Raw genomic sequence first — 57,671 nt, 5'->3', positions numbered from 1 at the left:
GGCACCGCGCTGCGCGAACGAGTCCTGGAACCGCTGGGCCTGCACAGCACTTGGCTGTTCGGCCCGCGGACGCTCGACCGCTACGACGAGGTCGCCACGCTCCGGGCGGGCCACACCCCGCTGCGCATTCCGCAGGCGATCGCCTCGTTCCCGCCCGACGGCGCGGTCGTCTCCACGGTCACCGACCAGATACGTTTCCTGCGCGGCTTCCTCGCGGGCGAACTCTTTCCCGCCCCGTATCTCGATGAGATGACCGCGCAATGGAATTCGGTGTTCTCGCCGCTGATCCCCATCCACTACGGCATCGGGATCATGCGCTACCGGCAGCCGCGCTGGCAGACCCCCTTCCTCTCCCCACCGACCATGATCGGCCACTCCGGCGCCTTCGGCACCGTTCTCTACTACGTCCCGGACCGCGATCTCTTCCTCGCCGCCTCGGTCAACCAGATGCGCGCGGTGAGCCTGCCGCACATCCTCCTACTGCGGCTCGCGGCTCGCTTCGCCTGACTCGAACGCGGTCAGGGCGGGCTGCCGACGCTGCCGTTCTTCTCGAGATCGTCGAGCAGGGAAGGGGTTTCGGCCGCGGCGCGGGGGCGCCGGGCCGGGGTGTGACGATCTGCCGGTCTGACTACGGTCAGCTCGGTGGGGGAGAACGCGAGGGTGTCGTTCGATCCGGTGGGCCGCACGTGCAGGAAGTCGGGTTCGGTGCGGGCCGCGACCGCGACCACCATGCCCGACCGGCCCTCTTCCATGCCGACCGCGTCGGCGGTGAAGTACACGCGGGGCCGTCGCCCTGCTTCGACTGCGCTGGCGATGCGCTGGATCTGATTGTCGGACAACGAGGTCGGCATAGTGGCTCCGGGCGGGGTGAAGCGGTTTTCTCTTCTGAGAATGCCCGAGGGTACCGACACCATGCATCTCGAGTCGCATTGGAGTCCGTCGCGCGGCCGTGAAGTGCCCCGGTAATAGACTTGCGCCATGGCACACGACTCCGACCGGTCGTTCGATATCAAGCCCCGCTCCCGCGACGTCACCGACGGACTCGAGAAGACGGCCGCACGCGGCATGCTTCGCGCCGTCGGCATGGGCGACGAGGACTGGGCCAAACCACAGATCGGCGTGGCATCCAGCTGGAACGAGATCACCCCCTGCAATCTCTCGCTCGATCGCCTGGCCAAGGCGGTCAAGCGCGGCGTGCACGCCGGGGGTGGCTACCCGCTCGAGTTCGGCACCATCTCGGTCTCGGACGGCATCTCGATGGGCCACGAGGGGATGCACTTCTCGCTGGTCAGCCGCGAGATCATCGCCGACTCCGTCGAGACCGTGATGATGGCCGAGCGCCTCGACGGCTCGGTCCTGCTGGCCGGCTGCGACAAGAGCCTGCCGGGCATGCTGATGGCCGCGGCCCGGCTGGACCTGTCCAGCGTCTTCCTCTACGCGGGTTCGACGCTGCCGGGCAATGTCGACGGCAAGGACGTCACGATCATCGACGCCTTCGAGGCCGTCGGCGCCTGCATCAAGGGCCTGATCACCCGGGAGGAGGTCGACCGCATCGAGCGGGCGATCTGCCCGGGCGAAGGCGCGTGCGGCGGCATGTACACCGCCAACACCATGGCCTCGGCGGCCGAGGCGCTCGGCATGAGCCTGCCCGGCTCCGCCGCCCCGCCCGCCCCCGACCGCCGCCGCGACGAGTACGCCGAGAAGTCCGGCGAGGCCGTCGTCGAGTTGCTGCGCAAGGGCATCACCGCCCGCGACATCATGACGCTGGAGGCGTTCGAGAACGCGATCACGGTGGTCATGGCCCTGGGCGGGTCCACCAACGCGGTCCTGCACCTGCTGGCCATCGCCCGCGAGGCCGGCGTCAGCCTCACCCTGGCCGACTTCAACCGCGTCGGCGACAAGGTGCCGCACCTGGGTGACCTCAAGCCGTTCGGCCGCTACGTCATGAACGACGTCGACAAGGTCGGCGGCATCCCCGTGGTGATGAAGGCGCTGCTCGACGCGGGCCTCATGCACGGCGACGTCATGACCGTCACCGGAAAGACCATGGCCGAGAACCTGGCCGGGATCGAACTCGGACTCGACGGTGATGTCATCCGGCCGATCGAGCGGCCGATCCACAAGACCGGCGGGCTGACCATCCTGCACGGCTCCCTCGCGCCCGAGGGTGCCGTGGTGAAGAGCGCCGGCTTCGACTCCGACGTCTTCCGGGGGACGGCGCGGGTGTTCGACGGGGAGCGCGCCGCGATGAACGCGCTCGAGGACGGCACGATCGCGGCCGGCGACGTGGTCGTCATCCGCAACGAGGGCCCCAAGGGCGGCCCGGGGATGCGCGAGATGCTCGCCATCACCGGCGCGATCAAGGGCGCCGGCCTGGGCAAGGACGTCCTGCTGCTCACCGACGGCCGATTCTCCGGCGGCACCACCGGTTTGTGCGTCGGCCACGTCGCCCCCGAAGCCGTCGACGGCGGCCCGATCGCGTTCGTCCGCGACGGTGACCCGATCGTCCTCGACGTCGCCAACCGCCGGCTCGACGTCGAGATCGAGGAAAGCGAACTCGCCGCCCGCAAGGTCGGCTGGGAACCGCTGCCGCCCAAGTACACCTCCGGTGTGCTCGCGAAATACCGCAAGCTCGTCAGCTCGGCCGCGCACGGCGCCGTCACCGGCTGATCCGAGGCACCGAGTGCAACTCGGCAGCGTCTGCCTCTAAGGATTGAGGAGTTTGTATATCCGGCGGAAGACGTCGATCTGGGCCGGGTTGTAGAGGTCTTTGAGCGCCTTGACCATCGTGATGTCCGCGGCGCGGGCGCCGCCCGGTGCGTCGGCGGTCACGTTCTTCAATCCGGGGCGGGCCGCGAACAGCTCGCGGATCTCGGGGGCCAGCCGTTCGGCGATCGCCTGGCGGGTCCGGGCGTCGGCGTCGGCGGGCAGCGTGTCGAATTCGGGATCGGTGGGTTCGGCCGGGGCGTCGCGCAGCATGTCCGCGTAGGTCTCGAGCCCGCCGGGGCCGAGCACCCGGGTCAGCACGACGACGAACGAGCGGTCGGCGTCGGTGAGATAGGTTTCGGCGGTCGCCTCGCTGAACTGCGGCGGCAGGTCGGTCGCGGCGGACTGCCGCAGGATCAGCCCGATCTCGACCCGGGCCCGCTGCAGCCCCTCGATGGTCGCGGCCAGTTCCGCGTCGAGGGTCCGCAGCGCCTGCTGGGGGTGCTCGTCGGCATCGCCCATCTCGGCGATCTGGGTGAGTGAGAAGCCCAGGTCGGTCAGGCGTTTGATGCGCAGCAGGCGAACGAGATGCGCGACGCCGTACTGCTTGTAGCCGTTGGCGCGCCGCTCGGGCTCGGGCAGCAGGCCGACCTCGTGGTAGTGCCGCACCGCGCGCAAGCTCGTGCCGGCCAGCTTCGCGATCTCCCGGGTACTCCATGCCACGACGGTCACCTTATTCCGATTGCGTCCACCGGCCCGGAGGGACCGGCACCTGCCATTCGAAACCGTGCCGTCGCGGCATGGTCAAGGGTGGCCGTCGTCACCGGCCGGGCGCCAAGTGCTCGCTGGAGCGGCGGAAAGCCCAGACCACGACCACCAGGGCGAGCGCGAGCAGCGGTGTGCCCATGGCGATCTTGGCGAAGGCCAGCCACCCGGTGGCCTCGTTGTCGTAGAGCCACCGCTGTACGACGAACCGGGCGGCGAACAGCAGCGTCAGCGTGAGCGTGGCGATATCGTGCCCGATCAGGGCCGGGCGATTGCGCCGCCAGGCGTGCCGCCCGCCGTGCAGCAGATTCCAGAGCACGCCGGTGAGCGGCCGCCGGATGACGAGCGAGAACAGCAGTGCGAGCGCGCCGGCCAGGCTGGCCCAGATGCCGATCAGGAAGAACCCGCCCGCCGATCCGGTCCAGGCCGCGACGCCGGCGGCGACCGCGACACCGGTGAGCCCGCCAATCGCGGCCGTGAAGGGCTCGCCGCGCAGCAGCCGCCATCCGGTGAGCGCGACCGCGACGGCCAGTGCGATCGCGATTGCGATCGGCAGCGCGACGAGCGCGTTGGCCACCACGAAGCCCACGATCGGGATGGCGGTGTAGACCATGCCCTTCGGGCCGCCGAGCTGGTCCAGTAGGCGCTGTTGCGCCGAGACCGCTGCGGGCTCTTCGGCGCGGGGCTGCGGATCAGGCGTGGTCATGGCGTCCTCCCAGGTGTCGGGCGAAGAAACGTTCGGCGGCGCCGAACATGGTGATCAGGTTCTCGGGGTTCACGAACAGATGGCCTTCGTCGGGGAAGACCAGGTAGTCGACCTCGACGCCGCGGGCGCGCAGCGAGTCGACGATGTTGTCGGACTCGGCCTGCACGACCCGAATGTCGTTGGCGCCCTGCACGACCATCAGCGGCGTGCGGATCCGGTCGACCCGGCTGATCGGTGAGCGCGCGAGCAGTTCGGCTTCCTGCGCGGGGTCCGCGGGATCGCCCGCGTAGCGGTACCAGTTGTTGACCAGGCTCGGTTTGGCCGACTCCGGCACGGTCCGCATGAACGACGCCAGGTTCGAGATGCCGACGTATTCGAAGGCCGCCGCGAACCGGTCCGGGGTGAAGGTGACGCCGACCAGAGTGGCGTAGCCGCCGTAGGACCCGCCGAAGAGCGCGACCCGCTCCGGATCGGCGTAGCCCTGGGCGACGGCCCAGTCCACGGCGTCGATCAGGTCGTTGTGCATCGCACCCGCGAGTTCGCCGATCCCGGCCTGCATGTGGGCTTTGCCGAACCCGGACGAGCCCCGGAAGTTGACCTGTAGCACCGCGTATCCGCGATTGGCGAACAGCTGCGCGCTCTTGTCGAACCCCCAGCCGTCCCGGGTCCACGGCCCGCCGTGCACGATCAGTACCAGGGGCAGCCCGGTGGGCTCGACGCCTACCGGCAGTGTCAAGTACGACGGCAGTGCCAGACCGTCGCGGGCGGTGATCGTGACCGGCCGCATCGGGGCCATCCGCGCGGGATCCAGGTGCGGGTTGGGCCGGAACAGCAGCCGGCGTTCGCCGGTAGCGTGGTCGTAGCACCAGGTGACGCCGGAGTCGCGGTCGTGGGTGAAGGACACCACCCAGCGCCGGCCTTCCTCGTCGGAGGAGATCGCGGCCAGGTCACCGTCGGACAGGGTTTCCAGTTCGGCGAGTACCTCGGCGAAGTGCGGATCCAGCGCGTGGATCACCTGCCGCGCACCGAGATAGCGCACGCCGAGCAGCTCGCCGGTCCGGCGGTGCCGGATCAGCGGGGCGGGCAGAGTCGGGAACACCTGGGCGCGGATGTCGAGGTCGAACTCGGGGTGGCTGTCGACCTCGGTCTGCACGCCGGTGTCGAGGTCGAGCCGGGCCAGCCGGGTGCGGTCGGTGCCGCGGTTCGCGCCGATCCAGGCGCCGCTCCCGTCGGGGGTGAGCTCGAACGGGAAGACGTCCAGGACATAGTCGGCGCCGTCGAACTTCGCGATCGGGTCCAGCCCGGCGGTCTCGGCGTCGTAGCGGCACAATTCGATATCGCCGTCGGCGGTCACCGTACGGGCGAACAGGCGGCCGTCTCCGGCGTACAGCCAGGCGCTGACCCCGCCGGGGTTCTGGACCAGCATCGTCAATTCGCCGGTGGCGATGTCGAGTTCGTGCAAGTCGAGTTCGGCCGCGTCGCGGGCGTTGAGCTGCAGGGTCACCTTGCCGGGCCGGGCCGCGGACTGCTCGACCCCGACGGCCATCGTGCCGGGAAACGGTGTCAGGTCGACGGCCGGCGCCGCCGGATCGTCCAGGTCGACCCGGTGCACGTGCCAGTTCTCGTCGCCGCCGTCGTCCTGGAGGTAGAGCAGCCAGCGCGGGTCGTCGGTCCACAGGTAGCGCAGGACGGTGCGGGTCTCGTCGGCGGTGACGCAGCGCGGCGGCGCGCCGGAATCGAGGTCCTCGATCCACACGTTGAGCCGATTCCGCCAGGGCGCCAGGAAGGCGATCCGGGTGCCGTCCGGTGAGATCGACGCGCCCGACCGGATCGGTGATCGGAAGAAGTCTTCGACCGAAATCAGTTCGGGTAAGGCCATTTCGGGTTCTCCTCGTTGGGTTCGGTGCCGCGGTGGCGGCGCCGCAACCCAGGTAAAGCCGTGCCGCAGCGGCATACTCAACCCCTGTGTGACCGGTGCCACTCGATTCCCGGGACTCGGCATTTGACTGTGCCGTGGCGGCACGGTGTTACCTCGAAGGAGTCCGAATATCCTGTGCGCATACGTGATCGGAGTACCGCATGACCGAAAAGCCGAAGTTGATCGACGTCGAGGAGTTCTTCGCGAATCCGAAGTTCTCCGGGGCATCGATCTCGCCGGACGGCACCCGGATCGCCTACCTGGCACCGCAGTACGGCCGGACCAACGTCTGGGTCCGCGGGATCGACGAGGAGCACGCGGACGCCGTGTGCGTCACCCACGACGCCCGGCGCGGCATCAAGACCTACCACTGGGCCGACGACCCGCGCTGGCTGCTCTACCTCCAGGACACCGACGGCAACGAGGACTTCCACCTCTACCGGGTGGACCTCGACGCGCCGGGCGAACCGGCCGTCGACCTGACGCCGATGCCGGCCGGATCGCGGGTGTTCGGCCTGCAGCCGGTCAAGTCGGTGCCCGGCAGTGTGTTCGTCTGGATGAACCGCAGGCCGACCTTCGTCGACCTGTTCCGGATCGAGGTGGCCACCGGCGCGACGACCCCGCACCTGGAGCGGACCGAACCGCTGGACACCTTCCTGGTCGACAGTGCCGGGGCGGCAGCCTTTTACACCTCGCAGACCGCGGACGGCACGCACGAGTTCTACGCGGTCGACCCGGACACGGGCGACCGGCGCCTGCTGCAACGCCTCGGCGGCCCGGAGCATCCGCTCGGCGTGGTCCCGACGCTGGTGACTCCCGACGGCAAGGGTCTGCTGGTCGGCGCCTATCAGGACTCCGACGACCTGCGCCTGGTCCGCATCGACCGGGCGACCGGTGAGCAGACCGTCGTCGCCGCGGTGCCCGGGCACAGCCTGTGCACCATGAGCCAGCTGTCGGCGAGCCTGCCGCCCACCCTGTTCACCAGCGAGCGCACCGGGGAGGTCATCGCGGCCCGGTTCGTCGGGGATCGCCCGCGGATCGAGGTGCTCGATCCGCACTTCGCCGAGGTGTATGCCGCGCTGTCGAAACTGTCGGACGGCGTCCTGGACAGCGTCTCCTCCGACGCGACCGAGCAGCGCTGGATCGCGAGCTTCATCCATGACCGGGAGCCGGGCCTGACCTGGTTCTACGACCACGGCACCGGCGAGAGCAAACTGCTGTTCCGCCCGCGCCCGGAGCTGGACCCCGCGGACCTGGCTCCGGTGACGGCCGTGCACTTCCCGGCCCGTGACGGCTTGCCGCTGCACGGATTTCTCACCTTGCCGGTCGGCGTCGAGCCCGCGGGGTTGCCGCTGGTGCTGCTCGTGCACGGCGGCCCGTGGGCGCACGATTCCTGGACCCACAATCCGACGGCGCAGTTCCTGGCGAATCGCGGCTATGCCGTGCTTCAGGTGAATTTCCGCGGGTCCTCGGGCTACGGCAAGCGGCACATCACCGCGGCGGTCGGCGAGTTCGCCGGGAAGATGCACGACGACCTGATCGACGCCGCCGACTGGGCGGTGCGGCAGGGCTACGCCGATCCGGCCCGGATCGGGATCTCGGGCGGCTCCTACGGCGGCTACGCCGCGCTCGTCGGCGTCACCGTCACCCCGGACTATTTCGCCGCCGCGGTCGACTACGTCGGCATCTCGAACCTGGCGAACTTCATGCGCACGCTGCCGCCGTTCACCCGGCCCGCCCTGTTCAACAGCTGGTACCGCTACGTCGGCGATCCCGAGGATCCCGCGCAGGAGGCCGACATGCTGGCCCGCTCGCCGTTGACCATGGCCGACCGGATCCGCACTCCGCTGCTGGTTGCCCAGGGCGCCAACGACGTCCGGGTGGTGCAGGCCGAATCCGACAACCTCGTCGAATCCCTGCGGGCCCGCGGTGTCGCGGTCGAGTACCTGGTTGCCGAGGACGAGGGCCACGGCTTCGAGAATCCGGAGAACCAGATCCGGCTGCATCGAGCGATCGAGCGGCACTTCGCCCAGCACCTGGGCGGGCGCGCGGTCGGCGCCTAAATTGCAGTTTATGAAAAATTGCAGTTTCTGCTAAATTGTCCGGCATGGGTGCGGCGAAGGGCGTGGAGCCGGAGGTCGGGCTGCGTGAGCGCAAGAAGCGGCAAACGCGGCTCGACCTGTGCACGGCGGCGCGCCGGCTGGTGATCGAGCGCGGCTTGGACGCCTCGACCACCGACGACATCGCGCAGGCCGTCGGGGTGTCGCCACGGACGTTCTTCAACTACTACGACACCAAGCTGGACGCGGTGGTCGGGCCGGTGGGCGAGATCGGAACTCCGCGGGCCCGCGCGGCTTTCGTCGCCGGCGGCCCGAGCGGCACGCTGTTCGACGACGTGGTCTGGCTCTATGCCTCGGGCTACGAGTCGGAGGACGAGGTGCGCGAGAGTATCGCGCTGATCACCGAGATCATCCAGACCGAGCCGCGGGTGCTCGCGGGCTTCATGGCCGCGGGCGCGCGGCACGAGGCGGCCGTGGCCGACCTGCTGGCCGCGCGCGGCGAGCGGGTCTCGGCCGAATTCGCGGGGCTGCTGGCGAGTCTCATGTCCACCCTGACCACTCGGGCCGCGATGTCGTTGGCCGGCACGCCCGAGCGGTCCCTGGCCGAGGCGCTGCGCGCGCAGTGCGACCTCGTCGCCGAGCTGTTCCGACCGGCCGCACACTAAGTCAAGGAGCTACCGATGACCACGACGGCTGACGCGCCGCCACCCCCGATCGTGCTGACCCAGAAGCGGATCTGGCTGATCTTCTCCGCGCTGATCGCCGGCATGTTCCTGGCCAGCCTCGATCAGACCATCGTCGGCACCGCCATGCCGACCATCGTCGGCGAGCTCGGCGGGGTCTCCGAGATGGCCTGGACGGCCACCTCGTATCTGCTGGCCACCACGATCGTGATGCCGATCTACGGCAAGTTCGGCGACATGTTCGGCCGGCGCTGGCTGTTCCTGTTCGCCATCGGCGTCTTCACCCTGGCCTCGGTGGGCGCGGCGCTGTCGACCGGGTTCTGGGAGTTCATCGCCTTCCGTGGCCTGCAAGGCGTCGGCGGCGGTGGTCTGATGATCTTGGCGCAGGCCATCATCGCCGATGTGGTGCCCGCGAAGGATCGCGGCAAGTACATGGCCCCGATGGGTGCGATCTTCGGTATCACCTCGGTGGCCGGGCCGTTGCTGGGCGGCTTCTTCGCCGATCACGTCGGCTGGCGCTGGTGCTTCTGGATCAACGTGCCGATCGGCCTGGCGGCCATGGTGATCGCGTTCCGCTACCTGAGCATCCCGAGTCATCGTCCCAAGACCCGGCCGGACTATCTCGGCGTCGTGCTGATGTCGTCGGCGACGACGCTGCTCATCCTGCTGACCGACTGGGGCGGCAAGCGGCACGCCTGGGATTCCCCGCTCATCCTGTCGATGATCGCGGCGCTGGTGCTCGTGGTGGCCGCGTTCGTGTTCGTGGAATCGCGGGCCGCGGAGCCGATGCTGCCGCTGTGGTTGTTCCGCAACCGCACGTTCGTGCTGACCTCGGCCATCGGCCTGGTGGTCGGCCTGGTGATGTTCGCGGCGCTGGCCTTCATCCCGACCTACCTGCAAATGGCCACCGGCGCTTCGGCTTCGGTGTCGGGGCTGCTGCTGATCCCGATGATGGTCGGCATGATGGCGACGCTGATCAGTTCCATGGCGGCGATCACCAAAACCGGTAACTACCGGGCCTATCCGCCGATCGGCGCGCTGATCATGGGCGCGGGCATGCTGTGGCTGACCCAGTTGAACGCCGGCACCTCGATGTGGGTGGTCGGCGGGATGCTGTTCGTGATGGGTGCGGGCCTGGGCCTGATCATGCAGATCATCGTGCTGGTCGTGCAGAACGCGGTGGCGCCGGATCAGATCGGCACCGCGACCAGTGCCAACAACTATTTCCGCGAGATGGGCGGCGCGATCGGTGTGGCCGTCTTCGGGTCGATCTTCACCAACCGGCTCACCGAGGGCCTGACCGAGGCGTTCCGCGACAACTACCAGCAGGCCGGCGGAGTCGACCCGGGTGCCCTGGTGCCCTCGGTGGTCAAGCATCTGCCCGAGCAGTTGCACGACGCGATCGTCGGCGCCTACGTCGATGCCCTGGTACCCGGCTTCTGGTACCTGCTGCCCGGTGTGGCGGTGGCTTTCCTGCTGGCGCTGTTCATTCCGCATCTGAAGCTCTCCGACGAGGCGGGCATGGTCGCGCGCGGTGAGGCCGTGCTCGAGGCGGACGTGCCGAAGACCGACGTCTCGGCCTAGCGGAATCCCGAACGCCCCTTTGTCTTGCTACAGAACAAACTTTGTCTGACTTTCGCGAAAGTCGGGACACAGTAAGACAAAGGGGCGTTCAATCGCCGTATGCGCATCGCGGCTCGCCCCGAAAACACCCACCAGGAACGGCTTTTGCGCCTGCTGCGGGATCGCGGGCCGCAGTCGCGCTCGGAACTGGGGCTTCCGATGGAGCTGTCGCGATCGAAGCTGGCGGTGGAGCTGGATCGGCTGGCCGAACTCGGGCTGGTCGAGGCCGGTGGCCTCGCGGCTTCCAGCGGCGGGCGGCGGTCGGCGATCGCGCAGTTGGCCGCGGGGCTGCGGTTCGCGGCCGTCGACATCGGCGCCACCTCCATCGACGTCGCGGTGACCGATGGCGAAATGCGGGTTCTCGGGCATCTTTCCGAGCCGTGTGACATCCGGCAGGGGCCCGCGGCGGTGCTCGAACGCGTGCTGGACCTGCTCGGCAAGCTCCGCGCGGAACACGCGGTGGGCGGGCGGTTGCACGGCGCGGGGATCGGCGTGCCCGGTCCGGTCAGTTTCCGCGACGGCATCCCGGTCTCGCCGCCGATCATGCCCGGCTGGCATCGGTTCCCGGTCCGCGAGGTGGTGGCGCAGGAACTCGGCTGCCCGGTCCTGGTCGACAACGACGTGAACCTGCTGGCGCTGGGCGAAATGCATTCCGGCTCCGCGCATTCGGTGGAAGACTTCCTGCTGGTCAAGATCGGTACCGGGGTCGGCTGCGGGATCGTGGTGGGCGGCGGCCTCTATCGCGGGGTCTCCGGCAGTGCCGGCGATATCGGGCATATCCGGATCAGCGACGACGGCCCGGTGTGCGCCTGCGGGAACACCGGTTGCCTGGAGGCCTACGCGGGCGGGGCGGCCCTGGCGCGCGAGGCGACGATCCTCGCCCGCGCCGGGCGCTCGACGTTCCTGGCCGAACGGCTCGCGCAGGCGGGCGCGCTCAGCGCGGTCGACGTCGCCGAAGCCGCCGCGGCGGGAGATCCGCTGGCGGTAGCCATGATTCGCGAGGCGGGCGCGCACCTGGGTTCGGTGCTGGCCGGGCTGGTCAGCTTCTTCAATCCCGGGCTGGTGGTGATCGCCGGCGGGGTCACCGGCTTCGGGCATCCGCTGCTCGCCGAGATTCGCAGCGTGGTCTACCGCCGCTCGCTGCCCCTGGCCACCGGCAATCTGCCGATCGTGCTGTCCGAGCTCGCCGGTGTCGGCGGGCTGATCGGCGCGGCCCGGCTCATCAGCGATCACGTCTTCAGCGTCGCCTGATTCGCGACGGCGGCGAGGAGGCCGGCCATGGACACCGTGCTCACCATGCGGGGCATCGTCAAAGAATTCCCGGGGGTCCGGGCGCTCGATCACGTCGATCTCGAGGTGCGGGCGGGGGAGGTGCACTGCCTGCTCGGGCAGAACGGCGCGGGCAAGTCGACGCTGATCAAAGTGCTCTCGGGCGCGCATCAGCCGGACGCGGGCGAGCTGCGCTGGTACGACGAGCCGGTGCGGCTGTCCGGGCCCGCGGCGGCGACCCGGCTGGGCATCGCCACGATCTATCAGGAACTCGATCTGTGCGACGGGCTGAACATCGCGGAGAACATCTTCCTCGGGCACGAGCACGCCCGCGCCGGATTCACCCGTCGCGCACCGGCGGCCCGCGCCACCACCGAACTGCTGCGCCGGCTCGGGCACGCGGAGCTGCGACCGGATACCGCGGTCGGCACCTTGCCCGCCGCTGCCAAGCAAGTGGTCAGCATCGCGCGCGCCCTCTCGCACGACGCCCGGCTGATCGTGATGGACGAACCCTCGGCGGCGCTCGGCAACGACGAGGTCGCCAACCTGTTCCGGATCATCGGGCAGCTGCGCGCCGAAGGCGTTGCGGTGGTGTATATCTCGCATCGGCTCGAAGAGATCCGGACGGTCGGGGACCGGATCACCGTGCTGAAGGACGGGCGCACCGTCGCCGCCAACCTGCCCGCGGCGACCACGAGCACCGAGCAGGTGGTGTCGCTGATGACCGGGCGCCACGACCTCCAGGAGGCCGCGGCCCGGTCCTCGCACGCGGGCACGGACGAGGTGCTACGGGTGACGGACCTGGCGTTGCCCGGGCGCTTCCACGACCTGTCGTTCACTGTGCACGCGGGGGAGATCGTCGGGTTGGCCGGACTGGTCGGGTCCGGCCGCTCGGAAATTCTGGAGACGGTCTACGGCGCGCGCCGTCCGTCGGCGGGTCAGGTACTGGTCGACGGCCGGCCGATCCGGCCCGGCAGCACCCGCGCCGCGGTGACGGCCGGGCTCGGGCTCGCGCCGGAGGAACGCAAATCGCAGGCGCTGTTCCTGCTGGAATCGGTGGGGCGCAACATCTCCGCCGCCTCGCTGCCGCGCTACTCCCGCCTGGGCTGGTTCGACCGGCGCCGCGAACGCGCCGACACCCACGCCTCGCTCGCCCGCGTCGGCATCCGCCCGGCCGATCCCGCGCACCCGGTGCGCGAACTCTCCGGCGGCAATCAGCAGAAGGCGATCCTGGCGCGCTGGCTGCTCGACGACTCCCGGGTGCTGCTGCTGGACGAGCCGACGCGCGGGGTCGACGTGGGCGCCCGCGCCGACGTGTACGCGCAGATCCGCCGCCTGGCCGAGCAGGGTGTCGCGGTGCTGCTGGTCTCCAGCGACCTGCCCGAACTGCTCGCGCTCTCGGACCGGGTGCTGGTGCTGCGCGAGGGCGTGGTCATCCACGCGGCCGCCGCGGCCGAGCTCAGCGAACGCGACATCATCGCGATGATCATGGAAGGAAGCGCCCTGTGAGCGACGTACAGGCGAAAGCGGCGGCACCGCCGGACACGCGAGCCGTGCCGCCCGCGCCGGGCCGAGCGCGCCGCGAGATTCGCAAGCACGCGATTCTGGTGCTCGCGCTGGTGGCGCTGGTGGCGGTCGGGGCGCTGACCAAGGGCGAGGACTTCCTCAGCACCAGCAACCTGATCACCATCCTGACGCTGGCCTCGGTGATCGGGGTGGTCACCGTCGGGATGACGTTCGTGATCATCGGCGGCGGCATCGACCTGTCGGTGGGCGCGATCATCGCGCTGGCCTCGGTCTGGTGCACGACCAGCGCGACGCAGTCCTACGGTGTGGCGGGAATGGTGTTCTGCGCCTTGGCGGTCGGGGCGGCCTGCGGGCTGCTGAACGGGGCGCTCATCGCCTACGGCAAGCTGGTGCCCTTCATCGTCACGCTGGCGCTGATGGTGGCGGCGCGCGGGCTGGCCGAGGAGATCTCGGGGCGGCAGTCCCAGCTGGTCACCACCGATCTGCTGGCGCTGGCCCAGGAGCGGGTGCTGGGCATCCCGCTGCTGGTCTACCTGTTCCTGGTCGTGGTGGCGATCGGCTGGATTCTGCTGGAGCGCACCACCTTCGGCCGGCGCAGCTTCGCGGTCGGCGGCAACCCGGAGGCGGCCCGGCTGGCCGGTATCGACGTCCGGCGCCACACCCTGCTGCTCTACATGATCTCCGGGCTGTGCTGCGGTATCGCCGCGATCATGCTCACCGCGCAGACGACCACCGGGTCCAGCACCAATGGTCAACTCTACGAACTGGATGCGATCGCCGCGGTGGTGATCGGCGGCACGCTGCTCAGCGGCGGTTTCGGCACCATCACCGGGTCCATCCTCGGGGTGCTGGTCTTCACCGTCATCGAGGACCTGTTCATCCTGAACAACCTCGCCCAGCCCATCCAGGCGATCGGCAAGGGCGCGATCATCGTCGCGGTCCTGCTGTTCCAGCGCTTCGGCCGCGCCCGCGCCGTCCCGACTCTCACGTGAGAACCGTTTATACACAAAGGAATACCCATGAGCACCACCCCCTCTCCCTCCCGTCGCGGCATCCTGGTCGGCGGTCTGACCGTCGGCGCCGGCCTGATTGCGGCGGCCTGCACCTCCAACGAGAGCTCCTCCAACACCCAGGTCGCGCAGACGACCGGCGCGAACACGGCGAGCGGGAAGGAGGTGCGGATCGGCTTCTCCGCGCCTGCGGCCGACCACGGCTGGACCGCCGCCATCACCCGCAACGCCCGGGCCCAGGCCGGCGGCCTGGACGACGTGAAGCTCGATCTCACCGAGGGCACCAACGATGTCGCCCGCCAGATCGAGCAGGTGCAGACGCTGATCAATCAGAAGGTCGACGTCCTGGTCATCCTGCCGTTCGACGGCAACGCCCTGACCGCGGTCGCCAGGAACGCGATGTCGGCGGGGATTCCGGTGATCAACCTGGACCGGGTGTTCGCCTCGGCGCTGGCCTACCGCACCTGGATCGGCGGCGACAACTACGGCATGGGCGTGAACGCGGGCAACTTCATCATCGGCAAGATGCGGGAGAAGAACGTCGCCAACCCGGTGATCGTGGAGATCGCCGGCATCGACAACCTGCAGCTCACCCAGGAACGCAGCCAGGGCTTCAAGGACGCGCTCACCGCCGCCGGATTCCGGATCGAGGCCCGCCAGTCCACCGATTTCACCGCCGCGGGTGGGCAGCAGGTGGCCAGCCAGATGTTGCAGGCGGTCAAGAAGATCGACGCGATTTGGAATCACGACGACGATCAGGGCATCGGCGTGCTGGCCGCGATCCGGCAGGCCAACCGGGCCGGGGAGTTCGTGATGGTCGGCGGCGGTGGCTCCACCCAGGCCATGAACGAGATCAAGGGCGGGAACTCGCCGTTGCAGGCGACCGTGCTCTACAGCCCGGCCATGGCCTCCTCCGCGGTCACCCTGGCCCGGCTGCTCGGGCAGCGCAAAGCGCTCGGCGATCTGGCCGAACACGATGTGCCCGCGAAGATCACCACCTTTTCCGCGGTAGTCACCAAAGACAACGTGGATCAGTACCTCGCCAACGGTTACTGATCCGGACCCTGAACGGAGCCCGATGAGCTCGACATCACGACCGACCTTCGGCATCGGCCTGGTCGGCCATGCCTTCATGGGCCGCGCCCACTCGCACGCCTGGCGCAGCGTCGACGCGATCTTCGAATTGCCTTGGCAGCCGGTGCTTTCCGTGCTGGCCGGTCGCGACGACGGGCGGGCGCAGGCCGCCGCGGCGCGGCTCGGCTGGGGCAGCGGGGTAGGGGATTGGCGGCAGTTGCTCGAGCGTGACGATGTCGATCTCATCGATATCTGCACACCGGGCGACTCGCACGCCGAGATCGCCGTCGCGGCGCTCGAGGCGGGTAAGCACGTGCTGTGCGAGAAGCCGCTGGCCAACACCGTGGCGGAGGCCGAGGCGATGGCCGCCGCGGCCGAGCGGGCGGCCGGTCGCGGGGTGCGGTCCATGGTCGGGTTCAGTTACCGGCGGGTGCCGGCCCTGGCGCTGGCCCGGAACCTGGTGGCGCAGGGGCGGATCGGCACCGTCCGGCATGTCCGGGCGCAGTATCTCCAGGACTGGCTCGCCGATCCGCAGGCGCCGCTGAGCTGGCGGCTGGACCGTCGGCGGGCCGGGTCCGGGGCGCTCGGCGACATCGGCGCGCACATCATCGACGCCACCCAGTTCGTCACCGGTGAGGCCGTGACGGGGGTGTCGGCGCTGCTGGACACCTTCGTCACCGAGCGGCCGCATCCGGACGGTCCGGGCACCGGGCCCGTCACCGTCGACGATGCCGCCCTGTTCCACGGTCGCCTGTCCGGCGGCGGGCTGGCCTCCTTCGAGGCCAGCCGCGTCGCCGCGGGCCGCAAGAACGCTTTGCGCCTGGAACTCAACGGAACTCGCGGCAGTCTGGCCTTCGATCTGGAGGCGATGAATGTGCTGTGGTTCCACGATCACACCGAAGATTCCGACACCGCGGGATTCCGGCGCATCCTGGTCACCGAACCCCAGCACCCCTATGCGGGCGCCTGGTGGCCGCCCGGTCACGGCCTCGGCTACGACCACGCCTTCACCAACGAGATCGCCGATCTGGTCATCTCGATCGCCGCGGGCAAAGACCCCGAACCCACCTTCGCCGACGGTCTGGCCGTGCAGCGGGTACTCGCCGCCGTGGAGGCGAGCGCGGCCGACGACGGCCGGTGGACCGCGATTCCAGGAGTGCAACCATGAGACCGATCACGCTGTTCACCGGCCAGTGGGCCGACCTCCCCTTCGAGCAGGTGTGCGCGCTGGCCGCCGAATGGGGTTACGACGGGCTCGAAATCGCCTGCTCCGGTGATCATTTCGAGGTCGACAAGGCACTCGCGGATCCCGGCTACGTCGCGGCCCAGCGCAAGACCCTGGAGCGGCACGGTCTCCAGGTGTTCGCCATCTCCAATCACCTGGTCGGCCAGGCGGTCTGCGATCACCCCATCGACGAACGCCACCGTGCGATCCTGCCGGCGCGGATCTGGGACGACGGCGATCCCGAGGGCGTGCGCCGCCGCGCCGCCGCCGAGATGGCCGATACCGCCAGGGCCGCGGCCGCCTTCGGCGTCGACACCGTCGTCGGGTTCACCGGCTCGGCCATCTGGCACACCGTCGCCATGTTCCCGCCGGTCCCGGCCGAGACCATCGCCCGCGGCTACCAGGATTTCGCCGACCGCTGGAACCCGATCCTGGACGTCTTCGACGCCGAAGGCGTGCGCTTCGCCCACGAGGTCCACCCCAGCGAGATCGCCTACGACTACTGGACCACGATGCAGGCCCTGGCCGCCGTCGACCAGCGCCCGGCCTTCGGATTGAATTGGGACCCTTCCCATTTCATCTGGCAGGACCTGGACCCCGTCGCCTTCATCCTGGACTTCGCCGACCGCATCTACCACGTGGACTGCAAGGACACGAAGCTGCGCTGCGGCGACGGCCGCCGCGGCCGCCTCTCCTCCCACCTACCCTGGGCCGACCTGCGCCGCGGCTGGGACTTCGTCTCCACCGGCCGCGGCGACGTCCCCTGGGAGGACTGCTTCCGCGCCCTCAACGCCATCGACTACACCGGCCCCATCTCCATCGAATGGGAAGACGCCGGCATGGACCGCACCGCCGGCGCCCCCGAAGCCCTCGCCTTCATCCGCACCTACAACGCCATCAGCCCCCCGGCCGCCGCCTTCGACGCGGCGTTCGGTCAGGAGCAACAGCCCGAGCGGTGAGCGGCCTACGCCGGTTCGGCGACGAGGTGGAGGTAGGCGGTGTCGAGGGGGATGTCGACGGCGAACCAGGCGGCGGGGCGGTCCTCGTCGTGGGGGCACCAGGCGGTTGCCACGCACAGGCGGGCCACCTGGGGGTAGGTCAGGCCGGGGAGGTGCCAGGCGAGGCCGGCCGGGTCGGTGTAGCGGACACCGTATTCGGCGGAGTCGTCGTCCGGGTCGGTGGGCAGGACGTCGGCCCAGTCGGCGGGCATCAGGCGGCCGTCGGCGGCTTGCAGGGCGAGCAGTTCGGAGTCGGGGCCGCCGACCGAGACCATGAAGCGCTCGTTCTCGGCGCTGACCGCGGCGAGGCATTCGCCGGAGTCGGGGCCGGCGTAGACGTCGGCGGGCAGGTCGGTGAGTTCCGCGGCGACGACCAGGCCGGGGACGGCGGCGTGGGCCTGCACCTGCCAGATCGCCGCCCACACCGGCACCGGTTTGCCGCCGTCCCAGGCCGGTACGTCGATGCTGCCGAGCAGCAGGTCCACCGTCGCGGTGGGGTGCTGCCACCGGTGCAGGTGCGCGCCGCCCGGCAAGCGCCACACGGTGTTCGGCTCGGCGGGTAGCTCCTCGGCGCCGAGCCGGACGGCGAACTCGACGGTGCCCAGGGGCGTGTCGATCACGGCGCGGCGACGGGCTGCCTGGGCCAAGCGGTCGGTGGGGAGCATGTGCCAATCATGCAACAGCACCCGGCCGTGGATGTAGCTACCGCTGGGACGCGAGTTCCCCGAGCAACTTCCAGGTCCGGACCTGATCGTCGGGACCCGCGAGATCGGTGGAGGAGAAGACGACTTCGGTGGCTCCGGCGTCGTAGTAGCGCTGGATCGCGGCCGCCACGGTCTCCTCGTCACCGATGACGGCGAGGTCCGCGGCCCGCTGCGCCCCTTCGAGGTCGATCACCCGCCGGTAGGACGGCACCTGCTCGTAGAACGCCAGCTGCTCGACCGCTTTCGCCCGGGTGGCCTCGACATCGGAGGTCACCACCCCCGGCACGAAGGCCACGACCCGCGGCGTGGACTTCGCCGCGCGGGTGATCTCGGGCACGATGTGCTCGCCCAGCGTCCGCGGACCCGCCAGGTAGGGCAGGGTGCCGTCGGCGAGTTCGCCGGTCACCCGCAGCGCCTGCGGCCCCATGGCGGCCACCAGCACCGGGATCCGCGGCTCGGCGCCCGGTACGGCGGTCGGCAAAGGCGGTGTGGCGGTGAACAGTTCGCCGTGGAAGTCGGCGGTCCCGGTGTCCAGGAGTTCGCGCAGCGCGGTGAGGAATTCGCGCAGCCGGGCGATCGGCCGATCGAAGGGCACGCCGAAGGCGTTGGCCGCCAACGTCGAACCGAGGGCCAGACCGAGGTGGTAGCGGCCGTGCGTGGCGGCCTGCGCGGTCTGCGCCTGCGAGGAGATCAGCACCGGATGCCGGCCGATCACCGGAATCGCGGAGGTGCCCACCTGCAGTGCGGGCACCTCGCGGCCGACGATTGCCGCGAGCGTCGGCGAGTCGTAGTCCATCCGCTGCCCGAACCACACCGATCGCAGTCCGTGCTCGGCGACAGCGCGCGCCTCCCGCACGGAGTCGTCGACGTAATTGCTGGAATTCGTCTGGGCGAGAGCCACTCCGAGTGTCATGTTCATCGGCAACAAGTCCGTCGGCGATGGCGTTCCGCCGGAATCACCGTGATTTCAACCCGTGCCCAGCGCGGCCGCCAGATACGGGGCCGTCGGGCTCGCCGCGGCGCGCGCGACCGCGGCGGGATTGCCCTGCGCCACCACGCGGCCACCGGCCGCACCGCCGCCCGGGCCGAGATCGATGACGTGGTCGGCGGTCGCGGCCACGGTCATGTCGTGTTCGGCCGCGATGACGGTGCCGCCGCTGTCGGCCAGGCTGTGCAGTTGGCGCAGCAGGACTTCGGTGTCGGCGGGATGCAGTCCGGTGGTCGGCTCGTCGAGCACGTACACGGTGGCGGCCCGGTGGACGCGCTGCAGTTCGGAGGCCAGCTTGATGCGTTGCGCCTCACCGCCGGACAGTTCGGTGGCGGGCTGGCCGAGCCGCAGGTAGCCGAGGCCGACCTTCTGCAAGGTGGTCAGCGCGCGATGCGCCGCGGGCAGGTCGGCCAGGAATTCGACGGCTTGGTCGACGGTCAGGTCCAGCACCTCGGCGATGTCGCGACCGCGATAGTCGACCTCGAGGGTTTCGGCGTTGTAGCGCGCGCCGTGGCAGGTCGGGCAGGGGGTGTAGGTGCTGGGCAGGAACAGCAGTTCCACCGTCACATACCCCTCGCCCTGGCAGGTTTCGCAGCGTCCACCGGCGACGTTGAAGGAGAACCGTCCGACGCCGTACCCGCGGGCCCGGGCCGGGTCGGTGGCGGCGAACACCTTGCGCACGCTGTCGAACAGGCCGGTGTAGGTGGCCAGGTTGGAGCGCGGGGTGCGCCCGATGGGCTGCTGGTCCACCGTCACCACGCGATGCACGGCGGGGTCGTCGGCGGCGGCCCGGCCCAGCGCCCGCAGCAGGGTGGATTTCCCGGACCCGGAAACGCCGGTGAGGACGGTGAACACGCCCAGCGGCAGGGTGAGGTCGATGTCGTGCAGGTTGTTGTCGTGCACACTGTTCAGCTTCAGCCAACCGGAGGGTGAACGCGGAACATGTCGCGGTGCCGGTGTTTCGGCGAACAGATAGGGCCGGGTCGCCGAATCGCGCACGGCGCGCAGAGTTTCGACCGCTCCGCTGTGCAGGACGCGGCCACCGTGCACGCCGGCGCCGGGCCCGACATCGACGATCCAGTCGGCCCGCCGGACCACAGCCATCTCGTGCTCGACCAGGAAGACGCTGTTCCCCGAATCCCGCAGCCGCAGCAGCACCGAGGTCAGCGCCTCGCTGTCGGCGGGATGTAGCCCCGCGGAGGGCTCGTCGAGGACGTAGACGACGCCGAACAGCCCCGAGCGCAGCTGGGTAGCCAGCCGCAGGCGCTGCAATTCCCCACCCGAGAGCGTGGGACTCTCGCGCAGCAGACTCAGATACCCCAGGCCGAGTTCGATCGCGACCTCGAGGCGGCCGAGCAGATCTTGGATCAGCACCGCGGCGGGCCCGGCATCGTTGACGTGCGGGCGCAGCACGTCGCGCAGCTCCGACATCGGCAGGCCGGCGAGTTGAGTGATGTCGCGCCCGGCGAAAGTCACCGCCAGCGCTTCCGGGCGCAGACGCCGACCCCCGCACAGCGGGCATTGCCGGCTGGTCAGGAACTCCGCGGCCCGCTGGCGGCGGGTGTCGTTCTTCGACTCCGAGAACGCCCGCAGCAGAATGTCTTTCGCGCTGGTGTAGGTGCCCTCGTAGGAACGCTGGATGCGCTCGGCGGTCCGCTGCGGGTGCACCGTCACGACCGGCCGTTCCGCGGTGAACAGAATCCATTCACGGTCCGCGGCGGGCAATTCGCGCCAGGGCCGATCGATGTCGTAGCCGAGGGTGGCGAGGATGTCGCGCAGATTCTTGCCCTGCCACGCGCCCGGCCAAGACGCGATGGCGCCCGCCCGGATGCTCAGCGACGGATCGGGAACCATCGACTCCTCGGTCGCCTCGTATAGCGTGCCCATGCCGTGGCAGGTCGGGCAGGCGCCCTCGATGGTGTTGGGGGAGAAGGCATTCGAGTCCAGGTGTGTGGCACCGGGCGGGAATTTCCCGGCGCGCGACATCAGCATGCGCAGATAATTCGACATGCTGGTCACTGTGCCCACCGTGGACCGCGAAGACGCCACCGCGCGTCGCTGACCGAGCGCCACGGCCGGCGGCAGCCCGCTGATCTCGTCGACGTCGGGCAGGGGCAGTTGCTGCAAAAGCCGGCGCGCGTACGGGGCCACCGACTCCAGATATCGGTACTGGGAGTCGGCGTAGAGGGTGCCGAAGGCCAGCGAGGACTTCCCCGAGCCGGAGACCCCGGTGAACGCGACCAGCGCGTTGCGCGGGACATCGACGTCCACCGATCGCAGGTTGTGCGTGCGCGCACCCCGCACCCGCACGAATCGATCCTCGGGAGCCACGCCGGACGCCTCGGACATCAGCAGTGCCTTTCTCGTGCGTGCGCGCTCGAAGGACCTTGCAGCGAATCAGCAGCTACATTTCACCATAGTGGGCTCGGTGTGCCTGGCGAGGGAAGCGTGGACCGCTGGCATGCTGGGACGATGGCGATCCTGCTATCGGTGCTGTCCATGTGCATGACACTGTTCGGCGGCTTCGTCGCGGTGCGAATCGGCGACCGCAAACGCCTGGTTCTGGGCTTGGCGGCCGGCGTCATGCTCGGCGTGGTGGCCTTCGACCTGATGCCCGAAGCGCTCGCCCAGGAACCGCACGAGGCGCTGGGGGTGCCGGTGCCGCTGCTGGCCGCGGTGGTCGGCTTCCTGACCGTGCACGTCATGGAACGCACGGTAGCCCTGCACACCGGCTACGAGGACGAATTCGGTTCCCACCACCACGGATTCGCCTCGGTGGGCCTGCTGGCCGCTTCCGGCCTGGTGTTCCACAGCATGCTCGACGGCCTCAGCATCGGGTTCGGCTTCCAGGCCGGGGCCTCGGTCGGCATCGCCGTGGCCATCGCGGTCATCTGCCACGATTTCGCCGACGGCTTCAATACCTTCACCATTGCCACCCTGTACGGCAACGAGCGGCGGCGCGGCTATATTCTGCTCGGCCTCGACGCCATCGCACCCGTGGTGGGCGCGATTATCGGCACGCTGGTGCGCGTGCCCGCCGAACTGGTCGGGATCTATCTCGGATATTTCGCGGGCTTCCTGCTCTACCTCGCGACCGCGGACATCCTGCCCGAAGCGCACGCCGGAAAGCCGTCCACGGCCCCGCTGTTCTGCACACTCGCCGGCGTCGCCTGCATGCTCGGAGTAGCGGCGCTGAGCCACTGATAATCCCGGCCCGGCGCTCGATGAATTTCGCGGCGCCCGGTCGTCTCTACCGATGAGCTGTGCACTCGACCGAAGGAAGCGTTATGAACTGGACCCTCGAAGTCGTCATCGTCCCCGTCTCCGATATCGATCGCGCCATGGACTTCTACAGCCGGCAACTGGGATTCGCCGTGGATCACGACACGAAGCTCGGCGACGGAATCCGTATCGTGCAGCTGACGCCGCCGGGTTCGGGCTGCTCCATAGTGATCGGCGTCGGCGCGGTCCCGGTGATGGAACCCGGCTCGCTGAAGGGCCTGCAGCTGGTCGTTCCCGATATCGAGCAGGCGCACAAGGAACTGACGGCGCGCGGCGTGGCGGTGAGCGAGGTCCAGGTGCTCGGTGTAAATCCCTCGCCCACCCCGGAACCCCTCGACAATGTCGGTTTCGTCTTTTTCGAGGACCCGGACGGCAACAGCTGGACGGTGCAGCAGATCTCCTCGCGCGGGTGAGAAACCGGCTCATGCAGTAGCCGCGAGAAACCCCCTCGATGGCGTGGGCTAACGTTTACTACGGCATAGTTCCGCACACCTCGAAGGGTATTGAGCATGGCGCGCAAAGTCGTTGTGACACTGGTCGATGACTATGACGGTAAATCCAAGGCCGAGGAGACGGTGTCGTTCGCCATCGACGGAATCGCCTATGAGATGGACCTTTCGACGCTCAATGCCAAGCAGTTGCGCAGCACCTTCGAGCAGTGGACCCCGCACGCCCGCAAAGTCGGCCGCGCGGCACGCAGCAAGAGCAGCGAGAAGCGCTCGGTCGTAGACCGGGAGCAGACCGCCGCCATCCGCGCCTGGGCGCGCGAGCACGGCCACGAGGTTTCCAGCCGCGGCCGTATCCCGGCCGAGCTCGTCACGGCCTACGCCGCCGCCAACAAGTAGCCGCGCTCACCAGGGCAACGCTCCGGCTTTGTCGAAGTAGCCCCCGGTGGGGCCGTCCTGGTTCACCTGTGTCATCCGCACGATGATCTCAGCGCCCTCGGTCACGGTTTGCGTGCCCGCGTGGGCGTTGAGATCGGTCGCGGTGTAGCCGGGCTCCACCGCATTGATCCGCATGCCCGGCAAGGCTTTCGCGTATTGCACGGTAATTCGGTTCAGCGCGGTCTTCGACGTCAAATAAGACCGTCCCGGATAGTCGTATGCCGGGGTGCCGGGCGTGGTGCCGCTGCGGCGGATGCGTCGGCGGTGACGTCGAGTTTGCCGAGCCGCGCGGCCGCCGATCGACCGCGTTCGGCATCGCGGCAGCCGAGGTAGACGGTATGTCTTGCCGCGAGCAACTGGCGAGCGGTTTCGAATCCCAGTCCCCTGTTCGCGCCGGTGATGAGTGTTGTCGTCATGACCTCGAATTCGTCGCGCGCCGCGCGGTCGATCAGTGCCCCGGCCTTCCTGGGACTGCGAGTGCCAGGCGGGTTGCCCCGCACAATATGGGGCATGGCGACGGCGGAATTCGGAAAAAGATTCGCGGGGGATGTCGAGAACGGCCGGGCGGCTCCGTCCCAGGAGTAACGCGGCCGGATGGGCCGCGACGAACCGAGGAGAACACCATGGCGATTCACCGGATGGACCACGTCGGCGTCGTAGTCGAGGATCTCGCGGCGGCTGTCGCGTTCTTCGTGGAACTGGGGCTCGAGCTGGAGGGTGAGGCGACGGTCGAGGGTGCGTGGGCCGACCAACTGCTGGGCCTGGACAACATGCGCGCCGACATCGCCATGCTGCGCACCCCTGACGGCCACAGCCGAGTCGAAGTCTCGACCTTCCACCGGCCGGCCGCCGTCAGTGGTGTGCCGAACGCACCGGCGAACACCCTCGGCGTCCCCCGCCTCACCTTCGCCGTCGACGCCGTCGAAGACCTCATCGACCGATTGCGCCCGCACGGCGCCGAACTCGTCGGCAAGCTGGCCCAGTACGAGGATATCTACCTCTACGCCTACGTCCGCGGCCCCGCCGGCGTCATCATCGGCCTCGTCCAAGACCTCCGCTGACCAACCCGCACCAGGCCCACGACCACCCCGGCCACGCCGCCCCCGACACCCCACCCGACCAGAACATCGGTCGTCCAGTGCGCGCCGAGGTAGATCATCGCGATACCGATCACCACGATCGCTATGGCAAGCAAGCCCGCGACCCAGCGCCGGTACTCCGCCGGCCAGGGCAGGGTCAGATACGCGGTGACGGCGACCGCCGCCGTCATCGCGGCCACAGTCGACGGCATCGAGAACGCCCCGACCTGTACCACCGCGAGATCCGCCGGTGGACGCTCCCGCTGAATCAGGTGCTTCAGCCCCCGGGCCGTCGCCTGCGCCGACACGACCGCCACGACGATCGTAATCCCTTGCCACCACCAACGTTTCGCCACCACGACCACCAGGCCCGCCAGAGCGGCCACCGCGATGACCGCGTTGTTCATCCCGGCGTTCATCGCCCACCGCGCCACCGTCGTCAAGGCCCATGTCCGGTGCTGTGACAGCCACAGCAGGATGTCCATATCCCAACTCACACTGCCCATTCTGCGCTGTCCCGCCGGTGCGTTCGGATCGTACTGACGCGAACGCTGGGCACACGGCCTCCGGCTTGCGACGCTGAATCGAGCGGCACCACTGGCTCATTCGCGCCGAACCGGGCTTGCCGCCTATCGATTCGAGAGTCCGATTGCCAGTGTGCCTCGGTCTGCTCTGAAAGGAAGAGCATGGCAAGCGAAGATCAGCCGGAACAGGCCAGCGGGGAGACGGCGGCCGAGGAGCCGGTGCTCGATCCCGAGGAGACCGAGGATCTGGCGGCGCCCGTCGAACCGGAGAATTCCGCGGTGTCGCGGCGCAAGCTGTTCCTCGGCGCGGGTGCCGCCACCGCGGTGGTGGTCGGTGGTGGATTCGGGGCCTGGCTCACCACGCGCCGCACGCCGGGCGCTGGAAATGTCAAGCGCACCTTGAAGATCGGGCATGGCGGTGGCGTCTGTGAGGCGCCGCTGTATGTGGCGCATCACCAGAAGATCTTCGAGAAGCACGGCCTGGACGTCCAGATCATCAAGACCGGCGGCGACGAGATCAAGGACGCCGTCGGCGCGGGCAAACTCGATGCCGCGCCGGGCATCTTCTTCTCCTGGCTCAAGCCGATCGAGCAGGGGATCGACGCGAAACTCGCCGCCGGACTGCACGAGGGCTGCCTGCGCATCGTCGTGCCGAACGACAGCCCGATCAAATCCGTCGCCGACTTGCGCGGCAAGACGATCGGGGTCGGCGCCATCGGCGACTCGGCGATGTCGTTCTTCTCCCTGGACCTCGTCGACGCCGGGATCAACCCGGCCGAGGACGTCGACTGGCGGGTCTTCGCCGGCGACCAGCTCGGCGACGCCTTGGCCCGCGGCGAGGTCGTCGCGATCGCGGCGAGCGACCCGAACGCCTTGCTGCCCACCTTGAAAGGCGGCGCGAAGGAACTCACCAACAACTCGACCGGCGCCAATCGCCAGCTGTACTGCTGCGCGACGGCGGTCAACGGCCGGTTGCTGCGCGAGGATCCCGACATCGCGCGGTCGCTGATCACGGCGTGGGCCGAGGGCAGCCGGTGGGCGGGCGCCAACATCTCGGCGACGGCGGCGATCGAGGTGGAGCAGAAGTACGCCGCCGCCGACCAGAAGACGATCGAGGCGATCCTGAAGACCTACGGGTTCAACCCGTCCGCGGCGCGGTTGAAGGCCGAAATCATCCCCGGCATCGCGAAGTTCGCGAAGACCGGCTACCTCGACAAGCGCACCGATCCGAACGCGTTGGCCGACAAGGTGTACGCCGACCTCGGCCTGACCTGGTGAGGCCGCGGTGACTGCGACCATCGAGGCCGGCGCCGCCACCCGGCGAGCGGCGGTGGCGGAATCGCCTGCCGCCCGGCGCTATCCGCCCACGATCGGGTTCGCCCTGGCCTGGGCGGTGTGGGCCTTGACCGCGGCGACGACGCTGGTGGTGCCGGACCGGCTGCACGTCGCCGCTCCGCTGGTGGCCGGGCTGCTGTTCCTCGGCTGGACGGTGCTGCTCACCGGCTGGGCGAGCTACGCCTACCGCAGCCGGGAAGCCACACTGCGCCTGCGCTTTTGGACGCCGTGGATCGCGACGCTCGGCGGCTGGGTGCTGTTCTGGGAGTTCGCCACCGCCAAGACCGGCTGGCTGGAACCACCGTATTTCGCCTCGCCGCAGCAGATGCTGCTCGTGTTCTACAGCGACGCGGGCATTCTCGCCTCCAGCACCTGGCATTCCCTGTTGCTGCTGGCGGTCGGGTTCGTGATCGGCGCGGTCGCGGGCGTCAGCACGGGTATCGCGCTCGGCTGGTCGAAATTGGCTGCCTACTGGGGCAATCCGATCCTGCAGACCGCGGGCCCGGTCCCGGCGGCCACCCTGCTGCCCGTGATTCTGGTGCTGTTCCCGACCACCTACAGCGGCAGCGTCTTCATGGTCGCCTTCGGGGTGTGGTTCCCGGTCGCGGTGCTGACCAGGGCCGGGATCGCGGGGGTGGGGCGCGGCTATTTCGACGTGGCGCAGACCCTCGGCGCGTCCAAGAATTTCCTGATCTGGCGGGTCGCCGTGCCGGGCGCGCTGCCGAGCATCTTCACCGGCTTGTTCATGGGCTTGGGCGCGTCCCTGGCCGCGCTGGCGGTCGCCGAATTGCTCGGCGTGAAGGACGGTCTCGGCTGGTACATCCAGTGGACCAAGGGCTGGGCCGCCTACCCGCGCATGTACGCGGCGATCGTGATCATGGTGGTGGTTTGCCGCACCTTGATGCTGCTGCTGTTCCGGGTGCGCAATCGCGTGCTGCTCTGGGAGAAGGATTTGGTGCGATGGTGAGCGATCACCGGGGCAGCGCCGTCGAGATCGACGCGGTGTCCCATCAGTTCACGGTGGCGGGCGCGCGCAAGCGCGGGCTGGCGGATCTGCTGCTCGGCCGGCCCGCGCCCACACCGACCCGCGCGCAGGAGCTGGGCCGGCTGCGCGTACTGACCAACGTCTCGCTGACGATCGAGCCGGGCGAATTCGTGGCCCTGCTCGGCCCCTCGGGCTGCGGTAAATCGACACTGCTGCGCCTGCTGTCCGGCCTGGATCAGCCCTCGCGCGGCGAGCTGCGGGTCGACGGCGTTCCGATCAGCGGCCCGGATCCGCACCGGGCCTTGATGTTTCAAGATCCGACCCTGTTTCCGTGGCGCACCGTCGAGCAGAATGTGGCGCTCGGCCCGCAGGCCCGGGGCACGCTCGGCGCGGATCGCGAGCGCGTGGACCAGTCCCTGGCACTGGTCGGGCTGGACGGCTTCCGGGATTCGTTCCCGGCCCAGCTGTCCGGCGGTATGGCCCAGCGGGTGGCCCTGGCCCGGGCGCTGGTGAATCGACCGCGCCTGTTCCTGCTGGACGAGCCGCTCGGCAAACTCGACGCGCTCACCCGGGCGACGTTGCAGACCGAGATCGTGCGGCTCTGGACGGCGGACGGTTTCACGGCGGTGCTGGTCACCCACGACGTCGACGAGGCATTGCGGCTGGCCGACCGTGTCGTGGTCATGTCGCAGCGGCCGGGAAAAGTAATGCAGGACATAGCGGTGGACCTGACCCGCCCACGCGATCACGACGAACCCGAATATTTGCGACTCCGCCGGCTGATTCTGGATCTGCTCGGCGAAACGGGGAAGGCCGCAGCATGACAGACATCGAAGCGCGCACGGTAGCCGGAGTTTTCGACTCCGTCGTCGAAGCGATCGGCAATACGCCCCTGGTCCGCCTGAACCGGCTGACCGCGGGCATCGCCGCCACCGTGTACGTGAAGCTCGAATATCTCAATCCCGGTGCCAGTGTGAAGGATCGGGCCGCGCGCGCCATGCTGCTCGCCGCCGAGGTCAGCGGTGAGCTGGCGCCCGGCGGCACGGTGATCGAGGCGACCTCGGGCAATACCGGAGTCGGCCTCGCGGCCATCGCGGCCGCCAAGGGCTATCGGACGATCGTGGTCGTGCCGGACAAGGTCAGTGCCGAGAAGATCGCGCTGCTGCGCGCCCACGGCGCCGAGGTGCACGTCACGCCGGGTGGGCGGCCGGTCGATCATCCCGAGCATCTGCGCAGTGTCGCGCTGCGGCTGGCCGCCGAGATTCCGGGCGCCTGGTTCGCGGGCCAATACGACAACCCCGCCAACCCGGCCGCCCACCGGGCGACCACCGGGCCCGAGATCTGGGCCCAAACCGGCGGCGGCGTCACGCATTTCGTGGCGGGCGTCGGTACCGGCGGCACCATCACCGGAACCGGGGAATTCCTGAAGGAGGTGTCCGGCGGCGCGGTGCAGGTCATCGGGGCCGACCCGGATTCCTCCGTCTACGGCGGGGGTGACGGCCGCGCCTGGTACATCGAATCGGTGGGGCACTACCTGCATCCGGAGACCGCCGAGGACCTGTGGCCCGAGTCCTACCACCCCGCGGTGGTAGATCGGCTCGAGCGCGTTCCCGATGTCACCTCGCTGACGACGCTGCACCGGCTCGCCCGCGAAGAAGGTCTCCTGCTGGGTGGATCGTCGGGCACCGCCGTCGCGGTCGCCCTGCGCGTGGCCCGTGAACTGAGCGTCGAGGACGTCGTCGTCGTGCTGGCGCCGGACTCCGGGCGGTCCTATCTCTCGAAGTATTTCGACGACGAATGGCTGGGGCGCTTGGGCTTTCCGCTGCTGTCGGCGGTCACCGAGCCGATTGTCGCCGATCTCCTCGGCGATCCGGAGCAGGCGCAACGCCCGCGCGTGGTGCCGTCCGGCGTGACGGTCGACGTGGCGCGCGAGTTGCTCGGCGATGCGCCGGTGCTGCCCGTGGTGTTGCAGCGCGTGGCCGGCGGGGTGCCGGTGGTCGCGGAACTGCTCGGCACGGTGGTCGCGGAAACGCTCGCCGCCGCTCCCGGCGCGGATCTGGTCACCCAGCACCTGGGGCCGCCGTTACCCGTGATCGGAACGACCGAGCCGCTGGCGCGGGCCGTGGCACGACTCGGCGACCACCGCGGCCCGGTCCTGGTCGCGCATCACGGCCGCGCCGTCGCCCTGATCCAGGATGACCGGCTGCGGGCCGCCGTCGCGGCGGCGAACGGCAGCACGGTGCACGCGGAGGTGGCGGGATGAAGCGTCCGGCCGTGACCGCGGCGCTCACCCTCGGCGTGCTTCTCGGAACCACGGGCACCGCCGGGGCGCACGTCACCGCGAGCGCGCCCGATGCCGCACCGGACGCGTACTCCGTTGTCACACTGCGAGTTCCGACCGAATCCGAGACCGCGGGGACGGTGGGTTTCGAGGTCACGCTGCCCACGGATCATCCCCTGGCGGTGGTCCGCAACGCGACGACGCCCGGCTGGGATGTCGCGTTGCGCCGCACCACCGCACCGACACCGATCGACAACGGCCACGGCGGCAAGGTCACCGAATTCGTGTCGTCGGTGACCTTCACCGCCCGCCCGGGAACCGCGATCGCCCCGGGTGAATTCGCCGAATTCCGCCTGCTACTCGGCCCCCTGCCCAACGTGCGCGAACTGGTCCTACCGGCCATCCAGACCTACAGCGACGGCACCCAGGTGTCCTGGATCGAACGCAGCACCGACGGCAGCACCCCGGACAAGCCCGCACCGACGATCCGGCTCGCCGCCGCCGGCCACGCCAACCACAACGCGCCGGATCACAACGACCCCGCCACTCCACAAGCCGCTCCGGCACAGGATGATTCGTCGTCCTCGGGCTCCTGGCTCGGCGGCCTCGCCCTGATCGCCGCACTGGTGGCGCTGGTCCTGGCGGGCCTGCCGCTCGTCCGGAGCGCCAGAGCGAAGTGACCCTCCCGGTGCCCGGCGGGCCGAGCGCTCGTGTGGGGCGCGCATGCGAAGCAACCTGCCCGGTGCCCGCTGGGTCTAGCGTTCGTGTGGGGCGTGCATGCGAAGCGACCTGCCCGGTGCCCGCTGGGTCTAGCGTTCGTGTGGGGCGCGCGAGCGATATGACTCGTCCGGTGCCCGCCGGGTCTGGTGCCGGTGGGGTGCGCGCGGGCGAAGTGATCCGCTCGGTGCCCGCCGGGCTCCGGCGGGTTGTCGTCGTCCTGCTCGCGTTGCTGGCGACGCTGTGGGTGTCGGCCGGGTATGCGTCGGCGCACGCGTCGTTGGTCGGCACCGACCCGGCCTATGGTGCGTCGGTTGCCGAGGCGCCCGCGCAGGTGTCGGTGACCTTCGACGAGTCGGTGACTGCCGCGGACTCCGGTGTGACCGTGGTCGGTACGGACGGCGCACGCGTTGATACGGGCGGGGTTTCGTCGGCGGACGGTGGTCACACGGTGCGCGTCGGGTTGCCTACGGAACTGCCGGTGGGCACCTATCTGCTGAGCTGGGTGGTGTTGTCCGCGGACGGGCACACGATTGGTGGCTCCAGTGTGTTCGGTGTGGGCGTGCCACCTGATCTGACGCTGGGCGATCCGCCGCGTGATCCGCTGGTGGCGGCGCTGGACACCGTGGTCCGGATACTCACCGCGCTGGGCTATTTCGGCGTCGTTCTCGGCGTCGGGGTTCCGGCGGTGGCCTGGCTGACGTGGCGGGCGGGCGTGCGCACGCCGATCGTGGTGCAGTCGGCGCGGACCGGTGCGGGCCTGATCGCGGTGACCGCACTGTTGATTCTCGCCGTGACTCCGGCCCGGCTGATCGGCGCGTCCGGGTGGACCGATCCCGCGGTGTGGGAGCAGACATTCGGCTCGTCGCCCGGAGTAGCGGCACTGCTGCGGGCGGCCGCCGCGGCGGCCTTGGCCATCGCCTATCCGCGGCTGCGGGTGGCCGGACCGGCCGCCGCTGTCCTGCTGCTGGCGACGGCGGCGGGCGGGCACGGAGTCGCGGGCGCGGATCGCGTCGTCGCGTTGCTCTCGACCACAGCGCATCTGGCCGCGATGTCGGTGTGGGTCGGGGGAGTGGTGCTGGCCGTCGTGGTCTGGCGCGACCCCGAACGCACAAGGCTGCTGGCCGGATTCGGCCGGGTCGCCCTCGGCGCGGTAGCGGTATTGCTGCTGACTGGAACGTATCAAGCCATCCGCTCGATCGATCCACTCGCGGCACTGTGGACCACCTCGTGGGGCCGCCTGTTGCTGCTGAAACTGGCGCTCGTACTGGCCGCTTTCGGCACCGTGCTCGTCGTGCGCGCCCGCGCGGGCACCACGGCACTGCGGGCCGAATTCGCTTTGCAGGCAGCCGCATTGGTGGTGACCGCCGCGCTGGCGGGCGTCACCCCGGCGCGCGATTCGTATGATCCGCCGAGCACCATCGTCGCCGCGGTCGGCCCGCTGCGCGCCACCCTCGCCGTCGACGGCGCGGGTGCGGGCGAACAGGAACTCACCCTCCGCTTGCGTGACGCACAGGGCAACCCCACCGGCGCGGCACGCGTCTCGGCCAGACTCACCCGCGGTGACACCGGCCCCATCGATCTACCGTTCCGCCGCGTCGACCCGATCGAGCTGGGACCGAACTACTTTGTCTCGCAATCGGTCCGGGTCCCCACGGCCGGTCAGTGGCAGCTACTGCTCACCGTCACCGTCGATCGGACCACGGCGTACACGGCGACGGTGCCCTACCGCGTCTGGTGACCGCTGGACATGCACTTCCTCATCCTGGCCTGGGCCGACGATATGCAGCCGCTGTTCGGCATCGGGCTCGGTGCGCTGGGCGTCGTGGTCGCGCTCGCCGGCGGCGTCCTGGCCGCGCAGAAGAGCGAGTAGCCGGACCCGCGGATTCGAGCGCCGCGCGTGCGGTAGCGGACTCGAAGCGAGCGGCGCGCAGTCGCCCCTTGGTTCAGCGAGATTCGCTGCCGCGCCCGCTGCCCGGTCGAGCCGCTGGGTGTGTGCTCAGGACGGCGCCGACCCGGATACGCTGTACCCGACTCTTCGGCCCCGCGTGGTCGCTTGAAGCCGATGGCACCTGTCGAGGTGCCCGCAATATCTGTGGAAGGCGGGTGCCCGCGATGACGGCGGTGCAGAACCGGACTCGTATCGTCGGCCGATTCTCGGTGCAGACATGGTTCCAGTTGGTCCTGGCGGTGATGGCGATCGTGGTGCTGATCGGCGCGGCCGCGGGCGCGCAGGTGATCGCCAACACCAACAACGCCACCGACCGGGTGATGAACCACACCCAGCCCGCGTTGACGCGCGCCTTCCAGTTGCAGGCGGCGCTGATCGATCAGGAGACCGGGATCCGCGGCTACGCCATCACCGGTGATCAGCAGTTCCTGGACCCCTACCGCGCCGGGCAGCAAGCCCAGACCGTGGCCGCGGATCGGATCAAGGTCCTGCTGGCCGGCGATTCGAAGCTGCTGGCCCAGCTCGACGCGGTCCAGAGCGCCGCGCAGAACTGGCGCACCGGCTATGCGGCCGCCCGCGCCGCCGACCCCACCCCGACCGCCTCGGGGACACCGGCCATCTCTGCCCAGGGCAAGACGCTCTTCGACACGGTGCGCGCGAGTTTCGAAGCCCAGAACGCCGGTCTGGCCGCTGTGATCGCCGACGACCGCCGCGCCCTCGACCATGCCCGCACCCTGCGCAACGTGGTGCTGCTGGCGATGGTGGCGGTCTTCCTGGTGACCGGGCTCGCGCTGACCGTGCTGATCCGGCGGCTGGTCACCCGGCCGCTGGCGGCGTTGAGCAAAGCGTCGCTGAAGGTCGCGGGCGGCGATTTCGAGCATTCCATCGACGCGCACGGACCCACCGATGTCGCCGCACTCGGCAGCGCGGTGGAGCGGATGCGCGGCCGGATCGTCACCGAACTGGAGACCTCCCGCGGACAGGAAGCGACGCTGGTCCGGCAGAAAGCCGATCTGGATGTCCAGACCGAGGAACTGCGCCGCTCCAACACCGAACTGGAGCAGTTCGCCTACGTCGCCTCGCACGATCTGCAGGAACCGCTGCGCAAGGTGGCCTCGTTCTGTCAGCTGCTGGAGAAGCGCTACGGCGACCAGCTCGACGGCCGCGGCAAGCAGTACATCGACTACGCGGTCGACGGCGCCAAGCGGATGCAGGTGCTGATCAACGATCTGCTCACGTTCTCCCGTGTCGGGCGGGTCACCGACAGCACCCAGCGCACCGAGCTCGGCGCGACCCTCGACGACGCGCTGGCCAATATCTCCTCGGCCATCGAGGGCAGCCGCGCCGACATCCAGCGACCCGAGCAGCTGCCGCAGGTGGTCGGTGACCCAACCCTGCTGACGATGCTGTGGCAGAACCTCATCGCCAACGCCGTCAAGTTCCGCAGCCCCGATCGGCCGCCGGTCATCGTCATCGACGCCGACCTGAACGCCGAGGCCGGAATGTGGGAGTTCGCGGTGACCGACAACGGCATCGGCATCGCCCCCGAGTTCACCGAGCAGGTCTTCGTCATCTTCCAGCGCCTGCACAGCAGGGAGTCCTACAGCGGTACCGGAATCGGGCTGGCGGTGTCCAAGAAAATCGTCGAATACCATGGCGGGAAGATCTGGATCGACACCGCTCACACCGACGGCACCCGTTTCCGATTCACCCTGCCCGTCCCCGTCGAGCTCGCCGACGCGGCGGTCACCGCCGTCGAAGGAGAATCCCAGTGACCATTCCCGGCCAGCCGATCGACATCTTGCTCGTCGAGGACGACCCGGGCGATGAACTCATGACCCGGGAAGCGTTCGAGGACAACAAGATCGGCAACACCCTGCACGTCGTGCGGGACGGGCAGGAGGCCCTGGATTTCCTGTTCCAGCAGGGCGAGCATACCGCGGCGCCGCGACCAGACCTGGTCCTGCTGGATCTGAACCTGCCGAAGTACAGCGGCCGGCAGGTGCTGGCGAAGATCCGCGCCGACGAGAACCTGTGCACGATGCCGGTGATCATCCTCACCACCTCCTCGGCCGAGGACGACATCATGAGCAGCTACCGGCTGTTCGCCAACGCCTACGTCACCAAGCCGGTCGAGCTGGACCAGTTCGTCGGCGCGATCAACAAGATCGAGGATTTCTACTTCCACGTCGTGCGGCTGCCCCGGCACCGCTAATTCGATCCGCGTGACTTTAATGGTGGGCACGCAGGTGGCGGCGTGGTTTCGTGACTGGCATGTCGGTTGATATCGCTGCGGAATCCGGGACCTCGGTGCGGGTGGTCAAGCTCGGCGCCCAGATCGGCGCGCGGATCGAGGGGGTGCGGCTGGGCGGTGACCTGGACGCCCCGGCCGTCGCGGCCATCCGGGCGGCGCTGCACGAGCACAAGGTCATCTTCTTCCAGGGTCAGCAGCACCTGACCGAGGACGGGCAGTACGAGTTCGCCGAGTTGCTCGGCAACCCGACCACCCCGCACCCGACGCTGACCTCGGCCGGAGCCAAGAGCCTCGCCATCGACTCCCAGCACGGCCGCTCCAACGTCTGGCACACCGACGTCACCTTCGTCGACCGCGTGCCGCAGGCCTCGATCCTGCGGGCGGTGACGCTGCCCAGCTACGGCGGCTCGACCACCTGGGCCTCGACGGTCGCCGCCTACGACGCGCTGCCGCAACCGCTCAAGGTGCTGGCCGAGAGCCTGCGTGCCCGGCACACCAACCTCTACGACTACGCCGGCGAGGGCCGCGCGTCGGCGGAAGGGTCCTCCGCGTACCGGCGCGAGTTCGAGTCGACCTACTTCGAGACCGAGCATCCCGTCGTCGAGGTGCATCCCGAAACCGGGGAACGCGCCCTGCTGCTCGGCTGCTTCGTGAAGGAACTGGTCGGCGTCTCCAGCAGCGAGTCCAAGGCGCTGTTCCAGCTGTTCCAGAACCGGATCACCCGGCTGGAGAACACCACCCGCTGGAACTGGTCGCTGGGCGATGTGGCGATCTGGGACAACCGGGCCACCCAGCACTACGCCATCGACGACTACGACGGCGCCGAGCACCGCAAACTCACCCGCATCACCCTCTCCGGCGACATCCCGGTCGGTGTCGACGGCCGTCCCAGCACCGTGATCTCGGGTGACGCCCAGTCGTACGCGCCGGTCGAGGTGCCGCGCGCGGCCTGAAGGGCACAACGACATAACGGCGAGTCGCTTGCCGCGCGCCGCCCCGGGCCGGGGCGGCGCGATCATTTACTGTCGGTTAGCTCGAACCGACCCGGTCTTCGGCCGACAAGGGGAATCCCGTGCATTTGTGGAGCTATATCCAGGGGCGGGGCGAGTTGCTGACGTTCCTCACCTATCAGCACGCTTCGCTGGCATTCCAGACGGTCCTGGTCGGGACGGTGCTCGCCGTGCTCATCGCGATCGCGGTCTACCGGCTGCCGCTGCTGTCCTCGCTCACGCTGACCTCGAGCCGCGTGGCGCTGACCATTCCGTCGCTCGCGCTGCTGGCCCTGCTGCTGGTCCCGTTCGGGCTCGGGGTGGTGCCCTCGTTCATCATGCTGGCGTTCTTCGCGACCTTGCCGGTGATCGGCAACGCGATCGTGGGCTTGCGGTCGGTGCCGAAATCGGTCGTCGAATCCGCGCGCGGCATCGGGCTGTCCCGCCGGCGGATCCTGTTCACCGTCGAATTGCCGATCGCCTGGCCGGTGATTCTCACCGGCATCCGGATCTCCACCCAGATGGTGGTCGGCGTCGCCGCGATTGTCGCCTACGTCCTGGGCCCCGGCCTGGGCTCGCTCATCTTCAACGGCCTGTCCCGGCTCGGCGGCGCGAACGCGCTCGAGATGGCACTGACCGGAACCATTCTCATCGTCGCGATCGCGTTGGTGTTCGACGCGCTCCTCGTCCTGCTCGGACGTCTCACCATCGCAAAGGGACTCTCATGACCGATGCTGTGACCACCCGGCCTGTTTCGGCGGAACGCAATGTGACCGGGGCGTCCATCACGCTGGACGGAGTGGTCAAACGCTATCGGGGACAGGAGAAGCCGGCGGTCGAACGCCTGGACCTGGAGATCGAGGCCGGCCAGATCGTCGCGTTCGTCGGCCCGTCCGGCTGCGGCAAGACCACCACCCTCAAGATGATCAACCGGCTGATCGAGCCGAGCGAGGGCCGGATCCTGATCGACGGGCGCGACGTCACCAAGGAGGATCCCGACAAGCTGCGCCAGTCGATCGGGTATGTCATCCAATCCGGCGGGTTGTTCCCGCACTGGTCGGTGGCCAAGAACATCGGCGCGATCCCGCGCGTGCTGGGCTGGGACAAGAAGCGGATCGCCGAGCGCACCGAATATCTGCTCGACCTGGTCGGGCTGGATCCCGCCACCTTCGCCGACCGGCTGCCCAAGGACATGTCCGGCGGCCAGCAGCAGCGCGTCGGCGTGGCACGGGCGCTGGCCGCCGATCCGCCGGTGCTGCTCATGGACGAGCCGTTCGGCGCGGTCGATCCGATCACCCGGGTTCGCCTGCAGGACAGCCTGATCGCGATCCAGCACGAACTCGGCAAGACGATCGTGATCGTCACCCACGATTTCGAGGAAGCCACCAAGCTCGGGGACAAGGTGCTGATCCTGTCCGAGGGCGGGCATATCGAGCAGTACGCGACCCCGGAGGAGATTCTCACCGATCCGGCCACGCCGTTCGTCGAGGAGTTCGTGGGGTCCGGGGCGAAGCTGGCGTATCTGACGGTGTCGCGAGTGCGCGACGTGGAGTACGACAAGGTCGTCACCGCCCAGATCGGCGAATCCTCGGAGCAGGTGATCGCCCGGGCGAAGGACTCGGGGCACAGCTGGATCGTGGTCGTCGACCGGGCCGGGCGGCCGCGCTCGTGGCCCTCGCTCACCGAGGTGGCGACCAAGCCCGAGGTTTCGGACTTCCTGGATCGGCGGCTGCCGGTGGTGGCCCGGTCCTCGACGCTCAACGACGCGTTCGACGAGATGCTCGCGACCAGCCAGGGGGCCACGCTGGTCACAGACGGCCGGGGCGCGGTCGTCGGCTCGCTGAGCATCGGGGCGGTGACCGAACTGATCCGCAACAAGCTCGCCGAGGGGCACCCCGAGGAGGCGGACCTCTCCTACGAAACCTATGTCGACGGCACCGATCCCGCACCGACCCCCGTGGTCGCCGCCGAGGACGAACCGGGTTCGCTGGCGGCGGACGCGTCCGAGGAACCGGCCGGGCAGTCATGAATCGGTTGCGCCGCATACCGATCGACGTCTGGTTCGAACCGATCATCATTCTCGCGATCGGGATCGGCTACGTCCTGTGGTATCGGTCCAGCACCTTCACCGCGACCGAGCAGGCGGCCCTGGGCTGGGACAATCTGCAGACCACGATTCTCGCGCACATCAAACTGACCGTGGTGGCCACGCTGATCGTCGTCGTGGTGGCGATACCGCTCGGGATCGCGTTGACCCGGCCGGGTTTGAAGCGACTGGAGCCGTTCGCCGTCAACGTCGCCAATATCGGCCAGGCGGCACCGGCGGTCGGTCTGCTGGTGCTGTTCACCTTCTGGCTGGGCACCGGATTCCGCACCGCCGTCATCGGATTGGTGGTGTACGCGATCCTGCCGATCCTGCAGAACACGATCGTCGGGCTGCGCCAGGTGGATCAGCGCACCATCGAGGCCTCGCGCGGGATCGGATTCTCGGCCGCGCGCACCCTGGCGCAGGTCGAACTGCCGCTGGCGGTGCCGGTGATCCTCAACGGTGTGCGCACCGCGCTGGTGATCCTGGTCGGCACCGCGACCCTGAGCACCTTCATCGGCGCCACCAGCCTCGGCACGCTGATCACCACCGGGGTCACGCTGTTCCTGCCCAAACTGCTCATCTCCGGCGCGATTCTGGTCGGTCTGCTCGCGCTGGTCATCGACTGGCTCGGCCGGCTGGTCGAATTGGCCGCGACCCCGCGAGGTGTGTCATGAGGCTGGTCCGCACCGGATCGATCGCACTGCTGCTGGTTTCGCTGCTCGCCGGGTGCGGGCTGGTGAGCTCGTCGGGCACCTTCCACGATGCGAGCCTGCCGGGCGGGGAGCGGCCGCTGGACGGCGCGAAGCTCGTCGTCACCTCCAAGAGCTTCACCGAGGGCGTGCTGCTCGGCAAGATCACCGCGACCTACCTGGCCGCGGCCGGCGCCGAGGTCACCGACCTGACCGGGGCGCCCGGGTCGGCGTCCTCGCGGCAGGCCCAGCTCAACGGCGACGCCGACATCCTCTGGGAGTACACCGGCACCGGCTGGGTCAACTACCACAACGAGACCGAGACGATCGTGGACCCGAAGGAGCTGTGGCAGCAGGTCCACGATATCGAGAAGCGCGACTACAACCTGGAATGGCTGCCACCGGCGAACTTCAACGACACCTATGCCTTCGCCGCGTCCGGCCCGACCGCACAGCGTCTGGGGGTCGAGTCGCTCTCCGACGTCGCCGCGCTGCCCGTGGGCGATCGCACCTTCTGCGTCGACGACGAATTCTTCAGCCGCTCGGACGGTTTCCTGCCGATGCTGACGAAATACGGTATCCCGTACAACGATCCGAACGGCGTGCCCGCGGGCAACGTCACCCGGATGGACGCCGGCGTCGTCTATCCGGCGACCGCCAAGAGCGCACCCTGCAACTTCGGCATGGTCTACACCACCGACGGCCGGGTCAAGAACCTCGATCTGACGGTCCTGGACGACGACAAGAAGTACTTCCTGCCCTACAGCGGCACCGCCGTCGTGCGCGGCGCGATCATCGAGGAGTACCCCCAGCTGCGCACGTTGCTCGGCACCATCTCCGAACGCCTCACCGACCAGCTCATGCAGGATCTGAACGGGCGCGTCGACATCGACGGCGAAGATCCCTCCGACGTCGCCTACGACTGGCTGCGCAGCGAGAAGCTGGTCGAGTAGCGGGACCGGCCGGCCGAATTGTTAGGGTCGGCCATGATCACCTGTGTCGTCGAGTATGTGATCGACCCCGCGCAGATCGAGGCCTTCGAACGGTTCGGCCGGCGCTGGATCGAGTTGGTGAATCGGCACGGCGGGACCCATCACGGGTACTTCCTGCCGGGGGAGGGCGCGAGCGACAAAGCGTTGGCGCTGTTCAGTTTTCCGAGTCTGGCGGCCTACGAGCAGTATCGGACGCGGTTCGGAGTCGATGCGGACTTCATCGAAGCCGACCGGATTCGGGACGAGAGTGGCTGTGTACTCCGCTATGAACGGTCGTTCATGCGGCCGCTGCTCTCCTGAACCGACCACCCCGCGCACCGGCACCCTCGGCACCGGCGGTATTGCCGGATTAGGCTGGCCTTACCCTGGGCCGCTTCGCAATTCACCGGTCATTGTCGGCGCGCACCCCAATCGGTGACCGCATTAGATAACTTCGGTCGGTTTTCGTCCCGGAACCCCGGCCGTAGTTTTTGCTGAAACCTATTTGATTTCACGGATATTCGACTGTTCCCCGGCGAACCGAGTATTCGGTATTCGGCGTTGTCCCGATCGGGTAACGGTATGGAAGCTGGATAGTTACCGGTTGGGGTGAACGAATCGCGCGGTAGTTCATCGACTTTTGCCCTGATTGCGACATACTGATCGAGTGCGCCGCATCACGGTTCGGGGGCTTCTCCATCACGGACAGTCGATCGACTGCCCGATTCGCACCTGGTCGGCCACTGCAGGTCACACATACGCAGGGCGCACCCGCCTCGGCCTTCCCGGCCGCGAGTGGTGTTGCGGCCCAAAGGATCCGGGGTCCGCCATGCGGGCCGCATCGTCCTCCGATCGGGTGAAGCCGGCGGAGCAATCGCAGCAAGGGGTTTGGCGAGCGGGATTCGTGCTGCTCAGCCGCGGTGCTAAGCGAGGGGATACACCATGCAATCCGGTAATGAATCGACCCGGCGCAGTCTGACATCGATCCAGAAAGAACTCTGGCTGGCACACGAGCTGTCCGATATTCCCAACAACTGTATCGTGTATATCGATATACGGGCGGACCTGGAGCCGAGCCGTTTCTCCGACGCCGTATACCAGGTATTTGCCGAATCGGAGTCGCTGGCAGTCAATTTCGTCGCCGCGGCCGACGGTCCGGTGCAGGTCGCGCGCGATATCAGCACCTGGAAACCGGGCTACCTCGATCTCACCGACCGGTCGGACTCGAAATCCGCTGCGCTGGACTATATGTCCCGGGAGCGGGAGCTCGGTTTCGACCTGGCCCACGATGCCCTGCTCCGGGTCACAATACTGAAAGTCGATGCCGGACATTACTTACTGGTGCTGTGTTTCCATCACATCATCATGGACGGCGTCGGCGTCGTCACCTGGGCGCAGCGCGTGCTGGATGTGTACGGCGCCGCCACGCGGGGCGCGGCCGTCACGCCCGCGGGTTTCGTGAGCGTCGACGAAATCCTCGACAGTGACGAGGTGTATCGCCGCGAGCGGCAGGCGATCGATCAGGAGTACTGGCGCCGCCGGATCCCGCCCGGGACCGAGCGGCTGCGGCTGCCCGGTACCGCCGCGCGCACCGCGCGGCCGGGCCGCTTGGGTTGCACCCGTGCGGTTTCCGGAGCGGAGCTGCGAGAGCTGTTCGACGCCGCGGCAGCGATCGGTGTCCGGCTGCCCTATCTGGTGCTGTCGGTGGCGGCGGCCGCTGTGCAGCGGTACGCGGGGCGCGACGAATTCTGCGTCCAGATACCGGTTTCCAACCAGGACGCCATCGCCCGCCGGACACCCTGCCAGCTCTCCGATACCGTCCCGCTGCTGGTGCGCTCGACCAGCGGCCTGTCACTGCGCGAGCTCGCCGAGCGGATCCATGACAGCGTCTCGGACGCGAAACCGCATCTGCGCTACGGGATGTCGAATATCCGGCGCGATATGCAGATCCCCAACGCCAAGGCCGCGGCCTTCGGTCCGGTCGTCAACGTCATGTCCTTCTTCGGCGCGCTGCGCATGGACGACGGCGTCGCCGACGTCCAGCTCTTCTCGGCCGGCAGCAGCGGCGACCTCTCGATCGTCTTCTATTACGAGCGGCAGGCCACCCGCGGCGGGTATCTGCGGCTCGAGGGCGACGCGCAGCTCTACACCGAGGACGACCTGCACGGCTTCCTCGACACGATCGCGCGCTATCTGCGGCAGGCGGTAGTCGATCCGGCCGCGCCGATCGGCGCGGTGGACATTCTCGGCGCGCGGCGTGCCCAGATCCTCGGGACGTGGAACGACACGGCCACGCCGGTCGACCCGGCGGCGACCCTGATCGGCCTGTTCGAAGACCGGGTCGCGCAGTGGCCGGACGCGGTCGCCGTGACGTCCGGCGGGGGGCAGCTCTCCTACCGGGAGCTCGATGCCCGCGCCGAACGGGTGGCGCGAACCTTGAGCACGCACGGGGTGTGCCCCGACAGCGTGGTGGCGGTAGCGCTGCCACGGTCGGCGGAGCTGGTCGTCGCGATCCTGGCGGTGCTGAAGGCGGGTGGCGCCTATCTGCCGATCGATCCGGCCTATCCGCCGGAGCGGCTGGCGTTCATCCTCGGCGACGCCGCACCGACCGTGGTGCTCACCGATGCCGCCACCGCGAACAGCTTGCCGCCCAGCGGTGTCCCGCACCTGCTGCTCGAAGCCGCCGAGGCGGAGTCCGCCGTCGCCCGGGCCGCCCGGCCCCGGCCCGGCAACCTCGCGTATCTGATCTACACCTCCGGCTCCACCGGCCGGCCCAAGGGTGTGGCCGTCACGCACGCCAACGTCGCGTCGCTGTTCCTGAGTACCGCCGCGTGGTGCGAGTTCGGTCCCGCGGATGTCTGGGCCTGGTGCCACTCGCAGGCCTTCGACTTCTCGGTCTGGGAGATCTGGGGCGCCCTGCTGCACGGCGGTCGGCTAGTGGTCGTGCCGTGGGACGTCGTGCGCACGCCGGCCCAGCTGTGGGATCTGGTGGTGGACGCGGGCGTGACGGTCCTCAATCAGACACCCTCGGCCTTTCACGCGCTGGCCGAAGCACGCGGTGCGGGACGCCCGGATTCGGCCCTGCGGCTGGTGATCTTCGGCGGTGAGGCGCTGCACGCCGACCATCTGCGGAGCTGGCAGTCCACCGGCGGTGGACCGGCGCTGGTGAACATGTACGGGATTACCGAGACCACCGTGCACGTGACGAGGCTGGAACTGGCTGCGGGGCAGGGGGAGCAGGGCGGCAGCCCGGTCGGGACGCCGCTGGGGAACATGCGGGTGTACGTGCTGGATCCGGGGTTGGCGCCGGTGCCGGTGGGCGTCGCCGGTGAGCTGTATGTCGCCGGTGCTCAACTGGCCCGGGGCTATCGGGCCCGCGCGGGTTTGACGGCGGCGCGGTTCGTGGCCGATCCGTTCGATCCGGCCGGTGGTGGACGGCTGTATCGCACCGGGGACGTGGTGCGCTGGACCGCGGCGGGCGTTCTGGAGTTCGTCGGCCGGGCCGATGATCAGATCACGCTGCGCGGCTTCCGGATCGAGCCCGGTGAGGTCGAAGCCGTTCTGGCTCGGCACCCCGCGGTGTCGCGGGCGATCGTGGCCGCCCGGGAGACCACCGCCGGTACCCAGCTGATCGGATACGTGGTCGCCGACCGCCCGGCGGAGGTGGACCTGGGTCGGGAACTGCGGCGGTTCGCGGCCGAGCGACTGCCGGAGTTCATGGTGCCCGCGGCGGTGCTGGCGCTCGACGCGGTGCCGCTGACCGCGAACGGCAAACTCGATCGGGCCGCGTTGCCGGTCCCGGCGCTGGTCTCCTCGGCGCGGTATCGCGCGCCGCGCGGCGAGCGTGCGCAGGTGCTGGCCGGACTGTTCGGCGAGGTGCTCGGACACGACCGGGTCGGCCTGGACGACAGCTTCTTCGAATTGGGCGGGCACTCGCTGTCCGCTACGCACCTGATCAGCCGGATCCGGGCGGTCCTCGGTGTCGAGGTGCCGATCCGGACGGTGTTCGACGCCCCGACCGTGGCGCAGTTGGTGACCCGGCTCGACGCGAGTGTGCGGGTGCGCCCGCGGTTGTCGGCGGGGCTGCGGCCCGAGGTGGTGCCGTTGTCGTTCGCGCAGCGGCGGTTGTGGTTCATCCATCGGCTCGAAGGCCCCTCGGCCACTTACAACGTGCCCCTGGTCGCGCGGTTGACCGGCGCGGTCGAGCCGTCCGCCTTCGCGGCCGCGCTCGGGGACGTGGTGGCCCGGCACGAGAGCCTGCGCACCGTCTACATCGAGACCGAAGGCGTTCCCGCGCAGCGGGTTCTGGACATCGGCGGCCTCGAGGTTCCGGTCGAGGTGCGCGACATCGATCCCGCCGACCTGGACGCGGCCGTCGCCGAGGCGTCACGGTACCGGTTCGACCTGGCCGCCCAGATCCCGATCCGCGCCAGTCTGTTCCACGGCGCCGACGACTGGATGCTGGTACTGCTGATCCATCACATCGCCGGTGACGGCTGGTCGGTGACCACGCTGCTGCGCGATCTGTCGGAGGCGTACACGGCGCGCCTGGAAGATCGGGCGCCGCGCTGGCAGCCGTTGCCCGTGCAGTACGTGGATTACACGCTCTGGCAGCAGGAATTGCTGGGTTCGGCGGCCGATCCCGGCAGCCTGCTCGCCCGGCAATTCGACTACTGGCGTGATGAACTCGCGGACCTGCCCGAGCAGTTGGCACTGCCGGCCGATCGGCCCCGGCCGCGGGTGGCGAGCTATCGCGGTGACATGGTGCTGTTCGACATCGATCCCGAGACGCGCGGCGCCGTGGAGCGGCTGGCCGCTCGCGAGGGTGCGACGGTGTCGATGGTGTTGCAGTCGGCCTTGGCGGTGCTGCTGTTCAAACTCGGTGCGGGCGAGGATATCCCGATCGGCGCGCCGATCGCCGGGCGCACCGATGACGCGCTGGGCGAGGTCGTCGGCTTCTTCGTCAACACCTGGGTGCTGCGCACCGCGGTAGCGCCGGGCGCGTCGTTCACCGAGGTGCTCGCGCAGGTCCGGGCGAAGGCCCTGGCCGCGTACGAGAATCAGGACGCACCGTTCGAGTCGCTGGTGGAGTTGCTCAACCCGGTGCGCTCGGCGGCGCGTCATCCGCTGTTCCAGGTGCTGCTGACCCTGCAGGACAATCCACTGCCCGCCTTGGAACTGCCCGGAATCGCGGTCGATCCCCGGCCTTTCGCCAGTGCCACTTCACGATTCGACCTGACGTTCAACATCGGCGCGGCCCCGGCCGCCGCACCGGGCGGCTGGGAGGGGTTCGTCGAATACGCCACCGACCTGTTCGATCGGGCCACCGTGGAGGCCACCGCGGCGCGGTTCACGCGAATCCTGCGACAGGTCGTGGCGGCTCCCGGCACCCGGGTGCGGGCCATCGATGTCCTCGATCGTGCCGAGCGCGAACTGATGCTGCGCGGCTGGAACGACACCGCCGCGCCGATCGACCGGCACGGCTCGGTGGTCGAGCTGTTCCGTGCGCGGGTCGCGGCGTCCCCGGACGCGGTCGCCGTCCTGTGCGCCGACGAGGAGTTGTCGTATCGAGAGCTCGACGCCCGCTCGGATCGGCTCGCGCAGAACGTGATCGGGCACGGGGTGGGTCCCGATGTGATCGTGGCGGTCGCGCTGCCCCGATCGGCGGATCTGATCGTGGCGCTGCTCGCGGTACTGAAGGCGGGCGGCGGGTATCTGCCGATCGACCCGGCCTATCCCTCGGACCGCCTGTCGTTCATCCTCGCCGACGCCGGCCCGGCCGTGATCCTCACCGATCACGACACCGCCGCCGTGTTGCCGCACTCCGCCGCGCCCCATCTCTACCTGGACACGCTCGACACCGCGGATGTTCCCGGCGCGGCGGTCGCGGTGCGCCCGGAGAATCTGGCGTATCTGATCTACACCTCGGGCTCGACCGGCGTGCCGAAAGGTGTTGCGGTCACGCACCGTAACGTGCTGAACCTGGCCTCCCAGGCCTTCTCGACCGGCGCGGGCGAACGGGTGCTGGTGCATTCCTCGGTGGCCTTCGACGCCTCCACCTACGAGATCTGGCCCGCGCTGATCGGCGGCGGCGCGGTGGTGCTGGCCGAGGCGCGGCGCTCGGACCCGGCCGAGATCACCGAGCTGATCGCGCAGCGGTCGGTGTCCAAGATGTTCGCGACGCCGGCGCTGCTGTCGGCGGTGCTCGAAGACGCGGAAGCGGTGCCGGGCACCAAGTTCCGGAGCCTGACCCAGGTGATCGCCGGCGGCGCCGAACTCGCCGCGGGGCTGGTGGCGCGACTGAAGACCCGGATCGCGGGCGTGCGCGTCACCAATGGTTACGGGCCCACCGAGACCACGGTGTTCGCGACGATGTTCACCGCCGAGGCGGCCGAAGACGGGGTGGCGTCGGTGCCGATCGGGTCCGCGCTCACCAATGTTCGTGCCTACGTGCTGGATTCGGGCCTGTCACCGGTGCCGGTCGGGGTGGCGGGTGAGCTGTATGTGGCGGGCGCGCAGCTGGCGCGCGGCTATCACGGCAAGGCCGGTTCGACCGCGGCGCGCTTCGTCGCGGATCCGTACGATCCGGCCGGGGGCCGGTTGTATCGGACCGGCGATGTCGTGCGCTGGAACGCGGACGGGCAGTTGGAGTTCGCGGGCCGGGTCGATGATCAGGTCAAGATCCGTGGCTTCCGGGTCGAGCCCGGCGAGGTCGAAGCCGTGCTGGCGCAGCATCCCTCGGTATCCCAGGCCGTCGTGGTGGCCCGGGACACCGACCTCGGCGGCAAACAGCTGATCGGCTACGTGGTCGCCGACCGGACGGGCTCGAGCGCGGGCTGGACCGGATTCGGGGACAAGACCGACCGCCTCGGCGAGGACGTACGCACCTTCGCGGCCGGGCGGCTGCCGGACTTCATGGTGCCCGCGGCGGTCCTGCTGCTCGACTCGGTGCCGCTGACCGCGAACGGGAAACTCGATCGCGCGGCATTGCCGGAACCGCGGCTGGTGTCCTCGGCCGGGTACCGGGCGCCCCGCGGCGAGCACGAACGCGCCCTGGCCGAACTGTTCGGTGCGGTACTCGGGCGCGACCGAGTCGGCGTGGACGACAGCTTCTTCGAACTGGGCGGGCACTCGCTGCTCGCGACCCGCCTCGCCAGTCGCATCCGGGCGGTCCTGGGCGTCGAGGTGCCGATCCGGACCATTTTCGACGCCCCGACCGTCGCGCAGTTGGCGACCCGCCTCGACGCGAGCGTGCGGGTCCGCCCGAAATTGTCGGCGGCGCCGCGGCCCGAGGTGGTGCCGTTGTCGTTCGCGCAGCGGCGGCTGTGGTTCATCCATCGGCTCGAAGGCCGTTCGGCCACCTACAACATGGCCCTGGCGGTGCGGCTGCGCGGCGCGCAGGTGCCGGCGCTGCGTGCGGCGATCGGCGATGTCGTGGCCCGGCACGAGAGCCTGCGCACGGTGTTCGTCGACGTGGACGGAGTGCCGTCGCAGCGGGTGTTCGCGGCCGTCGAGGTGCCGTTCACGGAGACCGTGGCCGGCGACGATCTGGACGCGGCGGTGGCCGCGGCCGCGCGATACGGGTTCGACCTGTCGACGGAGATCCCGATCCGCGCCGACGTTTTCCGGTGCGCGGCCGACGAAGTCGTGCTGGTGTTGCTGATCCACCACATCGCCGGTGACGGCTGGTCGCTGACGCCGTTGCTGCGTGACCTGTCGGCGGCGTACTCGGCGCGCCTGGAGGACGCGGCCCCGCAGTGGCAGCCCCTGCCCGTGCAATACGTGGATTACACACTGTGGCAACGGGCGTTGCTGGGTTCGGCCGAGGATCCGCGCAGCGTGCTGGCCCAGCAGTTCGAGTACTGGCGGGTCGAGCTCGACGGACTGCCCGAGCAGCTGCGGTTGCCGATGGACCGGCCGCGACCGCGGGTGGCGAGCTATCGCGGTGACATGGCGCTGTTCCGGATCGAACCCGAGATCCGGGCGGCCGTCGAGGCGCTGGCCGGGCGCGCGGGCGCCACGGTGTCGATGGTCCTGCAGTCGGCGCTGGCCGTACTGCTGGCCAAACTTGGTGCGGGCGAAGATATTCCGATCGGCGCGCCGATTGCCGGACGCACCGATGACGCGCTGACCGATCTGGTCGGCTTCTTCGTCAACACCTGGGTCCTGCGCACCAGTGTGCCGCCCGCCGCCTCCTTCGCCGAGATCCTCGAAGAGGTCCGCGGGAAGGCGCTGGCCGGGTACGAGAATCAGGACGTCCCGTTCGAATTGCTCGTCGAACTGCTGAATCCGGCACGCTCGGCGGCGCATCACCCGCTGTTCCAGGTGTCGCTCGCCTTCCAGAACAACACACTGCCGGACCTGCGGCTCGCGGGAGTAGAGGTCGAGCCTCTGCCGGCCGCGACCAAGACCGCACGGTTCGATCTGTTCTTCAATGTCGCCGACGGGCCCGCCGGCGCGGGCTGGGACGGATTCGTCGAGTACGCGACCGAGCTGTTCGATCGAGCCACCGTGGCGACGATGGCGGCGCGTTGGGTGCGGTTGCTGCACCGGCTGGTCGCGGACCCGGGCGTCCCGATCGGGTCGATCGAGGTGCTCGACGCAGCGGAACGCACGCTGGTGGTGGATCGCTGGAACGACACCTCCGTGGCGGTGCCCGACACCACGCTGGTCGAGCTGTTCCAGGCGCAGGCTGCCCGGACACCGGAGGCGAGCGCGGTGGTCTGCGGGGACACCGCGCTGAGCTACCGGGACTTGGAAGCCCGCGCCGAACGGCTGGCGCGGACCCTGACCACACGCGGGGTGCGGCCCGATACCCTCGTCGCGGTCGCCCTGCCCCGGTCGGCCGACCTGATCGTGGCCCTGCTGGGTATCCTGCGGGCCGGTGGCGGATACCTGCCGATCGACCCGGCGTATCCGCCGGATCGGCTGGCGTTCGTGCTGACCGATGCCGCACCGGTGGTCCTCGTGACCGATCGGACGGCCGCGAAGACGTTGCCGCACACCGCGGTACCGCTGCTCTGCCTCGACGACATCGACGAGGGCGGCCCGTGCCCGGCGGTCACGGTGACGCCGCAGGACCTGGCCTACGTGATCTACACCTCCGGTTCCACCGGTGTGCCCAAAGGCGTTGGCATCACCCATCGCAACGTCGTGAACCTGGTGACCCAGGCCTGGTCGATCGAACCCGGCGACCGCGTCCTGGTGCATTCCTCGATCGCCTTCGATGCCTCCACCTACGAGATCTGGCCGGCACTGTGCGGTGGCGCGACGCTGGTGATCGCGCGGGAGCAGCGATCGGATCCCGGCGAGATCGCCCGCCTGGTCGAAACCTGGTCCGTCACGAAGATGTTCGCGACCCCGCCGTTGCTCTCGGCGCTGGTCGAACATTCGGAGGCGCTGCCGGGCAACCCGTTCCAGAGCCTCGAGCAGGTGAATACCGGAGCCGACACTCTGACCGCGGCCCTGGTGCACGCGATCGAAGCCAGCTTCGGCGCGGTCCGGATCGACAACCTGTACGGCCCGACCGAGGCAACGGTCGACGTGACGACCTTCGCGGTGCCCGCCGACGCCGACGAGGCGCCGGGCGCGGCCGAGCCGATCGGTGCGCCCGTGGCCAATACCCGGGTGTACGTGCTGGATTCGTGGCTGGTGCCGGTACCCATCGGCGTCGCGGGCGAACTGTATGTGGCCGGCGCGCAGCTGGCGCGCGGATATCAGGGCCGCGCGGGCCTGACCGCCGCGCGGTTCGTGGCCGATCCGTTCGACGCGACCGGCGGCCGGTTGTATCGCACCGGAGACGTGGTGCGCTGGACGGCGTGCGGGCAGCTGGAGTTCGCGGGCCGGGTCGACGATCAGGTCAAGATCCGCGGCTTCCGCGTGGAACCCGGCGAGGTCGAAACCGTTCTCGCACAGCATCCATCGGTGTCCAGGGCCGTGGTGGTGGCCCGCGACACCGGCGCCGGCGGCAAGCAGCTGGCCGGCTACGTCGTCGCCGACCGCTCGGGTCCGGCGGTCGGTGAGGACGAGCTGGTCGGGCAGTGGCGCCGCGTCTACGACGACCTGTATTCGGCCGCCGACGAAGCCCAGCCCGACCTCGCGGCCACCGATGAGTTCGGGGCGGGATTCGAAGGCTGGAACAGCAGCTACACCGGGAAACCGATTCCGCTGGAACAGATGCGGGAATGGCGGGCCGCGACCGTGGACCGGATCCGCGAGCTGAACCCCGGGCGGGTGCTCGAGATCGGCGTGGGATCGGGTCTGCTGCTCTCGCAGGTGGCGCCGGAGTGCGCCGAGTACTGGGCGACCGATCTCTCGCTCGCGACGATCACCGCGCTGCACCGGCAGTTGGGGACGCTGGGCGCGGACTGGGTCGACCGGGTGGTGTTGCGCGCGCAGGCGGCCGATGACACCGGCGGCCTGCCGGAGGGCTATTTCGACACCGTGGTGCTGAACTCCGTGATCCAGTACTTCCCGAGTCACGGCTATCTGCGCTCCGTGCTCGACCAGGTCGAGCGGCTGCTGGCGCCCGGCGGCGCGGTCCTTGTGGGCGACGTGCGCAACTTCGCGTTGCTCGAGGAGTTCACGACCGCCGTACAGGTCAGCCGCAACGGCGATGCGGACCCGCGGGCGGTCGGCGACCGGGTCCGCCGTGACATCGCGGCGGAACAGGAACTGTTGCTCGCACCGGCGTACTTCTCGGGATTGTGCCGCACGGCAAGCGGATTCGACGCCGTCGACATCCGGCTCAAGCGCGGTTACGCGGTCAACGAGCTGACGCGGTACCGGTACGACGTAGTCCTGCGCAAGTCCCCGGCCCAGCCGTTCTCGGTCGCGGCCGCACCCAGTGCCGCGTTCCGCGGCGGCGACTGGTTGCGCACGCTGTTGCGGACTCCGCATCGCGAGGGCCTCCGGGTGACCGGCATCCCGCACATCGGACTGACCGACGAGATCGAGGTGACACAGCGCATTCAGGCGGGCCGCCCCGGCACCGGCCTCGCCGGGGTCGGTTTCGAGGGCGTCCCCGACCGCGCGGGGCGGGGCCTGCTGCCCGAGGACCTGTATGTCCTGGGCCGCGAACTCGGGTACACGACGGCGGTCACGTGGTCGGCTGAACCCGGGTGCATGGAGGCCGTGTTCGTCGACCCCGCCGCGCTCCGGGGCCGCACCCTGACCGAGGTGTATCGCGCACCGGCCACCCCCGGCCTGCCCGGCGCATACGCGAACAACCCGCAGGCCGGTCTGCTGGCCGCCGATGTGCGCCGCTGGGCGGGCGAGCGGCTGCCGGAGTTCATGGTGCCCGCGACGGTGCTGGTGCTGGACTCGGTGCCGTTGACCGCCGGCGGCAAGCTCGACCGGAACGCGCTGCCCGACCCGGATTTCGCGTCCGCGCGGGAGTATCGGGCGCCGGACAGCGAGCGCGAGCGGGTCCTGACCGCCCTGTTCGCCGAGATCCTCGGACTCGACCGGGTCGGCCTGGACGACGACTTCTTCGCCCTGGGCGGGCATTCCCTGCTGGCGACGCGGCTCACCAGCCGCATTCGCGTGGTGCTCGGCATCGAGGTGCCGATTCGCACCGTGTTCGACGCGCCGACCGTCGCGCAGCTGGCGCCGCGTCTGGACGCCGAAGTGCTGGTGCGCCCGGCACTCTCGGTGCGGGCGCGTCCGGCGGTGCTGCCGCTGTCGTTCGCCCAGAAGCGGCTGTGGTTCATCCACCGGCTCGAGGGCCCCTCGGCGACCTACAACATGCCGTTGACGGTCCGGGTGCGCGGCGCGTTCGACGCGCGGGCGTTCCGCGCGGCGGTCGGCGACGTGATCGCCCGGCACGAGAGCTTGCGCACGGTGTTCGTGGAAGCCGACGGCGTCCCGGCCCAGCGGGTGCTGGACGCGGCGAGTGTCGAAATACCGGTCACAGTCACCGATCTGGACCGCCCGGCGCCCGATCATGAGGCATTGAACGCGGCCATGCGGTACGGGTTCGATCTGACCGCGGAGATCCCGATTCGCGCCACGGTATTCCGCTGCGGTACCGACGATTGCGTGCTGGTGCTGCTGGTGCACCACATCGCCGGTGACGGCTGGTCGATGGGCCCGCTGCTGCGGGATCTGGCGACGGCGTACTCGGCGCGCCTGGCCGATCAGGCACCCCGGTGGCAGCCGTTGCCCGTCCAGTACGTGGATTACACCTTGTGGCAGCAGGAGTTCCTTGGCGCGCCAACGGATCCGGACAGCGTGCTGTCGCGGCAGTTCGAGTATTGGCGCGCCGAACTCGACGGCCTGCCCGACCAGTTGCGGTTGCCGACCGACCGGCCGCGGCCGCGGGTGGCGAGCTATCGCGGGGACATGGTGCTGTTCGACATCGCACCCGAGATCCGCACGGCCGTCGAACGGCTGGCCGCCCGCGAGGGTGCGACGGTGTCGATGGTGCTGCAATCGGCCCTGGCGGTATTGCTGTCCAAACTCGGTGCGGGCGAAGACATTCCGATCGGCGCCCCGATCGCCGGGCGCACCGATGACGCGCTGAGCGATCTGGTCGGCTTCTTCGTCAACACCTGGGTGCTGCGCGCGGCCGTCGCACCGGCGGCCTCGTTCACCGAACTGCTCGCGCAGGTCCGGGCGAAAGCGCTGGCCGGGTACGAGAATCAGGACGTCCCGTTCGAGCTGCTGGTCGAGTTGCTGAACCCGGCGCGCTCGGCGGCGCATCATCCGCTGTTCCAGGTGTCGCTGGCGTTCCAGAACAACGCGCTGCCCACCCTGGAGTTGCCGGGCGTGCGCTTCGAGTCCTACAACGCCTCGATCGCGGCCGCGCGCTTCGATCTGTTCTTCAATATCGCCGACGCCCCGCCGGGGGACCCCTGGGTCGGGTTCGTCGAGTACGCGACCGAACTCTTCGACCGGGCCACGGTGGAGACGATGGCGGCAAGATTCGTGCGGATTCTGCGGCAGGTCGTGGCGGCCGCGGAACTGCCGGTGGGGTCGATCGACGTCCTCGGCGCCGAGGAGCGCCGGCGAGTGCTGGAGCGGTGGAACGAGACCACCACCGAGGTCGCCGAGGACACCCTGCTCGGGTTGTTCCGGGCGCAGGCCGCACGGACGCCGGAGGCGGTCGCGGTCATCTGCGGTGACACCGAGTTGACCTACGGGGAACTCGGCATCCGCGCCGACCGGCTCGCGCGGGCGTTGCGCACGCGCGGGGTGGGTCCCGACAGCATCGTCGCGGTCGCGTTGCCGCGGACCGCGGACCTGATCGTCGCGCTGCTGGGTGTGCTCACGGCGGGTGGCGCGTATCTGCCGATCGACCCGGCCTACCCCGCGGAGCGGCTGGCGTTCGTGCTGACCGATGCCGCACCGGTCGTCGTCGTCACCGATTCGGCGACGGCGCACCAGTTGCCTTGTCCACCAGCGCAACTCCTGCCCATCGATGCCCTGGGCCAGCTCGGCGGCGAGCGGGTCGTACCCGCCGCGCTGCCGCACAATCTGGCGTATGTGATCTACACGTCGGGATCGACCGGCGTGCCGAAAGGCGTTGCGGTGACACACCGCAACGTGGTGAACCTGGTCGCCCAAGCGTGGACGGCCGGCGCCGCGGATCGGGTCCTGGTACACACCTCGATCGCCTTCGACGCCTCCACCTACGAGATCTGGCCCGCGCTGGCCGGCGGCGCCACCGTGGTGCTGGCCGGCGAACAGCGCTCGGACCTCGGCGAGCTCAGCCGCCTGATCGAGACCCGCGCGGTGACCAAGATGTTCGCCACACCGCCCATGCTGTCGGCGCTGCTCGATCACGACGAAGCGCAGCCGGGGGAGCCGCTGCGGAGTCTGCGCGCGATCATCGCCGGTGGCGCGGAGCTGTCGGCGGCTGTCGTGCACCGGCTGACCGCGAAATATCCCGAAGCGCGGGTGATCAACGGCTACGGTCCCACCGAGACGACCGCGTGTGTGACCGACTACGCCGCGGGCGCGCACGAGGGTGCCGTGCCGATCGGTGTGCCGCGGACGAATACGCGGGTGTACGTGCTGGATTCGTGGCTGTCCCCGGTGCCGGTCGGCGTGGCCGGTGAACTGTATGTCGCCGGTGCGCAGGTGGCCCGCGGCTATCACGGCCGCGCGGGCTTGACCGCGGCGCGGTTCGTGGCCGACCCGTACGACCCGGGCGGCCGGTTGTACCGGACCGGTGATGTGGTGCGCTGGAACGCGAACGGGCAGTTGGAGTTCGCGGGCCGGGTCGACGATCAGGTCAAGATCCGCGGTTTCCGCGTGGAACCCGGCGAGGTCGAAGCGGTGCTGGCGCAGCATCCTTCGGTATCGCGGGCGGTAGTGGTCGCGCACGCCGCCGACATCGGCGGCACCCGGCTGGTCGGGTACGTGGTCGCCGACCGATCCGGTCCGGTCCTCGGAGAGGACGAAATCGTCGGGCAGTGGCGGGGTATGTATGACGACCTCTACTCCGCCGCGAGCGCGAGCGGCCCGCAATCGGCCGCGGACGAGCCCGGATTCGGCCAGGACTTCGGCGGCTGGAACAGCAGCTACACCGGCGCGCCGATTCCGCTCAAGCAGATGCGGGAGTGGCGCTCGGCCACCGTCGACCGCATCCGGGAACTGAAACCCGGACGCGTGCTCGAACTCGGCGTGGGCTCGGGGCTGCTGCTGTCGCAGGTGGCCCCGGACTGCGCCGAATACTGGGCGGCGGATCTCTCCGCCGCGACCATCGCCACGCTGCAACGCCAGGTGAACGCCCTCGACGCCGACCTCGCGGACCGGGTCTTCCTGAGTGTCCGCGCCGCCGACGACACCGACGGGCTGCCGCGGCACTACTTCGACACCGTGGTGCTGAATTCGGTGGTCCAATACTTCCCGGGCGAACGCTACCTGCGCCGGGTTCTCGAACGGATCCTCGGATTGCTGGCGCCCGGCGGCGCGATCTTCGTCGGCGATGTCCGCAATCTGGCGCTGCTGGAACCGTTCACGACCGCCGTGCAGGTCACCCGCAACGGCGGCGAGGACCCCGTCCTGGTCGAGGAACGGGTCCGCCGCGACATGGCGGCGGAGAAGGAACTGCTGCTCGCGCCGGAGTACTTCCTCGCGCTGGCCCGCGACCTCGGGATCGGCGGCGTCGACATCGGGCTCAAACGCGGTTTCGCCGTCAACGAGCTGACCCGCTACCGCTACGACGTGGTGCTGCGCACCACGACCACGCCGGCGCTGTCGGCCGCCGAGGCACCGGCCGTCGATTTCCGCGACCGCGATTCGCTGCACGCGCTGCTGCGTGCCGGACATCCCGACGGTGTTCGCATCACCGGTATCCCGCACGCGGGACTGGTCGGTCAGATCGCGGTGACCGATCGGATCCGGGCCGGCGCGCCCGCGTCCGCCGGGGACGGAACCGGCCTGCTCGCCGCCGATTTCGAAGGAACGCTGGACGCCATCGTCGACCGGCTGGACGCGGGTCTGCTGCCCGAGGACCTGCACACGCTGGGCCAGAAGCTCGGCTACACCACGGCCGTGACCTGGTCCGCGGAGCCGGGGCGGATGGACGCGGTCTTCCTCGAGGCCGACACCGCACAGGGGCGCGCACTGACCGGCGTCTACATACCGGCGGCCACAGTGGGTGATCCCGCCGTCTACGCCAACAACCCGCAGGACACTCTGCTGCCCGCCGAGGTGCGGGGGTTCGCGGCCGAGCGTCTGCCCGATTTCATGGTGCCGACGGCGGTGATGGTCATCGACGCGGTCCCGTTGACCGCCAACGGCAAGCTCGATCGCGCGGCGCTCCCGGCCCCGGAGTGGCTGTCGGCGAGCAAGTATCGCGCCCCGTGCACCGAGCGGGAACAGACGCTGGCGCAGCTGTTCGCCGAGATCCTGGGCGTCGGCCGGGTCGGCATCGACGACAGCTTCTTCGCCCTGGGTGGGCACTCTTTGCTGGCCACCCGCCTGACCAGCCGGATCCGGGCGGTGCTCGGCGTCGAGGTCCCGATCCGCGTGATGTTCGAGGCCGCCACCGTCGCCGAGCTCGCCGCCCGCTGGCCGCAGCTGGCGCCCTCGCGCCGACCCGCGCTGCGCCGGATGAATCGAGAGGTGAGCTAGAAATGATTCCGTTGTCGTTCGCCCAGCGCCGGCTGTGGTTCATCCACCGGCTGCAGGGCCCCTCCGACACCTACAACATGCCGGTGGCGGTCCGGCTCTCCGGTGTCTTCGACGCGGCGGCCTTCGAAGCCGCGGTCGGCGATGTCGTGGCCCGGCACGAGAGTCTGCGCACGATCTTCGTCGAATCCGACGGCGAACCCGCCCAGCAGGTGCTCGAGATCGGCGCCGTCGCGGTGCCCGTGACGGTCACCGAGGTCGATCCCGCCGAGCTGGACGCGGCGGTGACCGCGGCCACCCGCTACGCCTTCGATCTGTCCACCGAGATCCCGATCCGGGCCACCGTGTTGCGTTGCGGCGCAGCGGAATGCGTGCTGGTACTGATGGTGCACCACATCGCCGGTGACGGCTGGTCGATGACGCCGCTGCTGCGGGATCTGTCGACGGCCTACGCGGCGCGCCTGGAACGGCGGGCGCCGCGGTGGGAGCCGCTGCCGGTGCAGTACGTGGACTACACGCTCTGGCAGCAGGAGCTGCTGGGTGCGCCGACGGATCCGGACAGCGTGCTGTCGCGGCAATTCGGCTACTGGCGTAGCGAACTCGCGGAGCTGCCCGAGCAGTTGCGGCTGCCGACGGATCGGCCGCGACCGCGGGTGGCGAGCTATGCCGGGGACCTGGTGGTCTGCGGTATCGACGGCCGGATCCGGGCCGGACTGGAAAGCCTCGCGAGCCGGGAAGGCGCGACTGCCTCGATGGTGTTGCAGTCGGCGCTGGCCGTCCTGCTGTTCAAACTCGGTGCGGGCGAAGACATTCCGATCGGTTCACCGATCGCCGGCCGCACCGACGAGGCCCTGAACGATCTGGTCGGCTTCTTCATCAACACCTGGGTGCTGCGCACCCGGGTCGCACCCGCGGCCTCGATCACCGACATCCTCGGCCAGGTCAAGGCGAAAGCGCTGGCCGCCTACGAGAATCAGGATCTGCCGTTCGAACTGCTGGTGGAGATGCTCAATCCGGTGCGCTCCGCGGCGCACCACCCGCTGTTCCAGGTGCTGCTGAGTATACAGAACAACGCCGCGCCCACCCTGGCCCTGGCGGGCGTCGGCTTCGCGCCGTACGCGCTGGACGCGAAGACCTCCCAGTTCGACCTCACCTTCACCATTGCCGACGCGGCCGCCGGTGCGGGCTGGGACCTGCATCTGGAGTATTCGACGGACCTGTTCGACCGGCCGACGGCCGAGGCGATGGCGGCGCGGTTCGTTCGAATCCTGGGCTCGATCGCCACGGATCCGGGTTTGCCGGTGGGGTCGATCGAGGTGCTCGATGGCGAGGAACGCGAGCGGGTGCTGTCGCATTGGAACGACACCGCCCGCGAGGTCGCCGACGCCACGCTCGTCGACTTGGTGCTGGCGCGGGTCGATCGGTCACCCGATGCGGTGGCGGTCGTCTGTGGTGATGCGGAACTGCGCTACGGGGACTTGAATTTCCGGTCCGATCGGCTCGCGTGCGAGTTGGTGCGGCGTGGGGTGGGGCCCGACAGCATCGTCGCGGTCGCGTTGCCCCGGTCGGCGGAGTTGATCGTGGCGATGCTGGCGGTGCTGAAGGCCGGCGGTGGGTATCTGCCGATCGATCCGGCGTATCCGTCGGACCGGCTGGCGTTCGTCCTCGCCGATGCCACGCCGGTAGTTGTGGTGACCGATCGAGATACCGCAAAGCTGCTGCCGGACAGTGAGATACCGCAGCTCTACGTCGATGCTCCTCTGGCAGCAGCCGAGGACGTCGTGGTTCCCGTGCCGCGGCCGCAGAATCTGGCGTATGTGATCTACACATCCGGTTCCACCGGCGTGCCGAAGGGCGTCGCGATCACGCATCGCAACGTCGTGAATCTGGTGGCTCAGGCGTGGACCGCGGGTCCCGGGGATCGAGTGCTGGTGCATTCCTCGATCGCCTTCGATGCCTCCACCTACGAGATCTGGCCCGCGCTGTGCGGCGGGGCGACCCTGGTGGTCGCGGGGGAGCGGCGTTCGGATCCGGTAGAGATCGCACGCCTGTCCGAAAACCACTCGGTGACAAAGATGTTCGCGACCCCGCCTTTGCTGTCGTCGCTGGTCGACTACGCGGGATCGGTGCCGGACGCACCGTTCGGCAGTGTGCGGCAGGTGAATACCGGGGCCGACGCGCTCACCTCGGGCCTGGTGCACGCGGTGCACTCCGCGTTCGGCGGTGCCCGGATCGAGAATCTGTACGGCCCCACCGAGGCCACCGTCGACGTGACGGCCTATCGGGTGCCCGGCGCGGGCACGGA

42 protein-coding genes (2 of these 42 running past the window's edge) are annotated in these 57,671 nt (G+C 69.4%); 32 read left to right on the top strand and 10 right to left on the bottom strand.

What is annotated here, in order from left to right; translation table 11 throughout:
* Positions 1-507, top strand: partial view of a serine hydrolase domain-containing protein gene (locus AB0H76_RS19745; protein WP_357325553.1) — the 3' end only. 549 nt of this gene lie to the left of the window's left edge; 507 of the gene's 1,056 nt are visible here — the last part of the coding sequence; the start codon falls outside the window, past its left edge; the stop codon is at positions 505-507.
* Positions 508-518: 11 nt separating this feature from the next.
* Here AB0H76_RS19745 and AB0H76_RS19740 read toward each other — a convergent pair whose 3' ends face one another.
* The gene (locus tag AB0H76_RS19740) at positions 519-851 is read right to left on the bottom strand and encodes a hypothetical protein (protein WP_357325551.1); all 333 of its coding nucleotides are present in this window, start codon (positions 849-851) and stop codon (positions 519-521) included.
* Positions 852-978: 127 nt separating this feature from the next.
* Between AB0H76_RS19740 and ilvD the strand changes: the two genes are divergently transcribed.
* Positions 979-2,670, top strand: a complete 1,692-nt coding sequence (ilvD, locus tag AB0H76_RS19735; RefSeq protein WP_357325548.1) for a dihydroxy-acid dehydratase — start codon at positions 979-981, stop codon at positions 2,668-2,670.
* A gap of 36 nt (positions 2,671-2,706) precedes the next feature.
* On the opposite strand, the gene AB0H76_RS19730 is transcribed toward ilvD, so the two are convergent.
* The 3 genes from AB0H76_RS19730 to AB0H76_RS19720 form a co-directional block, all read right to left on the bottom strand.
* On the bottom strand, positions 2,707-3,429 hold the full coding sequence (locus AB0H76_RS19730) for a MerR family transcriptional regulator (protein WP_357325546.1): 723 nt from the start codon (positions 3,427-3,429) through the stop codon (positions 2,707-2,709).
* Between the two features lie 97 nt (positions 3,430-3,526).
* Positions 3,527-4,177, bottom strand: coding sequence for a DUF3159 domain-containing protein (locus AB0H76_RS19725; protein WP_357325543.1), 651 nt, complete (start codon positions 4,175-4,177; stop codon positions 3,527-3,529).
* A complete protein-coding gene (locus tag AB0H76_RS19720; RefSeq protein WP_357325541.1) occupies positions 4,164-6,056 on the bottom strand; it encodes a S9 family peptidase in 1,893 nt (630 codons plus the stop codon). The genes AB0H76_RS19725 and AB0H76_RS19720 overlap by 14 nt, the downstream gene beginning before the upstream one ends.
* A 200-nt stretch (positions 6,057-6,256) precedes the next feature.
* On the opposite strand from AB0H76_RS19720, the gene AB0H76_RS19715 reads away from it, so the two are divergent.
* From AB0H76_RS19715 to AB0H76_RS19675, 9 genes are all read left to right on the top strand, one after another.
* Entirely contained in the window at positions 6,257-8,158 is a 1,902-nt protein-coding gene (locus AB0H76_RS19715; protein ID WP_357325539.1) for an alpha/beta fold hydrolase, read from the top strand.
* A gap of 44 nt (positions 8,159-8,202) precedes the next feature.
* Entirely contained in the window at positions 8,203-8,820 is a 618-nt protein-coding gene (locus tag AB0H76_RS19710; RefSeq protein WP_357325536.1) for a helix-turn-helix domain-containing protein, read from the top strand.
* 15 nt (positions 8,821-8,835) lie between these two features.
* Positions 8,836-10,422: an MDR family MFS transporter gene (locus AB0H76_RS19705; RefSeq protein WP_357325533.1), complete on the top strand. Its 1,587-nt coding sequence runs from the start codon at positions 8,836-8,838 to the stop codon at positions 10,420-10,422.
* A gap of 99 nt (positions 10,423-10,521) precedes the next feature.
* Positions 10,522-11,712, top strand: a complete 1,191-nt coding sequence (locus AB0H76_RS19700) for an ROK family protein (RefSeq protein WP_357325531.1) — start codon at positions 10,522-10,524, stop codon at positions 11,710-11,712.
* A 27-nt stretch (positions 11,713-11,739) separates the two neighbouring features.
* Complete coding sequence (locus AB0H76_RS19695; protein ID WP_357325528.1) at positions 11,740-13,239, top strand: sugar ABC transporter ATP-binding protein; 1,500 nt, start codon at positions 11,740-11,742, stop codon at positions 13,237-13,239.
* Complete coding sequence (locus AB0H76_RS19690) at positions 13,236-14,249, top strand: ABC transporter permease (protein ID WP_357325525.1); 1,014 nt, start codon at positions 13,236-13,238, stop codon at positions 14,247-14,249. Before AB0H76_RS19695 ends, AB0H76_RS19690 begins: the two co-directional genes overlap by 4 nt.
* Positions 14,250-14,276: 27 nt before the next feature.
* Positions 14,277-15,323 (top strand): substrate-binding domain-containing protein, encoded by a 1,047-nt coding sequence (locus tag AB0H76_RS19685; protein ID WP_357325522.1) that lies wholly within the window; start codon positions 14,277-14,279, stop codon positions 15,321-15,323.
* Between the two features lie 22 nt (positions 15,324-15,345).
* Positions 15,346-16,509, top strand: coding sequence for a Gfo/Idh/MocA family oxidoreductase (locus AB0H76_RS19680; RefSeq protein WP_357325519.1), 1,164 nt, complete (start codon positions 15,346-15,348; stop codon positions 16,507-16,509).
* Complete coding sequence (locus AB0H76_RS19675) at positions 16,506-17,525, top strand: sugar phosphate isomerase/epimerase family protein (protein WP_357325516.1); 1,020 nt, start codon at positions 16,506-16,508, stop codon at positions 17,523-17,525. Before AB0H76_RS19680 ends, AB0H76_RS19675 begins: the two co-directional genes overlap by 4 nt.
* A 5-nt stretch (positions 17,526-17,530) precedes the next feature.
* On the opposite strand, the gene AB0H76_RS19670 is transcribed toward AB0H76_RS19675, so the two are convergent.
* The 3 genes from AB0H76_RS19670 to AB0H76_RS19660 are packed head-to-tail and all read right to left on the bottom strand — an operon-like array spanning position 17,531 to position 21,605.
* Complete coding sequence (locus AB0H76_RS19670) at positions 17,531-18,229, bottom strand: hypothetical protein (RefSeq protein ID WP_357325513.1); 699 nt, start codon at positions 18,227-18,229, stop codon at positions 17,531-17,533.
* 37 nt (positions 18,230-18,266) lie between these two features.
* Positions 18,267-19,181 carry an LLM class F420-dependent oxidoreductase gene (locus tag AB0H76_RS19665; RefSeq protein ID WP_357326262.1) on the bottom strand — a complete coding sequence of 305 codons (915 nt, stop codon included), beginning with the start codon at positions 19,179-19,181 and terminating at the stop codon, positions 18,267-18,269.
* Between the two features lie 54 nt (positions 19,182-19,235).
* The gene (locus tag AB0H76_RS19660) at positions 19,236-21,605 is read right to left on the bottom strand and encodes an excinuclease ABC subunit UvrA (protein WP_357325510.1); all 2,370 of its coding nucleotides are present in this window, start codon (positions 21,603-21,605) and stop codon (positions 19,236-19,238) included.
* A 123-nt stretch (positions 21,606-21,728) separates the two neighbouring features.
* Here AB0H76_RS19660 and AB0H76_RS19655 point away from each other — a divergent pair, with 123 nt between their 5' ends.
* The 3 genes from AB0H76_RS19655 (at position 21,729) to AB0H76_RS19645 (ending at position 23,383) form a co-directional block, all read left to right on the top strand.
* Positions 21,729-22,460 (top strand): ZIP family metal transporter, encoded by a 732-nt coding sequence (locus AB0H76_RS19655; protein ID WP_357325507.1) that lies wholly within the window; start codon positions 21,729-21,731, stop codon positions 22,458-22,460.
* Between the two features lie 83 nt (positions 22,461-22,543).
* Positions 22,544-22,951 carry a VOC family protein gene (locus AB0H76_RS19650; protein WP_357325504.1) on the top strand — a complete coding sequence of 136 codons (408 nt, stop codon included), beginning with the start codon at positions 22,544-22,546 and terminating at the stop codon, positions 22,949-22,951.
* Between the two features lie 96 nt (positions 22,952-23,047).
* Complete coding sequence (locus AB0H76_RS19645) at positions 23,048-23,383, top strand: Lsr2 family protein (protein ID WP_357325501.1); 336 nt, start codon at positions 23,048-23,050, stop codon at positions 23,381-23,383.
* Between the two features lie 6 nt (positions 23,384-23,389).
* Here AB0H76_RS19645 and AB0H76_RS19640 read toward each other — a convergent pair whose 3' ends face one another.
* Positions 23,390-23,617 carry a hypothetical protein gene (locus tag AB0H76_RS19640; RefSeq protein ID WP_357325498.1) on the bottom strand — a complete coding sequence of 76 codons (228 nt, stop codon included), beginning with the start codon at positions 23,615-23,617 and terminating at the stop codon, positions 23,390-23,392.
* Complete coding sequence (locus AB0H76_RS19635) at positions 23,614-24,069, bottom strand: hypothetical protein (RefSeq protein ID WP_357325495.1); 456 nt, start codon at positions 24,067-24,069, stop codon at positions 23,614-23,616. The genes AB0H76_RS19640 and AB0H76_RS19635 overlap by 4 nt, the downstream gene beginning before the upstream one ends.
* Between AB0H76_RS19635 and AB0H76_RS19630 the strand changes: the two genes are divergently transcribed.
* A complete protein-coding gene (locus AB0H76_RS19630; RefSeq protein WP_357325493.1) occupies positions 24,046-24,483 on the top strand; it encodes a VOC family protein in 438 nt (145 codons plus the stop codon). The two genes, AB0H76_RS19635 and AB0H76_RS19630, sit on opposite strands and share 24 nt — an antisense overlap.
* Here AB0H76_RS19630 and AB0H76_RS19625 read toward each other — a convergent pair.
* A complete protein-coding gene (locus tag AB0H76_RS19625) occupies positions 24,429-24,986 on the bottom strand; it encodes a phosphatase PAP2 family protein (protein ID WP_357325491.1) in 558 nt (185 codons plus the stop codon). The two genes, AB0H76_RS19630 and AB0H76_RS19625, sit on opposite strands and share 55 nt — an antisense overlap.
* Positions 24,987-25,187: 201 nt before the next feature.
* Here AB0H76_RS19625 and AB0H76_RS19620 point away from each other — a divergent pair, with 201 nt between their 5' ends.
* The 17 genes from AB0H76_RS19620 to AB0H76_RS19540 all read left to right on the top strand — a co-directional run.
* Positions 25,188-26,303 carry an ABC transporter substrate-binding protein gene (locus tag AB0H76_RS19620; RefSeq protein ID WP_357325489.1) on the top strand — a complete coding sequence of 372 codons (1,116 nt, stop codon included), beginning with the start codon at positions 25,188-25,190 and terminating at the stop codon, positions 26,301-26,303.
* A gap of 7 nt (positions 26,304-26,310) precedes the next feature.
* On the top strand, positions 26,311-27,327 hold the full coding sequence (locus tag AB0H76_RS19615; protein WP_357325486.1) for an ABC transporter permease subunit: 1,017 nt from the start codon (positions 26,311-26,313) through the stop codon (positions 27,325-27,327).
* Positions 27,321-28,169 (top strand): ABC transporter ATP-binding protein, encoded by an 849-nt coding sequence (locus AB0H76_RS19610; RefSeq protein ID WP_357325484.1) that lies wholly within the window; start codon positions 27,321-27,323, stop codon positions 28,167-28,169. The genes AB0H76_RS19615 and AB0H76_RS19610 overlap by 7 nt, the downstream gene beginning before the upstream one ends.
* Positions 28,166-29,608, top strand: a complete 1,443-nt coding sequence (locus tag AB0H76_RS19605; RefSeq protein ID WP_357325481.1) for a pyridoxal-phosphate dependent enzyme — start codon at positions 28,166-28,168, stop codon at positions 29,606-29,608. The genes AB0H76_RS19610 and AB0H76_RS19605 overlap by 4 nt, the downstream gene beginning before the upstream one ends.
* Positions 29,605-30,306, top strand: a complete 702-nt coding sequence (locus tag AB0H76_RS19600) for a YcnI family protein (RefSeq protein WP_357325478.1) — start codon at positions 29,605-29,607, stop codon at positions 30,304-30,306. The genes AB0H76_RS19605 and AB0H76_RS19600 overlap by 4 nt, the downstream gene beginning before the upstream one ends.
* 170 nt (positions 30,307-30,476) lie before the next feature.
* A complete protein-coding gene (locus AB0H76_RS19595) occupies positions 30,477-32,084 on the top strand; it encodes a copper resistance protein CopC (protein ID WP_357325475.1) in 1,608 nt (535 codons plus the stop codon).
* A 9-nt stretch (positions 32,085-32,093) separates the two neighbouring features.
* Positions 32,094-32,216: a hypothetical protein gene (locus AB0H76_RS19590; RefSeq protein WP_357325472.1), complete on the top strand. Its 123-nt coding sequence runs from the start codon at positions 32,094-32,096 to the stop codon at positions 32,214-32,216.
* Between the two features lie 242 nt (positions 32,217-32,458).
* On the top strand, positions 32,459-34,069 hold the full coding sequence (locus tag AB0H76_RS19585) for an ATP-binding protein (protein ID WP_357326259.1): 1,611 nt from the start codon (positions 32,459-32,461) through the stop codon (positions 34,067-34,069).
* The gene (locus AB0H76_RS19580; RefSeq protein WP_357325469.1) at positions 34,066-34,509 is read left to right on the top strand and encodes a response regulator; all 444 of its coding nucleotides are present in this window, start codon (positions 34,066-34,068) and stop codon (positions 34,507-34,509) included. The genes AB0H76_RS19585 and AB0H76_RS19580 overlap by 4 nt, the downstream gene beginning before the upstream one ends.
* A 59-nt stretch (positions 34,510-34,568) precedes the next feature.
* Positions 34,569-35,501, top strand: coding sequence for a TauD/TfdA family dioxygenase (locus tag AB0H76_RS19575; protein WP_357325466.1), 933 nt, complete (start codon positions 34,569-34,571; stop codon positions 35,499-35,501).
* Between the two features lie 119 nt (positions 35,502-35,620).
* On the top strand, positions 35,621-36,265 hold the full coding sequence (locus AB0H76_RS19570; RefSeq protein ID WP_357325464.1) for an ABC transporter permease: 645 nt from the start codon (positions 35,621-35,623) through the stop codon (positions 36,263-36,265).
* On the top strand, positions 36,262-37,566 hold the full coding sequence (locus tag AB0H76_RS19565) for an ATP-binding cassette domain-containing protein (RefSeq protein WP_357325461.1): 1,305 nt from the start codon (positions 36,262-36,264) through the stop codon (positions 37,564-37,566). Before AB0H76_RS19570 ends, AB0H76_RS19565 begins: the two co-directional genes overlap by 4 nt.
* A complete protein-coding gene (locus AB0H76_RS19560; RefSeq protein WP_357325458.1) occupies positions 37,563-38,300 on the top strand; it encodes an ABC transporter permease in 738 nt (245 codons plus the stop codon). The genes AB0H76_RS19565 and AB0H76_RS19560 overlap by 4 nt, the downstream gene beginning before the upstream one ends.
* Positions 38,297-39,268, top strand: coding sequence for a glycine betaine ABC transporter substrate-binding protein (locus tag AB0H76_RS19555; protein ID WP_357325454.1), 972 nt, complete (start codon positions 38,297-38,299; stop codon positions 39,266-39,268). The genes AB0H76_RS19560 and AB0H76_RS19555 overlap by 4 nt, the downstream gene beginning before the upstream one ends.
* Before the next feature lie 33 nt (positions 39,269-39,301).
* Positions 39,302-39,607: an NIPSNAP family protein gene (locus AB0H76_RS19550; protein ID WP_357325451.1), complete on the top strand. Its 306-nt coding sequence runs from the start codon at positions 39,302-39,304 to the stop codon at positions 39,605-39,607.
* 621 nt (positions 39,608-40,228) lie between these two features.
* On the top strand, positions 40,229-55,369 hold the full coding sequence (locus AB0H76_RS19545; protein WP_357325448.1) for an amino acid adenylation domain-containing protein: 15,141 nt from the start codon (positions 40,229-40,231) through the stop codon (positions 55,367-55,369).
* A 2-nt stretch (positions 55,370-55,371) separates the two neighbouring features.
* On the top strand, positions 55,372-57,671 hold the 5' end (the start) of the coding sequence (locus AB0H76_RS19540; protein ID WP_357325445.1) for a non-ribosomal peptide synthase/polyketide synthase. Its footprint extends 18,472 nt past the window's final position; only the first 2,300 of its 20,772 coding nucleotides appear in the window; the start codon lies at positions 55,372-55,374; its stop codon lies off the right edge, out of view.

Origin of the sequence: Nocardia sp. NPDC050712 (genome assembly GCF_040654295.1) — a bacterium.
Lineage (GTDB): Bacteria > Actinomycetota > Actinomycetes > Mycobacteriales > Mycobacteriaceae > Nocardia.
This window is presented reverse-complemented; position numbering and strand designations above follow the sequence as displayed.

What these genes read in the sequence shown, in the direction of transcription:
- AB0H76_RS19740 (WP_357325551.1), bottom strand. Translation starts at nt 851, where the DNA reads ATGCCGACCTCGTTGTCCGACAATCAGATCCAGCGCATCGCCAGCGCA.
- ilvD (WP_357325548.1), top strand. Translation starts at nt 979, where the DNA reads ATGGCACACGACTCCGACCGGTCGTTCGATATCAAGCCCCGCTCCCGC.
- AB0H76_RS19725 (WP_357325543.1), bottom strand. Translation starts at nt 4,177, where the DNA reads ATGACCACGCCTGATCCGCAGCCCCGCGCCGAAGAGCCCGCAGCGGTC.
- AB0H76_RS19720 (WP_357325541.1), bottom strand. Translation starts at nt 6,056, where the DNA reads ATGGCCTTACCCGAACTGATTTCGGTCGAAGACTTCTTCCGATCACCG.
- AB0H76_RS19715 (WP_357325539.1), top strand. Translation starts at nt 6,257, where the DNA reads ATGACCGAAAAGCCGAAGTTGATCGACGTCGAGGAGTTCTTCGCGAAT.
- AB0H76_RS19710 (WP_357325536.1), top strand. Translation starts at nt 8,203, where the DNA reads ATGGGTGCGGCGAAGGGCGTGGAGCCGGAGGTCGGGCTGCGTGAGCGC.
- AB0H76_RS19705 (WP_357325533.1), top strand. Translation starts at nt 8,836, where the DNA reads ATGACCACGACGGCTGACGCGCCGCCACCCCCGATCGTGCTGACCCAG.
- AB0H76_RS19700 (WP_357325531.1), top strand. Translation starts at nt 10,522, where the DNA reads ATGCGCATCGCGGCTCGCCCCGAAAACACCCACCAGGAACGGCTTTTG.
- AB0H76_RS19695 (WP_357325528.1), top strand. Translation starts at nt 11,740, where the DNA reads ATGGACACCGTGCTCACCATGCGGGGCATCGTCAAAGAATTCCCGGGG.
- AB0H76_RS19685 (WP_357325522.1), top strand. Translation starts at nt 14,277, where the DNA reads ATGAGCACCACCCCCTCTCCCTCCCGTCGCGGCATCCTGGTCGGCGGT.
- AB0H76_RS19680 (WP_357325519.1), top strand. Translation starts at nt 15,346, where the DNA reads ATGAGCTCGACATCACGACCGACCTTCGGCATCGGCCTGGTCGGCCAT.
- AB0H76_RS19675 (WP_357325516.1), top strand. Translation starts at nt 16,506, where the DNA reads ATGAGACCGATCACGCTGTTCACCGGCCAGTGGGCCGACCTCCCCTTC.
- AB0H76_RS19670 (WP_357325513.1), bottom strand. Translation starts at nt 18,229, where the DNA reads ATGCTCCCCACCGACCGCTTGGCCCAGGCAGCCCGTCGCCGCGCCGTG.
- AB0H76_RS19665 (WP_357326262.1), bottom strand. Translation starts at nt 19,181, where the DNA reads ATGACACTCGGAGTGGCTCTCGCCCAGACGAATTCCAGCAATTACGTC.
- AB0H76_RS19660 (WP_357325510.1), bottom strand. Translation starts at nt 21,605, where the DNA reads ATGTCCGAGGCGTCCGGCGTGGCTCCCGAGGATCGATTCGTGCGGGTG.
- AB0H76_RS19655 (WP_357325507.1), top strand. Translation starts at nt 21,729, where the DNA reads ATGGCGATCCTGCTATCGGTGCTGTCCATGTGCATGACACTGTTCGGC.
- AB0H76_RS19650 (WP_357325504.1), top strand. Translation starts at nt 22,544, where the DNA reads ATGAACTGGACCCTCGAAGTCGTCATCGTCCCCGTCTCCGATATCGAT.
- AB0H76_RS19645 (WP_357325501.1), top strand. Translation starts at nt 23,048, where the DNA reads ATGGCGCGCAAAGTCGTTGTGACACTGGTCGATGACTATGACGGTAAA.
- AB0H76_RS19630 (WP_357325493.1), top strand. Translation starts at nt 24,046, where the DNA reads ATGGCGATTCACCGGATGGACCACGTCGGCGTCGTAGTCGAGGATCTC.
- AB0H76_RS19625 (WP_357325491.1), bottom strand. Translation starts at nt 24,986, where the DNA reads ATGGACATCCTGCTGTGGCTGTCACAGCACCGGACATGGGCCTTGACG.
- AB0H76_RS19620 (WP_357325489.1), top strand. Translation starts at nt 25,188, where the DNA reads ATGGCAAGCGAAGATCAGCCGGAACAGGCCAGCGGGGAGACGGCGGCC.
- AB0H76_RS19610 (WP_357325484.1), top strand. Translation starts at nt 27,321, where the DNA reads ATGGTGAGCGATCACCGGGGCAGCGCCGTCGAGATCGACGCGGTGTCC.
- AB0H76_RS19605 (WP_357325481.1), top strand. Translation starts at nt 28,166, where the DNA reads ATGACAGACATCGAAGCGCGCACGGTAGCCGGAGTTTTCGACTCCGTC.
- AB0H76_RS19600 (WP_357325478.1), top strand. Translation starts at nt 29,605, where the DNA reads ATGAAGCGTCCGGCCGTGACCGCGGCGCTCACCCTCGGCGTGCTTCTC.
- AB0H76_RS19590 (WP_357325472.1), top strand. Translation starts at nt 32,094, where the DNA reads ATGCACTTCCTCATCCTGGCCTGGGCCGACGATATGCAGCCGCTGTTC.
- AB0H76_RS19585 (WP_357326259.1), top strand. Translation starts at nt 32,459, where the DNA reads ATGACGGCGGTGCAGAACCGGACTCGTATCGTCGGCCGATTCTCGGTG.
- AB0H76_RS19575 (WP_357325466.1), top strand. Translation starts at nt 34,569, where the DNA reads ATGTCGGTTGATATCGCTGCGGAATCCGGGACCTCGGTGCGGGTGGTC.
- AB0H76_RS19565 (WP_357325461.1), top strand. Translation starts at nt 36,262, where the DNA reads ATGACCGATGCTGTGACCACCCGGCCTGTTTCGGCGGAACGCAATGTG.
- AB0H76_RS19560 (WP_357325458.1), top strand. Translation starts at nt 37,563, where the DNA reads ATGAATCGGTTGCGCCGCATACCGATCGACGTCTGGTTCGAACCGATC.
- AB0H76_RS19555 (WP_357325454.1), top strand. Translation starts at nt 38,297, where the DNA reads ATGAGGCTGGTCCGCACCGGATCGATCGCACTGCTGCTGGTTTCGCTG.
- AB0H76_RS19550 (WP_357325451.1), top strand. Translation starts at nt 39,302, where the DNA reads ATGATCACCTGTGTCGTCGAGTATGTGATCGACCCCGCGCAGATCGAG.
- AB0H76_RS19545 (WP_357325448.1), top strand. Translation starts at nt 40,229, where the DNA reads ATGCAATCCGGTAATGAATCGACCCGGCGCAGTCTGACATCGATCCAG.